General features: G+C 63.6%; 46 protein-coding genes, 1 tRNA gene and 1 pseudogene (1 of these 48 cut by a window edge). 34 read left to right on the top strand and 14 right to left on the bottom strand.

Annotation, left to right across the window (positions count from 1 at the left end; translation table 11 throughout):
• Positions 1-35: 35 nt before the first annotated feature.
• From QZ656_RS20995 to QZ656_RS20965, 7 genes are all read left to right on the top strand, one after another.
• Entirely contained in the window at positions 36-557 is a 522-nt protein-coding gene (locus QZ656_RS20995; RefSeq protein WP_291995203.1) for a GNAT family N-acetyltransferase, read from the top strand.
• Between the two features lie 6 nt (positions 558-563).
• Complete coding sequence (gene dapF / locus QZ656_RS20990; protein WP_291995202.1) at positions 564-1,394, top strand: diaminopimelate epimerase; 831 nt, start codon at positions 564-566, stop codon at positions 1,392-1,394.
• Entirely contained in the window at positions 1,391-2,044 is a 654-nt protein-coding gene (locus QZ656_RS20985) for a DUF484 family protein (RefSeq protein ID WP_291995201.1), read from the top strand. Before dapF ends, QZ656_RS20985 begins: the two co-directional genes overlap by 4 nt.
• A gap of 10 nt (positions 2,045-2,054) precedes the next feature.
• Positions 2,055-2,990, top strand: a complete 936-nt coding sequence (xerC, locus tag QZ656_RS20980) for a tyrosine recombinase XerC (protein ID WP_291995200.1) — start codon at positions 2,055-2,057, stop codon at positions 2,988-2,990.
• A gap of 227 nt (positions 2,991-3,217) precedes the next feature.
• Positions 3,218-4,231 (top strand): NAD(P)-dependent alcohol dehydrogenase, encoded by a 1,014-nt coding sequence (locus QZ656_RS20975; RefSeq protein ID WP_291995199.1) that lies wholly within the window; start codon positions 3,218-3,220, stop codon positions 4,229-4,231.
• 86 nt (positions 4,232-4,317) lie between these two features.
• Complete coding sequence (locus tag QZ656_RS20970) at positions 4,318-4,677, top strand: hypothetical protein (protein ID WP_291995198.1); 360 nt, start codon at positions 4,318-4,320, stop codon at positions 4,675-4,677.
• A 400-nt stretch (positions 4,678-5,077) separates the two neighbouring features.
• Complete coding sequence (locus tag QZ656_RS20965; RefSeq protein WP_291995280.1) at positions 5,078-6,391, top strand: GNAT family N-acetyltransferase; 1,314 nt, start codon at positions 5,078-5,080, stop codon at positions 6,389-6,391.
• A 19-nt stretch (positions 6,392-6,410) separates the two neighbouring features.
• Here QZ656_RS20965 and QZ656_RS20960 read toward each other — a convergent pair whose 3' ends face one another.
• Positions 6,411-7,460 carry an AraC family transcriptional regulator gene (locus tag QZ656_RS20960; RefSeq protein ID WP_291995279.1) on the bottom strand — a complete coding sequence of 350 codons (1,050 nt, stop codon included), beginning with the start codon at positions 7,458-7,460 and terminating at the stop codon, positions 6,411-6,413.
• Positions 7,461-7,692: 232 nt separating this feature from the next.
• Here QZ656_RS20960 and icmF point away from each other — a divergent pair, with 232 nt between their 5' ends.
• Both icmF and QZ656_RS20950 read left to right on the top strand, forming a co-directional pair.
• Positions 7,693-10,959, top strand: coding sequence for a fused isobutyryl-CoA mutase/GTPase IcmF (gene icmF, locus QZ656_RS20955; RefSeq protein ID WP_291995197.1), 3,267 nt, complete (start codon positions 7,693-7,695; stop codon positions 10,957-10,959).
• Between the two features lie 112 nt (positions 10,960-11,071).
• The gene (locus QZ656_RS20950) at positions 11,072-12,373 is read left to right on the top strand and encodes an acetyl-CoA hydrolase/transferase C-terminal domain-containing protein (protein WP_291995196.1); all 1,302 of its coding nucleotides are present in this window, start codon (positions 11,072-11,074) and stop codon (positions 12,371-12,373) included.
• 140 nt (positions 12,374-12,513) lie between these two features.
• On the opposite strand, the gene QZ656_RS20945 is transcribed toward QZ656_RS20950, so the two are convergent.
• Positions 12,514-13,032 carry an OmpA family protein gene (locus QZ656_RS20945; protein ID WP_291995195.1) on the bottom strand — a complete coding sequence of 173 codons (519 nt, stop codon included), beginning with the start codon at positions 13,030-13,032 and terminating at the stop codon, positions 12,514-12,516.
• 207 nt (positions 13,033-13,239) lie between these two features.
• Between QZ656_RS20945 and QZ656_RS20940 the strand changes: the two genes are divergently transcribed.
• The 3 genes from QZ656_RS20940 to QZ656_RS20930 all read left to right on the top strand — a co-directional run bounded on the left by QZ656_RS20940 (position 13,240) and on the right by QZ656_RS20930 (position 15,875).
• Positions 13,240-13,662: a hypothetical protein gene (locus tag QZ656_RS20940; RefSeq protein ID WP_291995194.1), complete on the top strand. Its 423-nt coding sequence runs from the start codon at positions 13,240-13,242 to the stop codon at positions 13,660-13,662.
• A complete protein-coding gene (locus tag QZ656_RS20935; RefSeq protein ID WP_291995193.1) occupies positions 13,659-14,636 on the top strand; it encodes a CapA family protein in 978 nt (325 codons plus the stop codon). The genes QZ656_RS20940 and QZ656_RS20935 overlap by 4 nt, the downstream gene beginning before the upstream one ends.
• A gap of 288 nt (positions 14,637-14,924) precedes the next feature.
• On the top strand, positions 14,925-15,875 hold the full coding sequence (locus QZ656_RS20930; RefSeq protein ID WP_291995192.1) for a M23 family metallopeptidase: 951 nt from the start codon (positions 14,925-14,927) through the stop codon (positions 15,873-15,875).
• A 436-nt stretch (positions 15,876-16,311) separates the two neighbouring features.
• On the opposite strand, the gene QZ656_RS20925 is transcribed toward QZ656_RS20930, so the two are convergent.
• Positions 16,312-17,208: an HDOD domain-containing protein gene (locus QZ656_RS20925; protein ID WP_291995191.1), complete on the bottom strand. Its 897-nt coding sequence runs from the start codon at positions 17,206-17,208 to the stop codon at positions 16,312-16,314.
• 186 nt (positions 17,209-17,394) lie between these two features.
• The gene (locus tag QZ656_RS20920; RefSeq protein WP_291995190.1) at positions 17,395-18,756 is read right to left on the bottom strand and encodes a S4 domain-containing protein; all 1,362 of its coding nucleotides are present in this window, start codon (positions 18,754-18,756) and stop codon (positions 17,395-17,397) included.
• A 154-nt stretch (positions 18,757-18,910) separates the two neighbouring features.
• On the opposite strand from QZ656_RS20920, the gene QZ656_RS20915 reads away from it, so the two are divergent.
• The gene (locus QZ656_RS20915) at positions 18,911-20,197 is read left to right on the top strand and encodes an integrase (RefSeq protein WP_291993769.1); all 1,287 of its coding nucleotides are present in this window, start codon (positions 18,911-18,913) and stop codon (positions 20,195-20,197) included.
• Positions 20,198-20,588: 391 nt separating this feature from the next.
• Here the strand turns inward: QZ656_RS20915 and QZ656_RS20910 are convergent, their stop codons facing one another.
• Positions 20,589-21,137, bottom strand: coding sequence for a glycine zipper family protein (locus tag QZ656_RS20910; protein WP_291995189.1), 549 nt, complete (start codon positions 21,135-21,137; stop codon positions 20,589-20,591).
• A gap of 400 nt (positions 21,138-21,537) precedes the next feature.
• Here QZ656_RS20910 and QZ656_RS20905 point away from each other — a divergent pair, with 400 nt between their 5' ends.
• Entirely contained in the window at positions 21,538-23,568 is a 2,031-nt protein-coding gene (locus QZ656_RS20905) for a flagellar assembly protein A (protein WP_291995188.1), read from the top strand.
• A gap of 45 nt (positions 23,569-23,613) precedes the next feature.
• Here the strand turns inward: QZ656_RS20905 and cphA (QZ656_RS20900) are convergent, their stop codons facing one another.
• From cphA (QZ656_RS20900) to QZ656_RS20880, 5 genes and pseudogenes are all read right to left on the bottom strand, one after another.
• A complete protein-coding gene (gene cphA / locus QZ656_RS20900; protein WP_291995187.1) occupies positions 23,614-26,196 on the bottom strand; it encodes a cyanophycin synthetase in 2,583 nt (860 codons plus the stop codon).
• Between the two features lie 112 nt (positions 26,197-26,308).
• Positions 26,309-28,474 (bottom strand): annotated as a pseudogene (gene cphA, locus QZ656_RS20895) (cyanophycin synthetase); the annotation flags it as partial.
• A 145-nt stretch (positions 28,475-28,619) separates the two neighbouring features.
• Entirely contained in the window at positions 28,620-29,093 is a 474-nt protein-coding gene (locus tag QZ656_RS20890; RefSeq protein ID WP_291995186.1) for a DUF1854 domain-containing protein, read from the bottom strand.
• Positions 29,090-31,414 carry an ABC transporter ATP-binding protein gene (locus QZ656_RS20885; protein ID WP_291995185.1) on the bottom strand — a complete coding sequence of 775 codons (2,325 nt, stop codon included), beginning with the start codon at positions 31,412-31,414 and terminating at the stop codon, positions 29,090-29,092. Before QZ656_RS20885 ends, QZ656_RS20890 begins: the two co-directional genes overlap by 4 nt.
• 117 nt (positions 31,415-31,531) lie before the next feature.
• Positions 31,532-32,287 carry a fused MFS/spermidine synthase gene (locus QZ656_RS20880; RefSeq protein ID WP_291995184.1) on the bottom strand — a complete coding sequence of 252 codons (756 nt, stop codon included), beginning with the start codon at positions 32,285-32,287 and terminating at the stop codon, positions 31,532-31,534.
• A 614-nt stretch (positions 32,288-32,901) separates the two neighbouring features.
• On the opposite strand from QZ656_RS20880, the gene secG reads away from it, so the two are divergent.
• From secG to QZ656_RS20795, 17 genes are all read left to right on the top strand, one after another.
• On the top strand, positions 32,902-33,273 hold the full coding sequence (gene secG, locus QZ656_RS20875; protein WP_291995183.1) for a preprotein translocase subunit SecG: 372 nt from the start codon (positions 32,902-32,904) through the stop codon (positions 33,271-33,273).
• Positions 33,274-33,339: 66 nt separating this feature from the next.
• Positions 33,340-33,424, top strand: a tRNA-Leu gene (locus tag QZ656_RS20870).
• 59 nt (positions 33,425-33,483) lie between these two features.
• Positions 33,484-33,858 (top strand): NADH-quinone oxidoreductase subunit A, encoded by a 375-nt coding sequence (gene ndhC / locus QZ656_RS20865; protein WP_291995182.1) that lies wholly within the window; start codon positions 33,484-33,486, stop codon positions 33,856-33,858.
• A gap of 3 nt (positions 33,859-33,861) precedes the next feature.
• Positions 33,862-34,338 carry an NADH-quinone oxidoreductase subunit B gene (locus QZ656_RS20860; protein ID WP_291995181.1) on the top strand — a complete coding sequence of 159 codons (477 nt, stop codon included), beginning with the start codon at positions 33,862-33,864 and terminating at the stop codon, positions 34,336-34,338.
• A gap of 24 nt (positions 34,339-34,362) precedes the next feature.
• The gene (locus tag QZ656_RS20855) at positions 34,363-34,968 is read left to right on the top strand and encodes an NADH-quinone oxidoreductase subunit C (protein ID WP_291995180.1); all 606 of its coding nucleotides are present in this window, start codon (positions 34,363-34,365) and stop codon (positions 34,966-34,968) included.
• Complete coding sequence (locus tag QZ656_RS20850) at positions 34,961-36,214, top strand: NADH-quinone oxidoreductase subunit D (RefSeq protein WP_291995179.1); 1,254 nt, start codon at positions 34,961-34,963, stop codon at positions 36,212-36,214. The genes QZ656_RS20855 and QZ656_RS20850 overlap by 8 nt, the downstream gene beginning before the upstream one ends.
• The gene (gene nuoE, locus QZ656_RS20845) at positions 36,214-36,687 is read left to right on the top strand and encodes an NADH-quinone oxidoreductase subunit NuoE (RefSeq protein WP_291995178.1); all 474 of its coding nucleotides are present in this window, start codon (positions 36,214-36,216) and stop codon (positions 36,685-36,687) included. The genes QZ656_RS20850 and nuoE overlap by 1 nt, the downstream gene beginning before the upstream one ends.
• Before the next feature lie 26 nt (positions 36,688-36,713).
• Positions 36,714-38,015: an NADH-quinone oxidoreductase subunit NuoF gene (gene nuoF, locus QZ656_RS20840; RefSeq protein ID WP_291995278.1), complete on the top strand. Its 1,302-nt coding sequence runs from the start codon at positions 36,714-36,716 to the stop codon at positions 38,013-38,015.
• 11 nt (positions 38,016-38,026) lie between these two features.
• Positions 38,027-40,354, top strand: coding sequence for an NADH-quinone oxidoreductase subunit NuoG (nuoG, locus tag QZ656_RS20835; protein ID WP_291995177.1), 2,328 nt, complete (start codon positions 38,027-38,029; stop codon positions 40,352-40,354).
• The gene (gene nuoH, locus QZ656_RS20830; protein WP_291995176.1) at positions 40,351-41,403 is read left to right on the top strand and encodes an NADH-quinone oxidoreductase subunit NuoH; all 1,053 of its coding nucleotides are present in this window, start codon (positions 40,351-40,353) and stop codon (positions 41,401-41,403) included. Before nuoG ends, nuoH begins: the two co-directional genes overlap by 4 nt.
• A gap of 10 nt (positions 41,404-41,413) precedes the next feature.
• Positions 41,414-41,902 (top strand): NADH-quinone oxidoreductase subunit NuoI, encoded by a 489-nt coding sequence (nuoI, locus tag QZ656_RS20825; protein ID WP_291995175.1) that lies wholly within the window; start codon positions 41,414-41,416, stop codon positions 41,900-41,902.
• A gap of 11 nt (positions 41,903-41,913) precedes the next feature.
• Positions 41,914-42,516 (top strand): NADH-quinone oxidoreductase subunit J, encoded by a 603-nt coding sequence (locus QZ656_RS20820; RefSeq protein WP_291995174.1) that lies wholly within the window; start codon positions 41,914-41,916, stop codon positions 42,514-42,516.
• Between the two features lie 103 nt (positions 42,517-42,619).
• A complete protein-coding gene (gene nuoK, locus QZ656_RS20815; protein ID WP_291995173.1) occupies positions 42,620-42,925 on the top strand; it encodes an NADH-quinone oxidoreductase subunit NuoK in 306 nt (101 codons plus the stop codon).
• A 2-nt stretch (positions 42,926-42,927) separates the two neighbouring features.
• A complete protein-coding gene (nuoL, locus tag QZ656_RS20810; RefSeq protein ID WP_291995172.1) occupies positions 42,928-45,009 on the top strand; it encodes an NADH-quinone oxidoreductase subunit L in 2,082 nt (693 codons plus the stop codon).
• A gap of 23 nt (positions 45,010-45,032) precedes the next feature.
• Positions 45,033-46,517 (top strand): NADH-quinone oxidoreductase subunit M, encoded by a 1,485-nt coding sequence (locus QZ656_RS20805; RefSeq protein WP_291995171.1) that lies wholly within the window; start codon positions 45,033-45,035, stop codon positions 46,515-46,517.
• Between the two features lie 27 nt (positions 46,518-46,544).
• Positions 46,545-48,017, top strand: a complete 1,473-nt coding sequence (nuoN, locus tag QZ656_RS20800; protein WP_291995277.1) for an NADH-quinone oxidoreductase subunit NuoN — start codon at positions 46,545-46,547, stop codon at positions 48,015-48,017.
• Positions 48,018-48,073: 56 nt separating this feature from the next.
• Positions 48,074-48,634 carry an NUDIX hydrolase gene (locus QZ656_RS20795; protein WP_291995170.1) on the top strand — a complete coding sequence of 187 codons (561 nt, stop codon included), beginning with the start codon at positions 48,074-48,076 and terminating at the stop codon, positions 48,632-48,634.
• Positions 48,635-48,683: 49 nt separating this feature from the next.
• Here the strand turns inward: QZ656_RS20795 and QZ656_RS20790 are convergent, their stop codons facing one another.
• On the bottom strand, positions 48,684-49,424 hold the full coding sequence (locus QZ656_RS20790; protein WP_291995169.1) for a c-type cytochrome: 741 nt from the start codon (positions 49,422-49,424) through the stop codon (positions 48,684-48,686).
• Positions 49,425-49,806: 382 nt separating this feature from the next.
• Between QZ656_RS20790 and QZ656_RS20785 the strand changes: the two genes are divergently transcribed.
• Positions 49,807-50,970, top strand: coding sequence for a two-component system response regulator (locus QZ656_RS20785; protein ID WP_291995168.1), 1,164 nt, complete (start codon positions 49,807-49,809; stop codon positions 50,968-50,970).
• 17 nt (positions 50,971-50,987) lie between these two features.
• Here the strand turns inward: QZ656_RS20785 and QZ656_RS20780 are convergent, their stop codons facing one another.
• Together QZ656_RS20780 and QZ656_RS20775 are read right to left on the bottom strand one after the other, a co-directional pair.
• Entirely contained in the window at positions 50,988-51,665 is a 678-nt protein-coding gene (locus tag QZ656_RS20780) for a YceH family protein (RefSeq protein ID WP_291995167.1), read from the bottom strand.
• 40 nt (positions 51,666-51,705) lie between these two features.
• On the bottom strand, positions 51,706-53,340 hold the full coding sequence (locus QZ656_RS20775; protein ID WP_291995166.1) for a peptide chain release factor 3: 1,635 nt from the start codon (positions 53,338-53,340) through the stop codon (positions 51,706-51,708).
• A 368-nt stretch (positions 53,341-53,708) separates the two neighbouring features.
• On the opposite strand from QZ656_RS20775, the gene QZ656_RS20770 reads away from it, so the two are divergent.
• Positions 53,709-56,243, top strand: coding sequence for an arylsulfatase (locus tag QZ656_RS20770; protein ID WP_291995165.1), 2,535 nt, complete (start codon positions 53,709-53,711; stop codon positions 56,241-56,243).
• 63 nt (positions 56,244-56,306) lie between these two features.
• Complete coding sequence (locus tag QZ656_RS20765) at positions 56,307-56,654, top strand: hypothetical protein (RefSeq protein ID WP_291995164.1); 348 nt, start codon at positions 56,307-56,309, stop codon at positions 56,652-56,654.
• Between the two features lie 164 nt (positions 56,655-56,818).
• On the opposite strand, the gene nhaR is transcribed toward QZ656_RS20765, so the two are convergent.
• Positions 56,819-57,224 carry the 3' end of a transcriptional activator NhaR gene (gene nhaR / locus QZ656_RS20760; protein WP_291995163.1) on the bottom strand. It continues 527 nt past the right edge of the window, so 406 of the gene's 933 nt are visible here — the last part of the coding sequence; its start codon lies beyond the right edge, outside the window; it ends in the stop codon at positions 56,819-56,821.

Here is a 57,224-nt window from a genome sequence, read left to right as displayed (position 1 = left end):
GCCGCTACTGGCGCGACGACGCTTTCGGAGCCTCCATGGACGTCTTGATCTCACCCGTCACCGCCGCCGATGTCGAAGCGATTGCCGCGCTGGCGCGCGTCGTCTGGCAGCACACCTACCCGGGAATCATCAGCCAGCAGCAGATCGACTTCATGCTCGCGCAGCGCTATCAGCCGCCGCGCATGCGCGAAGAGTTGACCATGGCCGACATCTGGTGGGATCAGTTGACGCTCGACGGCCAACTGGCCGGCTTTGTTTCCTGCCTTCTGAGCGGCCAGCCCGGCGAGATGAAGCTCGACAAGCTCTATGTCGACCCGCAGCGGCAGCGCATGGGAATCGGCGCCCGGCTCGTCGATCACGTTGTCGCCCGCGCGCTGGCGGTCGGCTGCCAGACGCTGATCCTGGCGGTCAACAAGACCAACCAGCAGGCGATCGCCGCTTATCGGAAGCAGGGCTTTGCGATCCGCGAGTCGGTGTGCGTCGACATCGGCGGCGGCTTCGTCATGGACGACTTTATAATGGCCAGGACACTGCCCGAACGCGCCGCCGGATCCTGAACAACGATGAAGCTGACTTTTGTCAAAATGCACGGATTGGGCAACGACTTCGTCGTCCTCGATGGCGTTCGCCAAGCGCTTGAATTGAGCACTGCGCAGCTCTGCTTGCTCGCTGACCGCCATTTCGGCGTCGGCTGCGACCAGATCCTGCTCGTTGAACGCGCCAGCCGGCCTGGCGTCGACTTCCGCTATCGCATTTTCAACGCCGACGGCGGCGAGGTTGAACAGTGTGGCAACGGCGCGCGTTGCTTCGTGCGCTTTGTGCACGACCAGGGGTTGACCGACAAGCGGGCGATCCGTGTCGAAACGATGAGCGGCGTGATCGTCCCGCGGCTCGAGGACGACGGCACAGTGAGCGTCGACATGGGCGTGCCGGTATTGACCCCGGCGCTGGTTCCATTCATCAGCGCCAGCGACGATCTGCTACAGGCGCTGCAGGTCGCCGACCAGGAGATCGCCATCACCGCCGTCAGCATGGGCAATCCGCACGCCGTGCTGGTCGTCGCCGACGTCGATACGGCGGCCGTCGAGCAGCTCGGGCCGCTGATCGAAGCGCACCCGCGTTTTCCCCGGCGCGTCAATGCCGGCTTCATGCAAATCATCGACCGGCAGGCGATTCGGCTGCGAGTTTTCGAACGCGGCGCCGGCGAAACACTGGCCTGCGGCAGCGGCGCTTGCGCGGCTGTCGTCGCCGGCATCAGCCGTCGCCTGCTCGATACGCCGGTGCACGTGACCATGCGCGGCGGCACGCTGACCGTGGCCTGGCAGGGCGTCGGCACGCCGCTGCTGATGACCGGCCCGGCGGTTACTGTATTCAAGGGAGAAATCGAACTATGAAATCTGACGACGTCGCGCTCTACCTGCAGGACAACCCACAGTTTTTCGAGGAACACTCGGACCTGATGAGCAACATGGTCATTCCGCATCCGCACGGCGGCCGGACGATCTCGATCACCGAACGCCAGATGCTGGCGCTGCGCGACAAGAACAAGAAACTCGAAAGCAAGATGGGCGAGTTGCTGCAGTTCGGCGAGGAAAACGACGGGATCAGCGAAAAAATGCACCGGCTGGCGGTGGGGATGATCGCTGCCGGCAGTTTCCAGGCGGTGCTGCATACGCTGAACTTCCATCTGCGCGACGATTTTGCCGTACCACATCTCGCCGTGCGCCTCTGGGACCGCCCGGACGACACCGAGGAGCTGCCGGAGTTTGCGCAGGTCAGCCACGAGCTGCAGACCTTTGCCGAAACGCTGACGCAACCCTACTGTGGGTCGACCAGCGGCTTCGAGACGTCGTCGTGGTTCGGTGAAGCGTCCCTGCACGTCCGCTCGCAAGCGCTGATCGCGATGCGCAACGGCGGCGGCACGATCGGCATGATCGCCATGGGCAGCGAAGACGTCGAACGCTTCTACGCCGGCATGGGGACGATCTACCTCGAACGTCTCGGCGAAATGGCTTCGGCAGCACTGGCGCGCGTCCTGCGCTGATCGCCCGACGATGACCGCCAGCGAGCGCGTCGCCGACGACCGCCACGCCAGGGTCAAGGCCTACCTCGACGAGCTGGCGCAGCAACGACGCCTGTCACCGCATACGGTCAGCAACTATCGGCGTGACCTCGAATCGCTGTGCGACCTGATCGCCGACCTGCCGGACAGCGGTGGCGGCGGCTTCGAGACCATGCAAACGCCACACATCCGCCGCTTCGTCGCGCAGCTGCACGGCCGTGGCCTCGGTGGCCGCTCGCTCGGGCGCACTCTTTCGGCGTGGCGAGGCTTTTACCGCTGGCTCGGCCAGCGCGGCACGGTGACGCTTAACCCGGTTGACGGCGTGCGACCACCGAAAAGCCCGAAGGCGCTACCCAAAGCGCTCTCGCCAGACGAGGCAAGTCGCCTGCTCGATGCCGCCGACGACAACGTGCTGGCGATTCGCGACCAGGCGATCTTCGAGCTGTTCTACTCGTCGGGCCTGCGCCTGGCCGAGCTCGCCGCACTCGACCTCGCGTGCCTTGAAGACCTGCTTGCCGGCGAGGTGCGCGTTATCGGCAAGCGCCGCAAACTGCGCATCGTGCCGGTCGGCAGCAAGGCCAGGGAAGCGGTGGCGGTGTGGGCCGCGCAACGTCCGCAGCTGGCGGCGGCCGGCGAGCTCGCCTTGTTCGTCGGCCGCCGCGGCAAGCGCCTGGGTGTACGCATGATCCAGCTGCGGCTGGCCAGGCGCGGCTTGACGCAGGGGCTGCCGGCGCGCGTTCATCCGCACATGTTGCGCCACTCCTTCGCTTCGCACGTTCTGCAATCGTCGGGTGACCTGCGCGCCGTCCAGGAAATGCTCGGGCACGCCAGCATCGCCTCGACGCAGGTCTACACACATCTCGACTTCCAGCATCTGGCAGCGGTTTACGACCAGGCGCATCCGCGCGCCAAACGCAAGGCGGATTAGCGCCGGGCTTGCTGTTCAGGGAGTCGCTACGGCGCCTACGCTGATCCCTTGTGCCGCAAGCGCTTCCAGAGTCGAGCAACCCCTGGTCGTAGCGAATCCGGAATTGACCGTGCTTGGCTGCGCCCCCTATACTTTTTGCCGTCGGCGTCCCGCTGCAGTTTTCTGGCGGAGGCTTTGCGCGCACCGGCGCGCATGATGTATCGGACAACAGCAGGAGCGGTCAGGCGATGAGAGTCTTCCAGATCCAGGACAGTTGGGGCTTCGAGCACCTGCAGCTGGCGACTCGCGCCGATCCGCAACCCGGCCCCGGGCAGGTGCTGTTGCGGATGAAAGCCGCGTCGCTGAATTATCGCGATCTCGTCGTGCCGAATCGTGGCTACGGGTCGTTCACCGGCGAGTTGCCGCTGATTCCCGTTTCCGACGGCGTTGCTGAAGTCGTCGAGCTTGGCGCCGGCGTCAGCCGGGTGCAGGTCGGCGATCGCGTCTGCCCGTGTTTCCATCAGGGCTGGCTGGCCGGCGAACCCGACCTCGAGCGACTCACGCAGACGCTCGGCGGGCCGCTCGACGGCATGATGGCCGATCTGGTCTGCCTTCCCGAAGCCGGCGTCGTCAAGGTACCCGCGCATCTCGGCGACGAAGAAGCGGCAACGCTGCCGTGTGCCGCGCTCACTGCCTGGAGTGCGCTCGTCAGCCACGACACGCTCGGCCCGGGGTCGCGCGTTTTGGTGCAGGGAACGGGCGGCGTCGCGCTGTTCGCGCTGCAGTTCGCCAAGCTGCTGGGCGCGCAGGTGACGATCATTTCGTCGAGCGACGCCAAGCTGGCGCGCGCGCAAGCGCTCGGCGCCGATGCCGGGATCAATTACGTGACGACGCCAGAATGGGCGAAGGCCGCGCGCGCGATCAGCGGCGGTCGCGGCTTCGATCACATTGTGGAACTCGGCGGCGAGAAAACCTTGCCGCAGTCGCTGCGCTGCATCCGTCCCGGCGGGACGCTGTCGATGATCGGCGTCTTGTCCGGAGCCAGCCTGGCCGCGCCGCTCGGCCTGGTCGTGACGCGGCGGGTGCGTCTGCAGGGAATCACCGTCGGTCACCGCGACGCCTTCGAGGCGATGCTGCGGGCGATCGAGCAGCATCGGTTGCGGCCGGTGGTCGACCGCGTCTTCGCCTTCGAAGAGCTCAAGGATGCGCTGCGCTACCTGCAGAGTGGCGCCCACTTCGGGAAGATCTGCATCCGCCACTGAATGGGCCGAGGTCGCCGCCCGGCGGTCGAAGCGCGGCCGCGAGCCGCCAGGTCGGCTGCGCGGCGTTTTTGTGAATGGAGAAACAGATGCCCCGTCCCGCGCCACCACCGTCGCTGCGCTTCTGTTATTCCGAAGAGCTGCACCTCAGGACGATGCAGCTCCTGGACATTCTGGAGAACGCCGAAGACCCGACCGAGCACCGTAGCGCGCTTGGCGATCTGGCCGCGGAACTGACCAGCAAGGGACTCGACTACTATTTTCTCAAGCCGCTGGAGCTCGCCAAAGTGGGCTTTGTCGTGCAGCAGTCGGCCAATCTCGGCGTCGCTGGCGCCACCCGGATCATGGCGCCGATGATCCGCAATATCATCGGTCGACTCGACAAGACGCAGTTGCTGGTGATCAGTGACTATATCCGGCAGTTGATGGACGCGCCACGTCGGCGCTAGCGAGCTTCGGGCCTGGCTGTGCGACGCTGGCAAGCAGGCCGCGCGTGTGCCCCGCCGCCGAGCAGCCAGAATGTTTGTCACGACTTCCGGAGCCAAGTCAGTCTGTTGGCAGGCGGCGGTCGAAGGCTGCAACGTTGGCAGGGCTCGGACGGCGTCGGCCAGTGCCGGCCACGAGCGACGATCGAGAAGCCGGCGAACAGTCCGGTTGGCGGCCTTCGCTTTTGATAACATGATGCCGACAAAGTCCTGGGCCACCTGCCATGCTCTGTAATCCTTCCGGTGAATTCCCGATACACTACGCGTCTTCGCTTTGGCGTTGTCTGCGGCAACGTCCACTGCGTTTGCGCCTACATGTCGATTGCGTGCGCTTGGCTGAGTCGCAGGTGTCGAGAGGGGAGTGATGATCCGAAAACTGCTCTCGCCGGTACGGAAATTGCTAAGCCGAACGGCGAAAAAGCTGTTCAACTTTCTCCCGAGGAAACGGCGTTTTGCTGTCTATCGCAATTTCGTCGATTGCAATCCGAATCCGGACGAGCGCCTGGTCCTGAAGATCGCCGAGACGCAGGAAGAGCTCGAGGCATGCTTTGCCCTGCTGCACGACGCCTACGTCGCCAGCGGCTTCATGAACCCCGACCCATCGGGGATGCGCGTCACCATCTACCACGCCTTGCCGACGACCACCACGCTGTGCGCCAAGTACGACGACAAAGTGGTCGGTACGCTGTCCTTGATCAGGGAGAGCGTGCTGGGCTTTCCGCTGCAGCGGATCTTCGATCTGACGGCCTTGCGGGAAAAGAAAGGGAATATCGCCGAGGTTTCGGCGCTGGCCATCCACCCGCGCTTTCGGCGCACGGGTGGCAGCATCCTCTTCCCGCTGATGAAGTTCATGTACGAGTACTGCACGACCTTTTTTGACACGCGGCATCTGGTCATCGCGGTCAACCCCAGCCATATCGAGATGTATGAATCGCTGCTGTTCTTCCAGCGCTTGACGCAGAAAGTCGTCGAGAACTACGACTTCGTGAATGGCGCACCGGCGGTCGGTGCGACGCTGGACCTCGGTTTGGCGCCCGAGATTTTCAAGCGTCACTATGGATCAAAGCCGCCGAAGCGGAACTTGTACGCTTTCTTCACGCAGGTGAAGTTGGCCAATATCAAGCTGCCGCAACGTCGCTTCTACACCACCAACGATCCGGTGCTGACGCCCGAGTTGCTCGATCACTTCTTCAACGTGCGGACGCAGGTTTTCGCTCTGCTGAGCGAACGCAAGAAGGGCCTGCTGCATACCATCTACGATCTGCCCGCGTACCACGAGGTGTTGCCGGCACTTGCCAAAGGCAAGCAGAACGACACTGCTCGTCGGCGTCACCGGCGCTTTTCGTACAAATGTCCGGCGACGTTTGTGATCGTCGCCGACGGCGTCGAGAACCGGACCAACATGGAAATTGTCCAGCTGTCGTGCGACGGCTTTCAGGCGCACGCCCCGGATGTGGCTTGGGTTCCGATCAACGTCTGGGGTCGAATGAAGATTCAGCTCGGCGCCAATGAGGTGTCGAGTATCTGGGCTTCGGCGTCATGCGAGCTGGCAGACGGGATCTACGTTTTCCAGATGGGCGAGCCGGATCTGATCTGGCGCAAGTTCGTCAATGCACTGGACAGCGGCAGTACGCACGCCGACCTGCAAAACGCGACGCGCTTCATGAGCGAGCGCTGATCCGCCACCTTCACCACGGTCACCGTCGCGCTGGCCGCGACGCGCTGGCCGCTTGTTCGCGGCCGCGCGTGTCGTGCCCGCCGCCAGCCTCCTGTAGTTTCTTTCGGTAGTGCGCCGGTGCCATCCCGGTCCAGCGCAGGAAAGCCCGGTAAAAAGCCGCACTATCGGCAAAACCCAGGTCGGCGGCAATTTGCGTCAGTGCTTGCTTGCTCGTCGCCAGGCGGCTGATCGCCAGGTCGCGTCGCCAGGCGTCCTTGCTGGCCTGAAAGCTCGATCCCTCCTCTTGCAGCCGGCGATGCAGCGTACGTGGCGACAAATGCAAGGCGCGCGCCACTTCCTTGAGTGAGCCGGCCGCCGGCAGCGTATCGCGGAGGATGTCACGCACGCGCAAGACCGTTTCGCGGTCGCGCCGGTAGAGCGTCGTCAGCTTGCCTGGCGCGCCTTCAAGAAAGCTCTGCAGCGCGGCTTCATCGCGGCGCACCGGCAAGTCCAGGAGCTTGGCGGCGAAGCGGGCGCTGAGGATCTCGGCGTCGAAGCTCGAGCGTGCGGTGTAGATCAGCGCGTAATCCGCCGCGTGCGCCGGCCGCGGGTAGGGAAAGGCGACGGCGTCAAAAACGATGTTGCGCCCGACCAGCCACGAGAGCAATCCGTGCAGCAGGCGCAACAACCATTCGAAGGCAAATACCCGGCCGATGAGCAGCGGACGCGTCTCGCTGATGCACAGGCTGGCTTGCTCGGGAGTGCTGTCGAGGCCGACAGCCAGGTCGGGAAGTAGCAGCCGCAGAAAACGGGCGCTGCGCGCGATGGCGACAGCCAGCGTTGGCGCGGTGATGGTGCCGCGACAGAGCAATTCGAAGCTACCGACGCGCATCGGCAGCGAAAATAGTCCGAAGCCTTCGTCGTCGAGTTCGTGGTTGATCAGGTTGTAGAGCGCGGCATAGCGGTCGATGGGAATTCGGACATTGGCGTCGGCGAGTAGCTGCGGAGCGATATGGGCGTTTTCGAGCAAGGGCGCCGTATCGCGCCTGGCGTGCTGCAGACCGGCCAGCATTCCCTGCACGAAGGCCATGGCCACTGTCGCGCGTGCCGGGGCCTGCGCCCGGGCCTTGGCGGCTGGCGGATCCTGCTGGCTAATCTTCTGCGGGGGCTCCATGCTTGACAGCATATTTCAAGTTGGCGAGATTTACACGGTTGACGGCGGTTCGGGTAATGGCTTTATTGGCCACAAGTTCCTACCATGTACTTCCCCTGGCAGTTTCCTGCAAGCGGGACCCTTCCGATTTTTATGGAGCGCGAACCTGATGACCGACCTGTCCATTGCCAAGAAGCTTCTGCCCTACAAACCGCAGCACAAAGTGCGCTTTGTCACCGCCGCCTCCTTGTTCGATGGCCACGACGCGTCGATCAACATCATGCGCCGGATTTTGCAGGCGACCGGCGCCGAGGTCATCCATCTGGGCCACAACCGTTCGGTACAGGAGATCGTCAATGCCGCCTTGCAGGAAGATGTGCAGGGCATCGCGATCACCTCGTACCAGGGCGGGCACGTCGAATTCTTCAAGTACATGATCGACCTGCTGCAGGCTGGCGGCGGCGAGAACATCAAGGTTTTCGGCGGCGGCGGCGGGGTGATCGTGCCGAGCGAGATCGAAGAACTGCACGCCTATGGCGTGGCGCGCGTGTACTCGCCGGAAGACGGCCAGTCGATGGGCCTGCAGGGGATGATCAACGAGGTCGCGGCGCAGGCCGACTTCGACCTCTCGGCGCTGGCGCCTCAGGAAGCCGACGCCGTCCTCGGCGCGCTGCAAGCCGGCGACCGCCGGCAGTTGGCGCAGATCATCACCGCGCTCGAGAACGGCATCTACCCGGCGGCGCTGCGCCAGCGCCTGCTTGACGCCGCGGCCGGGCTGAAAGTCCCGACCCTGGGAATCACCGGTACCGGCGGCGCCGGCAAGTCGTCCTTGACCGACGAGCTGGTGCGCCGCTGCCGCCTCGATCAGAGCGACAGCATCAAGCTGGCGATCATTTCCATCGATCCCTCGCGCAAGCGCACCGGCGGCGCGTTGCTCGGCGACCGCATCCGGATGAACGCCATCGAACATCCGAATATCTACATGCGCTCGCTGGCGACGCGCGAAACCGGCTCCGAGCTTTCGTCAGCGCTGCCGGAAGTGCTGGCCGCCTGCAAGCTGGCCGGCTTCGATCTGGTGATCGTCGAAACGTCGGGGATCGGTCAGGGCAACGCGGCGATCGTGCCGCTGGTCGACGTTTCGCTATACGTGATGACGCCCGAGTTCGGCGCCGCGTCGCAGCTCGAGAAGATCGACATGCTCGACTTTGCCGATTTCGTGGCCATCAACAAGTTTGACCGCAAGGGCGCCGAGGACGCGCTGCGTGACGTCCGCAAGCAGTATCAGCGTAACCACGAGGCCTTCGATCAGGCCACCGAGGCGATGCCCGTCTTCGGCACCATGGCCGCGCGCTTCAACGACGACGGCGTCACCGCGCTATACCAGGCGATGCTTCCCAGCCTGCAGGGTTTCGGGCTGAAACTGAAGAAAGGCAAGCTGCCGCTGGTCGCCGTCCGGCAATCGTCGAACCAGCTGGCGATCGTTCCCGCGCAGCGCGTGCGTTACCTGGCCGAGATCGCCGAGGCGCTGCGCAGCTACCACGCGCATACCCGCGAGCAGGCAGAAATCGCCCACCAGCGCCAGTCGCTGCGCACGGCGAAAGCGCTGTTTGTCAGTCGCGGCAAGCCGGCCGGCGACTTCGATGAGCTGATCGACTGGAAGGCCGGGCAGCTTGATGCCCGGGCGAGCAAGCTGCTCGACATGTGGCCGAAGACTGTCGAGCTCTACGCGCAGGACGAGTACGTGGTCAAGATCCGCGACAAGGAGATACGCACCCGGCTGACCAACAAGTCGCTCTCCGGGACGCGAATCCGCAAGGTCTCGCTGCCGACCTACCAGGACGACGGCGAAGTGCTGCGCTTCCTGATGAAAGAAAACGTTCCGGGGTCCTTCCCGTTCACCGCTGGCGTCTTTGCCTTCAAACGCGAAAACGAGGATCCGACGCGGATGTTTGCCGGCGAAGGCGACGCTTTTCGCACCAACCGCCGCTTCAAGAAGGTCTCCGAGGGGATGCCCGCCAAGCGCTTGTCGACGGCTTTTGATTCGGTCACCCTCTACGGTTGCGACCCGGACGCCAGGCCCGACATCTACGGCAAGGTCGGCAACTCGGGCGTGTCGATCGCCAGCCTCGACGACATGAAGGTCCTCTTTGACGGCTTCGAGCTGTGTGCGCCGACGACCTCGGTGTCGCTGACCATCAACGGGCCAGCGCCGATCATCCTGTCGATGTTCTTCAACGCTGCGATCGACCAGCAGGTCGACAAGTTCCGCAGCGACAACGGCCGCGATCCGACCGAGGACGAGATCGCAAAAATCCGCGTGTGGGTGCTCGCCAACCTGCGCGGCACCGTCCAGGCCGACATTCTCAAGGAGGACCAGGGGCAGAATACCTGCATCTTCTCGACCGAATTCGCGCTCAAGATGATGGGCGACATCCAGGAATTTTTCGTCCATCACGATATTCGCAACTTCTACTCGGTATCGATTTCCGGTTACCACATCGCCGAAGCCGGCGCCAATCCGATTTCGCAACTGGCGTTCACGCTGGCCAACGGCTTCACCTACACCGAAGCGTATCTGGCGCGCGGCATGCACATCGACGACTTTGCACCCAACCTGTCGTTCTTCTTCAGCAACGGCATGGACCCCGAGTATTCGGTGATCGGCCGCGTCGCCCGCCGTATCTGGGCGGTGGCGATGAAGAACAAGTACGGCGCCAGCGAACGCAGCCAGAAGCTGAAGTACCATGTCCAGACATCGGGGCGCTCGCTGCACGCGCAGGAGATGTCGTTCAACGACATCCGCACGACGCTGCAGGCGCTGATCGCCATTTACGACAACTGCAATTCGCTGCACACCAACGCCTACGACGAAGCGATCACCACGCCGACCGAGGAATCGGTTCGCCGGGCGATGGCCATCCAGCTGATCATCAACCGCGAGTGGGGCCTGGCGATGAACGAGAACCCGAATCAGGGCTCGTTCATCATCGACGAGCTGACCGATCTGGTCGAAGAAGCCGTTCTCAAGGAGTTTGAAGCGATTGCTTCGCGCGGCGGCGTCCTCGGGGCGATGGAGACCGGTTACCAGCGCGGCAAGATCCAGGAGGAGTCGCTGTACTACGAGCACAAGAAGCACGACGGTTCGTTCCCGATCGTCGGCGTCAACACCTTCCGCAACCCGAAAGGCGACGCCCAGGTCGAGATCGAACTGGCGCGTTCGACCGAAGAAGAGAAGCAGTCGCAACTCAAGCGTCTGCGCGACTTCCACGAACGCCACGCGGCGGCGTCGGGCGCGATGCTCGAACGCCTGCAGCAGACGGTCATCGACAACGGCAATGTTTTCGCGGTGCTGATCGACGCCGTTCGCGTCTGTTCGCTCGGGCAAATTACCAATGCGCTTTACGACGTCGGCGGCCAGTATCGTCGTAGCATGTAGTCCGCCGCTTGTTCTGCGTAGAAAGGAGGTACGGCGTTACCAGAAAGCGTAGCCGGCTGGTAGCGCCGAGTTCCGGAAAAGCGATTGTTGACCAACAAGGAGGGGATGAAGCATGTCGGATATTTACCAGCGGATCTACCAGAGCAAGAAAATGGCTGCAGCAGACGCCATGGGTCTGGTCGAGAATGGCGACCTGATCAGCGTGCCAACCGGCGTCGGCGAGCCGCCGACGCTGCTGACGGCGCTGTCCGAACAACGGCAGCGCTTGCACGGGGTGACCGTGGCACAGATTCTGCCCCTGCGGAAATACGCTTATATTGACCGCGAGACCGTCGACAACGTCCGCCATCTGGCCTTTTTCTATGGTGGCGCGAGTCGGGCCGGTGGCCAGGAAGGCTGGATCGACTACCTGCCGAGCTACTTCTCCGAGATGCCGGCGCTGATCAGGAACCGGCAGATTCGCGTCGACGTGGTGTTCACCATGGCTTCGCCAATGGACGAGCACGGCTATTTCTCGATCAGCCTGGGAACCGACTACACCATGGCGGCGATCAGCGTGGCGCGGGTGGTGATTCTCGAGGTCAATCCCAACGTGCCGTTCACCAATGGCAACTGCCACGTCCATGTCTCGCAGATTGCCGGCCTGATCGAGAGCGACGAGCCGGTGCTCGAGGTCGGGCTGCCGCAGATCGGCAAAGTGCAGGAGGCGATCGGCGAATACGTCACCGACATTATCGAGGACGGATCGACGCTGCAGATCGGTTATGGCGCCATTCCCGACGCGGTCGTCATGCAGCTGGTCAACAAGCACGATCTCGGCATCCACACCGAGATGATCGGCGACGGCATCCTCAAGCTGCTCGAATGCGGCGCGGTAACCAACCGCAAGAAGACCTATCTGCCGGGCAAGATGGTCGCCACCTTCGCGCTGGGCTCGCAGCAGCTCTACCGCTTCATGCACCGCAACCCGATGCTCGAGATGCACCCGGTCGACTACACCAATGATCCCTTCCTCGCGGCCCGCAACGACAAGCTGGTGACGATCAACGCGACGCTGCAGGTCGATCTGATCGGCCAGTGCTGTTCCGAGAGTTTTGGTCCGCAGTCGTACTCGGGAACCGGCGGGCAGGTTGATTTCGTCCGTGCCGCCAACCGTTCGCGCGACGGCAAGTCGTTCATCGTCCTGCCGGCTACCGCCAAGGGCGACAGCATCTCGCGGATCGTTCCGACGCTGACCGCGGGGGCGCACGTGACAACCAGCAAGAACGACGTCAACTACGTGGTGACCGAATACGGTCTCGCGCAGTTGCGCGGCAAGAGCGCCAAACAAAGAGCGCAGGCGTTGATCGGCATAGCCCATCCCGATTTTCGTGGCGAGCTCACCGAGGCTGCACGCAAGTTGAACCTGCTGTAGGGTTTGCGGCAAGAAGCGATGCGACGGTCAGTGTGACCGCGGCGGTTGGCACTGGCCATCGTCGCCGACCGCTGCATCGTCTGCCGGCGATCGGCGTGCCGCTCGCTGATCGACCGCCGTCGACCAGCGAGCGCGAAAGCTCAGCGCCGTTCGTAGATCAGTTCGACCTTGCGCATGCTCTGCCAGCAAGCTTCGGCGTCGCATGCTTCCTTGCTGCTGTGCTCGCTGCCGACCGGCAGGCGGCGAATCTGGTTGCGCGGAACGCCGAGCGCGCGCAGCTTGTCGCTGACTGCTTCGGTACGCTTGTCGGCGATCGCCAGGTTGTAGGCGGCGCTCCCCTGATTGTCGGTATGGCCGACCAGGGTCACCAGCAACTGCGCTTCGTCTTTCAGTCGCAGGGCATTCTGGCGAAGCGTTTCAATTCCCTCGTGACTGATCGTTGCCTCGCCAAAGCCAAAATAGACGGTCCTCTTGGCCGGATCATCAGCGAAGGGCGTGCCGGCTAGCGGTCGCGCAGACGGCGTCGACGGACGCGCCGACTGCCGCGAAGCGGCTTGTGCGGATGGATCGACGGGCGGCGGTTTATCGACCGTGCTGCAAGCGCTCAGCAAGAGAACGCAGACGAGGCCGTAACGGCGAACAAAAAGCGAAGAGGGCATGGGCGAGGAACCGGCAGGTCGACAGACGAGGTAGTACGCAAGAGCCCGCTAGTTTAGCAATGATTGCCATTCGCTAGCGCTGTCGATCGAGAAACTCCGGAACTGCCGGAATCCTGCGCTGCGCTTGCCACATTCTTGATCGCGGCCATTGACCCGCTGCTGCCCGCTGCCGATACTAGGCGGTCGCCATCTTCTCCTCCTGTCGCCATGCTTGGCTCTTGCCCGCGTCCGAACGCCAGTCCCCTGCTGCTGTGCTTGATTCTCGTCGTGCCAGCGCACGCCGAGACGGTCAGTTGCCACGTCACCTACGGTGGTGAAACCCGGCTGCTCGATGCCCGGCCAGTCACTTCGTCGTACGCGGTGCCGGTGCAGGCGATCGGCTCCTACTTCCTGTTCCGCATTGTTTTCCAGAAGGAGCCGCACGATCTGGCGGCGGTCAAGCTCTACGTTCTGGCGGCCAGGGACAGCGGGCCGGTGCCGATTCATCAGGCGACCTACCCCTACCCACCGCCGCGGGCCGAGCGCTCGCCCTACGGTTTTACCGGTCTGAACCACGTTTATGAGCCACTCCGGGACGGTGAGTTGCAGTACTGGTGCGATTGGTCGGCGGCAGCCGGCGCCACATCATGAGCCGCCTACGCGCCTGTCGCTGGCTGGTCGTTGCCCTGGGACTAGCGCTGGCCATCCCGGCAGGCGCCGACCCGCTGCGCCTGTTGTTCGTCGGCGACGTCATGCTCGACGACGGGCCGGGCCGGCTGATCGGCCGTGGTGGCGACCCGCTTGCCGCTTTCGCGCCGCTGCTGCAAGACGCCGATTACACCATCGGCAACCTCGAATGCCCGATTGCCACGCAGGGGCAAGCGCTCGATAGCAAGATCTTCAGTTTTCGCGCCGACCCGCGCGTCTTGGCGGTGCTCAAGGGCCGCTTCGACGCGCTGGCGGTGGCCAACAACCATTCCGGCGATTACGGGCAGGTGGCTTTTCTGGAGACGCTGGACCATCTCGCCGGCCAGGGCATTGCCGCCTTCGGCGGTGGGCACAACCTGCAAGAGGCGCACCAGGCGCTGTGGATAGTTCGCAACGGCCTGCGCGTCGCGGTGCTGGCGTACAACGAATTCAAGCCGCGTTCCTTTGAAGCCGGCCCGGACTGGCCGGGGGTCGCCTGGAGCGAAGACAGCCAGGTCGTCGCCGACATTCGCGCCGCGCGGGCAGCCGGCGCCGATCTGGTGATTCCCTTCATGCACTGGGGCTGGGAGCGCGAGTCGCAACCGAGCGAGCGCCAGCGCCAGCTGGCGCGGACGATGATCGACGCCGGCGCCGACCTGGTCGTCGGCGGTCACCCGCACGTCACACAGACCGTCGAGTATTACCAGGGCAAGCTGATCGTCTATAGCCTGGGCAATTTCGTCTTCGACGGTTTTGCCGATTCCGCTGCTCGTACCGGCTGGGTGCTGCGCGTGACGCTCGACAAGGGCGGGCTGCTGTCGTGGGAGACGCTGGCCGCGCAGATCGACGACGACGGCAGTCCGCAGCCGCAAGCCGGTGTAGCGACACCCTGCGGTCGTGCCGGCGATACGACTGTCCGGGAATGCGTCAACCGCTGAGCGGTGGGGGTCGGCAAGCCGCTGCCCCGTGTAATCCGTGCCAGAGCTTCGACCTGCTCGGTGGCGGCGGTGGCCTGAGCGCTCGGCTGCGCCGGCTCAGTCTGACCGCACAATGCGCTTCCGACTGGCGTCGCACGGCAGTGACCCGCTGTGGCGGCCGGATCAGCCTCGGCGCATGCTGTGCCGATCGGCGCTTGTCGGGTGTGCGTGTGGTGGCTGGCGTGTGGGGGGCGCTTCGCGGGCGCTGATCGATCATCGGCGCGTGCGAGAACTCGTGAGAGGTTCGCCTTGAAGCGCGTTCTTTTTGCCTTCGCCGTACTGTTCTGCAATCTGAGCTTGCGGGCCGACCCGCGTCAAAGCTACCCCTTTTCCGTCGTCGCCGAGAGGGAGGGCAACGGCCACCGTATCGTGGCGCGTAATAACGGTCCGGCAACGGTGTCGGTGAGCGTTTCGATTGCCGACGCGCGGAGCGTCGCGAGCGATCGCTTGTTTCCCTTTGTTGCGGTCGTGCCGCCGGGGGGCGGAACGGTCTCCCTGGCCCGCGTGAGGCCGGCGATGGCGCGCGCGGGCTATCGCTTCCGCATCGAGACCTCGTGGGTATTCGGCGATGTCAACGCCCGCCAGAGTCCAAATGCGCTGTACCGCTTGCCCTACCGCGATGGCCTGGCATTTCACATTGGCCAGTCCGCCGGTGGGCCGTTGCGTACGCACATCGGCCCGGAGAGTCACTACGCGGTCGACATCGGAATGCCACTGGGAACGCCCGTCGTTGCGGCACGCGATGGCGTGGTGATCTACGTCGAGGACCGGCAGATTTATGGCGGCCAGAGCCCGGAGATGGTCAGCAAGGCCAACGAGGTGCGCATCCGGCATAGCGATGGGACGATCGCCGTCTACGCGCATCTGGCACACGGCGGCGTGTCGGTCTATCCGGGTCAAATCGTTCGCGCCGGACGGCAAATTGGCTTGGCCGGCTCGACCGGTTACTCGTCGGGGCCGCACCTGCATTTCGTCGTCCAGACCGCCGTCCGGACCGGGAATCGCTTGACGATGCTGTCGCTGCCTTTCCGTTTCTATGTCGGCAAGCCGCCAGCGCTGTTCGTGCCCCGTTTCGGGATGTACGCCGTCGCGCAATATTCGACTCCAGGGCAGGTGCCCAGGGTCGGCGCGCCGGTCCAGCTGGCACCAGGACCTTCGCCGGCGATCCGCCCGTCGCTACCGTCGGGGCTACCCCAGTAGCGGATCGCGTTACCGTCGGCGCAGGGTTTCGGCCGTTGCGCGAATGTGGCGCGCCGATCCGGGAGATAAAACAACTGTACATCCGTACAGTTTTTAGCTATTCTTTCCTCGTTGCAGCAGTTTTCGATCAGTTGATCTCGAAATCTCGACCGAGGAGTTACTCGCCATGAGCCGTATCCAGAAGTGGTTTGAGCAGATCACAGGCGTTAGCCCGTTGGAGCGTCATCGCTGGGCCCTGGCCCAGGAGATCTTCAGTGCCCCGAGGGTCGATGTGGCAGCCTTGCAGAAACCTGCTTGCTGGCGTCGAAAATCCCGTAGCCACGTCGTTCAGTCCTGATTGGCGTGCGCGTTGCATTTACCACTCGCCACTCGGGGTTAGGGAAAGCGCATGCTTGCCGCGACCACCGAGTGAACTGCCGCGCGTCGACCGGCGAGCCTATGGTCGCCGGGATCTTCCTTCGTCCGCTTCGCTTTCCTGGCCGACGAGTCGGGGGACGAGTTCCGCAGGCAGTTGCAGGCGTGCCAGCAGCGTTTCCCGGCTGATATTCAACAGGCTCTGGATGGCGGCGAAGTCGTCGGGGATGGCGGCGTCAGTCCAGCCGTCAATCGAGTGCCGCGCGAGGTTGACCGCCAGCCTGACGTTCTGCACGCGTGGTAGATGCGCGCTACTGCTGTCCATCAGTGCGGTCAGCAAGTCGGGCAGGTGCCAGCTGCGACACAGCGCCAACTGCAAGTCGGCTAGCGGGAAACCGAGAACTTCCTGCTGGATGCTGCCGCTGCGCAGCGTGCCGGACTGGTGTCGGCGGCGAATGTCGATCGCCATTTCGGGCGCGAAGCACCACAGCAGGACTTCCGCCAGGTCGTTGAGCAGCGCCGCCAGCGCTACCTCCTCGACGTTCATGTCGTGCCGGGCGAACGCCCAGTCGTGCGCGTAACGCGAAGCGCGCTGCGTGCGCAGGATCACCTGCAGCACGCCAAGCAGAGCCTGCGGCTTGCCGGCGAGCATCGTTTCGATGGTCTGCGGGTTCTCGAACTTCCGGAAGAAGGGTTCAACGCCGAGCATCATCACCGCGCTGGCGATGTTGGTGATGTCGCTGTGCAGGCGTTTGCTGCCGAAGGCTTGAATGTAGGCCAGGACGCGGATCGCCAGCAGCGGATCCTGCAGGACGATGTCGGTGATGTCGCGGCCGGTGACGCGGTCGATATGCTGGCGCGCGTCGTCAAGACGGCGCGCCGTCTGGCGCAGGATCGGCATTTCGCTGCCGCTGAACAAGCTCAGCCAGGCCTCGATATCGGCTGGTGGGGGCTTGCGCGGCGCTTGGCTATCGACCATTGATGTCGTCGTCTTGAACTGGGCGGTCAGACTGGCGCAGCGAGCAGGCAGCGCTTGCTCAGGTGCGTACGAGGATCACGGTCCGATGGTAGTCGCCGCGTCGAGGCTCGGCAAGTACCGTCTGCCCGGCGCTGGTCGAGATGCGCGGTGCCGGCCCTGGGCGCCGCCGACAAGCCGACGCGTCGCTCAGAAACGTTCGTCGTCGCGCAGGTAGCGCCATTCTCCAGGCGGCAGCTTTCCCAGTGAGACACTGCCGATGCGAACGCGCTTGATATCAGTGACCTGCAAGCCAACCAGTTCGCACATTCGGGCGATCTGTCCCTTCTTGCCGTCGTGCAGGACGAAGCGCATTTGCTCCTCGCTCAGCCATGACACCTGCGCGCGTTGCAGTTTGACCTTGTCGAGTGACAAGCCGTGCCTGAGCTGCTCCAGCCCATCGGCTGCCAGTTCGCCTTCGACGCGCACGTGATATTCCATCTCCAACCGCGAATCGCCACCGCTCAAGCGGCGCGCGACGCTTCCCTCCTGCGTGAAGGCGAGCATTCCGCCCTCGTCGTCGTGCAGCTTGCCGGCCGTCGCCAGTCCGCGCAGGTGCGTCGCCTGGAAACTGCGCGGGTGGTGGTCTTCGTGCCAGCGATTGTCGGCACGGATCAAGGCGGCGGCCGTCTGGCGACCGTCGTCGGGGGCACTACCCGTCTCCTCGCGAGCTTTGTTGACGATCAGCGTGACGCTTTCGGCGGGCTGCTTGTTGGCGGCTTCCCTGATCGTGATCTTCGCTTTCGGATTGACACGAGCACCAAGCCGGTTGACCACCACCCCGTCGACGCTGACCCAGCCGTTTTCTATCCATTCGTCCGCTTCGCGTCGCGAGCACTCTGCCAACTGGCTCACCAGTTTCGCCAGCCGCGGTGATTCCCGCGACAAGCCGCGCGCAAGGTCGCTGCTCACACCATCGCTAGGCGCTTGCCGCGCCGTTTGCCGAAGGTCTGGCGTCGCTACGGCCGGCGCGTCGCTGTCGGCAGCGGCCGTGTTTGCGGCGAAGTCGCCTGGCCGATCTTGCTGTCCCGGCAGCGCGGCGCGCACACCGGTGCTGCGCGCGATGCCGCGCGGTGGATAGATCTTCTTGGCTGGCTTTTGCGGTCTCTCGCTACCGGTACGCGTGCCAGCGACGACGTCGCGGGAGCGCCTCGGCGATCGCTTGTCGACGGCTGCCTGTCGGTCGGACGCGGCGGCAGCGGTCGGGCGCGGCGGCGCGTCGGCTGTTGTGGTTTGGTCGGCGGCGGAGCGCTCCCTGGCCGTCGGGTTGGTCGGCACGGTCCTGGTGTCGGCACGATCGCGCGGCGCGCGCTGCGCCTTGTCGGTCTGGCCGCCCGGCGCAGTGGCTGCGCCGGCTTTGCCGTCGCTGCGCCCGCTGGCTGGGCGTTCCGGGGTGGCGTGTCTGGTCAGCTGCGACCTGCCGCGTAGCGGCCGGCGCGTCGGTGACCGGCGGTCGTCGATGGTGTCGCTGGCGGCGAGTTTTCGGGGGAGTTTGAGCGTCGAGCGCGGCATGGCCAAGTTTCCATTCGGTCGGGCGCATAGTGTACGCCAGTTCGCCAGTTCGCCACAGTTTGAGCCTTGTCCACTGTGGTGTGAGCCTGAACGGTTCGCGTGTTTCCACCGAGGCATGAGCCTGAAAGAAGATGTTGGCGCAGGAAGAAACGGGTTGATCATTCTGAAGATGGTGATCAACATGAACGAAACACAGCTGCGCACGATCGAGCAGGTCGAACAATTTCTCAGCGCCAGCGCCGCCATCGAATTCTCGACGGCGGGCAACGATAGCGAGCGCTACGAGCACATCAGTCGAGTGCTCAAGCGCTTCGACTACCCTGGCCGTAGCAAGCGCGAACGTGGCGTGTTGCGGCGTTACCTGGAGCACACGAGCGGCTACAGTCGGGCGCAGATTACGCGCTTGGTGGCTCGTTGGCAGGGCAACCGCTTGGCGGCCGTTCCGCTGGTCAAGCGCTACCGGGCACCGGCCCGGCCTTTTGCACGCAAGTACACTGCCGCCGATATCGCCCTGCTGGTCGAAATGGACAAAGCCCACGAAGGCGTCTGCGGGCCGGCCATCGTGCACCTCCTGCGGCGGGCCTACCGGGAGTACGGTGACGCGCGCTATGAGCGTCTGGCTACGCTCCCCGCCTCGCACTTGTACAACCTGCGCAAGAGCGCCGGCTATCAGGCGCAGCGCATCCATTTCACGCAGACCCGCTCGGTGTGCAACGCCATCGGCGTACGCAAGGCCCCTGCGCCGGACGGGCGTGCCGGCTTTGTGCGTATCGACACCGTCCATCAAGGCGACCGGGACGGCGTCAAGGGCGTCTATCACATCACCTGCGTGGATGCGGTCAGCCAGTGGCAGGTCGAGGCCTGCGTGCAGGCCATCAGCGAGGCTTTTCTGTTGCCAGTGCTGGCTTTGATCCTGGCTCAGTTCCCGTTTGTCGTACGCGGCTTTCACTCCGACAATGGCTCGGAGTTCATCAACCGTCAGGTGGCGGCGCTGCTCGAAAAGTTGCGCATCGAGCAGACCAAATCACGCTCGCGTCATAGCAACGACAACGCCCTGGCCGAAAGCAAAAATGCCAGCGTGGTGCGCAAGCACATGGGCTACGCGCATATCCCGCAGCACTTCGCCCAGCCGATCAATGCCTTCTATCAGGAGACCTTCAATCCGTGGCTCAACCTGCACCGCCCCTGCATGTTCGCTACGGACGTCGTCAGCCCGAAGGGCAAGATCGTCAAGCGCTACAAGCACGAGGACGTAAAAACGCCCCTGGAGTGTCTGGCCCAGTTGTGCGAAAAAGACTTGGTTCAGCTGAACCCGGGGGTGACGCTGCAGGCCTTGCAGACACAAGCTCGCTCGCAACCTGACCTGGCCGCCACGCAAGCGATGCAACGCGCCAAGGGCGATCTCTTCGACAGCTTTGACAAACCGAAGCGGCGCGCTTGACGCCGCCTCCAACCCCCTGCCGCGCTTCGCTTGCCAGACAGGCCAATTGCTACGCAATCCGCCCGCCGGAAGCCCTGCGGGCGCTTTTGAAACCCGTTTAAAAAAAGCTTTCCAGAACCCCACAACACCAACCCTACAACCCCATCCGCCGCTGCAAACTCAACCCCGTTACACTACCCCTTTCAACCTTCAACCCGCCTCTCAACCTCTCCGAGATCTTCCCTCCTTCAGGCTCATACCTGAATTGGAAAATACTGTTTGCCGTGGTCGCGCGCGAACTCGCGAAGGCCTGCCGCACGCCGGGCCGCAGCCAGCGGTGTCAGTTCGCAAGCCGCTGCCCCAAGCCGTCCGCGGCTTGCTCTGCTGCGGCTCAATGATGGCGCAGTGGGTGCTAGCGCGGTGGCGGCGGCGCGGCGCCACGCGGTGGTGGCGGTGGAGGTGGCGCACCACGCGGCGGCGCTGGCGGCTGAGGCGCGGCGTCGCTGGTGGCGTAGCCCTCCTGCGGCGAGAAACCGCCGATCACCGGTACGCGCTGACCACGAGCATACATGCACTGGACGTAGCTTTGGTCGTAGCGCTGCTGCAAGGCGTAGCTCGAGGCGTTGCTGCTGGCGGCGCCGCTGGCGCTGCCAGCCAGCAGGCCGACGCCAGCGCCCACCGCGGCGCCGCTCGAGCCGTCGACAGCCGCACCGATTGCCGCCCCGATCACCGTACCGACAGCGGCGCTGGCGACGCCGGCCTCGACGCCTGCCTGTGCCGGCGTGCTGCCGCCCAGAGTCAGGTTGGCATAGTTCCGGCAGTTGGCGTCGGCGGCACGGAATCTGTCGAAGGATTGTCCCGTTCCGGGCAGGGCCATGACGCTGGGTCCTTCCGGCGGATAGCTCGCGCAGGCAGCGAGGATCAGGGCCAGAAGGGGTGTCGCGGGACGTAGACTGGGCATGGCTGGGCTCATCAAAGATGGATCGCCACCGGCGCAGGCGTGCACGGTGGAATAACAATATAACGCAGCACGCCCTGAAGGGCTGACGCAGGTCGGTGATCGCCGCGTCTGCTGATCGCTCTGCAAGCGCCGCACATTCTCGCTCGCGGGCGCGGAAAGGACGGACAAGCGTGCGACCAAGTGGCCGCTGCCGCCAGCCGGTCGCTGCAGCGCGGCGGCCGGCGACTGCCGCCTGGTGGTCGGCCGGCCGTGCCGGATCGTTGGCGTCGGGGTGTCACTCGCTGCCGTTTCTGGTACGCTGCCAGCAGCTGCAACGACAGCTTGACGCTCGTGCGAGCAGCCTGCTGCGCTGCCGCCGCTGGCCGGCTGTCCGGGCCAGCCACTTTTGACGGATGCCGCCATGCCAGACGTTCCGCAAAGTGCCATCGGCAATCTTGCCGACCTCGAGGACGGACAGGTCGCCCTGTCACGCTATCTTGTACAGCGCGACGGCAGTTTGTATGTGGCGCTTTCGCGACTCGATTCGGCAGCGGAATTCGTCGACTTCGTCACTCGCGCGGTCGCCATCGGCCTCTATTTTCGTGGACTCGATTACGCGCGCTTCGAGTCGCTGATTTACCCTACTCCGGCGAATCCTGCGCTCCCCGAGGCTGCCAAAACGCCGCCACCGGAGGGCGGCGACGAAGTCTTCCTGGCTCTCGATATCGCTACCTTTCAGCCGTCGCGGCAGGCGCTCTACAAGGATCTGCGGATCGAGCGTGGCGAGGCGTTCTATCTGTTCGAACCCATTTATCTCGAGTCCGCAAGCGAGCCGGCAAGCGAGCAGCAGAGCGAGCAGCAGAGCGAGCAGCAGAGCGAGCAGCAGAGCGAGCAGCAGAGCGACCAGCAGAACGAGCAGCAGAGCGAGCAGGCAAGCGAAACGCGCGCGCTCCTCGACGTCGATGAATTCATCGCCAGCGCCTGGGCCAAGGGTGTGCGCTTCGGGATCGACCTGGCGATGGTCAAGGAAGGGCTGCAGCTCGACAGGCCGGAGCGGCGCCTGGTTGCCCACAGCAAGCCGGCGCTGCCGGGTAAGGACGCCGAGGTCGTCGAGCAGGCGCCCGGCCTGCATCGCAACAACGCGCCGCGGCGACTGCTCGGCGGCCGGGTCGATCTTCGCCAGTTCGAGACGCGCTATCCGCAGGTCGCCGCCGGCGTCCGTTTGCTGAAGAAGATTCCACGCACGCTGGGCGTCGACGGGCGGGCGGTCAGCGGTGAGCTGATGCCGGCACCGCTGCCCAAGGATTTCGATCTGGCCAGCCTGGCCGGTCCCGGGACGCGCGTCAGCCACGAAAAAGACGGTGAATATCTCCTGGCGTCGGTGTGCGGTTTTCTCAACATCGATACGCGTAGTAACCAGTTGTCGGTTGCCGACAAGATCGTCAGCCACGAGGGCGTTAGCGCACGCACCACCGGCGACTTGCTGCTGACCGGCGAGGTGTACGAACAACACGGCGAAATCCAGGAGAAACGCGTCGTTACCTGTCGCAGCATTACCGCTTTTGCCGACGTCTTTGGCAACATCGTTTCCACCGGTGGCATCGTCCGCCTCCAACACAATCTAATCGGCGGCAGCGCCAGCAACGACGATGGCGACATCTTCGTCGAGGGCGTGGCGTCGGGGGCGACGCTGCTCGCGCCGCACGGCTGCGTGACGCTGCAGCGCGCCGAGAACTGCGTGATCATTGCTCGGCAGGTGGTCGTCGAACGGGCAACGCTGTGCGACATCGTCGCCGACGAGCTCTCTGTCGACCTCAGCGAGGGATGTGCCGTCGCCGCCAAGAGCATTCACGTGCACCTGGCGCGGGCGCGTCGGGAAGTCGGTAACGCGGTTCTGATTCTGGTTCCCGACCTGACGCGCGACGACGCCCGGATCGCCGAGCTGCAACAGCAGCGCAGCGCTCTGGAGACCGAGCTTGGCGATCATCGGCAAAGGATCGATGCCTTGCGCGGCGAAAAGGATGTCGCCAGCTACCTCCTGCTGGCGGGCAAGTTGCGACGCCGCGAAGCGACCCTTAGCGCCGACCAGCAGGCCGGCTGGCAGCGCCTCTCGGCGCTCGTTGCGCCAGCGCTGCGGACCCTTTCGCAACTTCGTGAAGCGCTTGCTGAATTCGAGCTGCAGGCGAACACGCTCGACGCCGAACTCGAAGAAATGCTCGCCGCCCGCGAGCAGGCGTGCAGCGAGCTGGTGTGCGCGGTCGACCACGTCGAAGGCGAAACGCGTATCGACGCGTACCTGGTCCGGCTCGCCGATACGCCGCTGGCCGCACTCCCGAGCAAGGAGCTGAAGGCCCGCTTGCGCCGTGTCGATGCGGCGACCAAGAAGCTTTTCGCCGGCTCGAGCGGCAGCTTCTCCTGGGCCTACCAGACGCCGCCGCCACGGCCGGCTTGAGCTGGCGGCGACTCAGCCACGATGCCACCGCAACTCGGCGGCGATTCAGCCCTCGGCCAGCCGCTTGGCGATGTGCTCGAGCGCTTCCTCGATCTGGTCGATGAGGATCAGACACAGGTCGCCGGCCTGCAAGGCGGCGAGAGCGGTGTCGATGGCCAGGAACTCGCCATGGATTTCCTGGATTTCGCTGGTCCGCGTCGCGTTCGTCAAGCCTTGCTGCAGCAGCGCCAGCACTTCGCCATCGGCGCGTCCGCGCTGGCACTGATCCTGATAGAGAATGACGCGATCGAAGGCGCCGCCAAGAATCAGCGTCTGGCCGCGGATATCTTCGTCGCGCCGGTCACCGGCGCCACTGATGACCACCGTCCGCTGACTGCCTGCCGGTGACGGCAGGTTGTCAATGGCGTCGACCAGCGCCTGGATGGCGTCGGGGTTGTGGCCGTAGTCGGCGACCAGCGTCGCGCCGCGATAGCTGAAGACGTTGAAGCGCCCGGGCGCCGTCTGGGCGTCGTTGACGAAACTCGCCAGACCGCGACGAATCGTCGGCCACGGCACGTCCAGCGCCCAGGCGGCGCCGATTGCGGCCATCGCGTTGTCGACCTGGAAACCGATCGCGCCGTTCTGCGTGACTGGCACCTCGGCCAGCGCGATACGCTGCTCGACGCCAGCGCCCGAGGCGACTATCGCATCGCCGTCGCGGTAGATGACGCGCTTGCGCTGCGCGCGATGCAGCGCCATCAGTGGATGGTTGCGGTCGCTGGTGAAGAAGGTGACGCTGCCCGGGCACGAATCGGCCATGCGCGCGACCATCGGGTCGGCGGCATTGAGGACGGCAACGCCGGTCTCGGGCGTGACATTCTGGACAATCACCCGCTTGACCACCGACAAGTCTTCGACGGTGCTGATATACGACAGCCCGAGGTGGTCGCCGAGGCCGATGTTGGTGACCACGGCGACGTTGCAGCGGTCGAAGCCGAGGCCTTCGCGCAGCACGCCGCCGCGCGCCGTCTCGAGTACGGCGGCGTCGACGTCGGGGTGGAGCAGGACGTTGCGCGCGCTTTTCGGACCACTGCAGTCGCCGGTATCGATCCGCCGGCTCTCGACGTAGACGCCGTCGGTCGTCGTCATGCCGACGCGCAGGCCCTGCGCGGCAAAGATGTTGGCGATCAGGCGCACGGTGGTTGTCTTGCCGTTGGTTCCGGCGACGGCGACTACCGGGATGCGTGCTTCATCACCATCGGCAAAGATGTTGCCGATGATCGCTTCGCCGACCGGTCGGCCCTTGCCGAATGATGGCTGCAGGTGCATCCGCAGCCCCGGTGCGGCGTTGAGTTCGACAATGCCGCCACCCTGTTCCTCGAGCGGCCGCAGGACGCTGTCGCAGACGATGTCGACACCGGCGATATCGAGCCCGATGGTCTGGGCGGCGGCGATCGCCTGCGCGGCAAACTCGGGATGAACGTCGTCGGTGACGTCGGTAGCGGTGCCGCCGGTCGACAAGTTGGCGTTATTGCGGAGGACCACGCGGGCGCCTCTTGGTGGTACCGACGCGGGCGTCAGGCCGGCGTTTTCGAGGCGCGCCATGGCCACCTCGTCGAGGCGAATCATGGTCAATGAGGTGGCGTGACCGACGCCGCGCCGCGGGTCGGCGTTGACCCGCTCGACCAGCTCTTCGATGCTGTGTACGCCGTCGCCGACGACCAGGGGCGGGTCGCGCCGGGCGGCGGCAATCAGTTTGTCGCCGACTACCAGCAGGCGGTAGTCGTGGCCGGGAATGTAGCGCTCGACGAGCACCTCGTCGCTGATCTGGTAGGCGACCGCGTAGGCCGCTTCGATCTCCTCGCGGCTCGCCAGATTGACCGCGACGCCCTTGCCCTGGTTACCGTCCTGCGGTTTGACGACCACCGGAGCGTCGATCTCGCAGGCCGCTGCCCAGGCGTCGGCGGCGCTCAGTACCGGCCGACCGCTGGGGACCGGGACGCCAGCGGCGTGCAGCAGGTTCTTGCTCAGTTCCTTGTCCTGCGCAATGGCCTCGGCGACGGCGCTGGTACGATCGGTCTCGGCGGCCTGAATGCGCCGCTGCCGACTGCCCCAGCCAAACTGCACCATGCTGCCTTCGGTAAGCCGGCGGTAGGGAATATTGCGCGCCATCGCGGCATAGACGATGGCGCCCGTGCTTGGCCCGAGACGCACGTCCTCGTCGAGTTCGCGCAAGCGGTCGAGCGCTTCGCCAAGGTTGAAAGGGGTATCGTCGACGGCGGCGACACACAGCGCCTGCGCCAGTTCGAGGGCCAGGCGGCCGACCACCTCTTCGCTGTATTCGACGACCACCTGGTAGGTGCCCGCTTCGACGGTCTTCGCGGTGCGGCTGAAAGTCACCGGGCAGCCGGCCTGCGCCTGCAGGCCGAGCGTGGCGAACTCCAGCGCCTGCGCCATCGATACCGCTTCATCGTGACCAGCCGGCCGCAGCATCGCCAGTTCAGGGAAACGCTCGCGCAGACGCGTTTCGAAGTCCGGCTTGTGGCCGATATCGCGCTCATCGTCTGTACAAAAGACAATCGCTTCGATCGCCGTATGCCGGCTCCAGAGGTTGGGACCGCGCAGAGCGCGGATACGCGATACTTCCATCAACGGTTTACCTTTCTGTTTCAGTCCGGGCGCCTGGCGCCCACATCGTGCATCGTTACGGTTTTAGCTATTGGCGGCTGTTGCACTGGCACGCCTGGCTGATTGTTCAGGCGATGGTGAAGGTTTCCAGGCCGGTGCGGATGATTTCGGGAGCGATCGCCAGAGCCCACGCTGCGGCGGTGGCGGCCAGGACGTTCTCGATCTCGAAGTCCACCCGACCGCCGTCGGTCAGCGGAATCGCTTCCAGGCTGACGACTGCCTTTTCGTCCTGGCCGCTGGCGAGGATCACCTGGCCGTCGCGGGCGAATACCGCGCGCTTGCCCTGCGCTCGGTGCGCGACCAGCGTCGGTAGCTCGGCGTCGGTGGCAAAGAAGATGACCTCGCCGTCGCATAAGGGGGCCATCTCGACGAGCATCGGGTGATGCGCATTAAGCACCGCCGCGCCGCTCGGCAGCACCAGGTCGACCTGCGTGCGCAGGACGGTGAATACCTGCTCGGGCGTTTCGACGTGATAGCGACCAAAATGCGTCGTCGCGTCGACGTTGGTGATCACCCCGACCAGGCAGCGGTCGTAGGCGAGCCCCTCGCTGAGGATGGTGTCGCTGCCGTTTTCGAGGACCGCCGCGTCGACCGCGCGGTTCATCAGCAGGCGGTTGGCAGCGCTCCAGTTGGCGCTGTCACCTTTGCCGATACAGCGGCGGTCGACGTACAGCCCGTCGCTGCACGCCAGGCCGGTATGTTTGCCGGAGAGCGCCAGGAAGCGCGCCACCAGATTGGCGACCGTGGTCTTGCCGAAGCTGCCGCTGACGCCGATCACCGGAATGCGACCATCGTCGCCATTGGGAAACAACTGGTCGACGATGGCGCGGCCAACCGGCCGTGGCTCGCCCGCTTCGGGTTTCAGGTGCATCAGCAGGCCGGGGCCGGCATTGACCTCGACGATCGCGCCGCGCTGCTCATCGAGCGGCTGCGAGATATCTTCGCAAACCAGGTCGACGCCGGCGATGTCGAGGCCGACGATGCGCGCCGCCAGCGACGCGGTCGCCGCAGTGTCCGGGTGCACCAGATCGGTGACGTCGTCGGTATGGTTGCCGCTGCGCACGATCAGCACCTCGCGCCCGGCCGGCGGGATCGAGTCGCCGCTAAAACCCTGACGGCTGACTTCGAGCCGGGCCACCGGGTTGTCGTTGAGGGCGATGATGTCGAGCGGGAATTCCTCCTCGAAGCCGCGGCGTGGGTCAGAGTTGATCTGGCTGTCGATCAGCTGATCGATGGTCGACTCGCCGTCACCGATGACCTTGGCGATCTCGCCGCGGGCGGCGGCGACGAGCTTGCCGCCAATCACCAGCAGGCGGTGTTCCGAGCCACGCACGTAGCGTTCGACGATCACGCCGCTGCCTTCGTCGACGGCGGCAGCGTACGCCGACTCGACTTCCGCTGGCGTTTCGAGGTTGGTGAAGACGCCGCGCGCGTGATTCCCGTCGGACGGTTTGACGACCACCGGATAGCCAATGTCCGCGGCGGCTTCGCAGGCGTCTTCGGCGCTGTCGACCAGGCGCCCCTCGGGGACGGGCACGCCGCACGACGCCAGCAGGCTCTTGGTCAGATCCTTGTCACGCGAGATGCCTTCGGCGATGGCGCTGGTGCGGTCGGTCTCGGCGGTCCAGATGCGCCGGCTGCGCGAGCCGTAACCGAGTTGCACGAGGTTGCCGGTGGCCAGCAGGCGGATCGCCGGGATGCGGCGGTCCTTGGCCGTCGCCGCGTCGACGATGCAGCCGGTGCTCGGGCCCAGCAGCTTGCGCTCGGCCATGTCGGTCAATTGGGCGACGGTCGTGGCGACGTCGAAAGACTCGTCCTGGATCGCCGCCAGCAGCAGTTCGCGGCCAGCGAAGAGGCAGGCGCGCGTGACGTCTTCATGCCAGGCGCGGACGACTACCCGGTACACGCCGCGCGCAGAGACTTCACGGGCCTTGCCGAAGCCGCCGGGCATGCCGGCCAGGTTCTGCAGTTCGAGGGTGACGTGTTCGAGAATATGCGCCGGCCAGGTGCCTTCCTGAAGGCGGCGCAGAAAACCACCGCGCTCGCCATAGCTGCAGCGGTGCTCGATCAGCGACGGCAGCAGGGTGGTCAGGCGCTCGTAAAAGCCGGGGATGGTGTTCGACGGGAAGTCCTCGAGGTCGCCGATATCGACCAGCGCTTCGATTACTGGACGGTAGGTCCAGATATTCGGGCCGCGCAGGTAGCGGATTTCGAGAAACTTGATGTCTTTGCTTTTCATGTCGTCGTTCCAGGCACGTGCGGGTGGGCGCGCCGTGGCGCGGGCGTGGCGGCAGGCGAGCGAAAAAGGGCCTCCACCGCGATTGTCGTCGGAATAACGCGCCGCGCGCCAATTGGCTGACCGCTGCGCCGCCGCGTCGCCGGGCTCACAGGAAGCGGTCCAGAATCCGCCGGCTGGTCTGGTCAAGCGCGTAGCGGTCGCGGATCAGGAACTGGATGCCGTGGCTGTCGGCGATCAGCAGCGCCGGTGAAGCGAGGCGGCGTATGTCTTCCTCGCCCTTGAGCACGAAGCGGCTGCTGCCGCGGTCGGTGTCCACGTGCCAGGTGCTCGGCGTCGCGAAGCTCGAGACGTCGGTGATTCGCCGGATCTCGGGCATGAATTCGCGCTGCGCGAGTTCGGCTTCGACCAGCGTGCGGAGCTCGTCCGGCAGGTCGCTCAGTCGATCGATCCACGCCAGTTCCTTGCCGTGCGGGTCGACCAGGCCGATGCCGTCGTCGGCGGCGGTGATCGGGAAGGCGCGTACCGGCACGACGTCGACGTGCGTCTGGCCGTCGGCGGTGCTCAGTTCGAGGCGACCGAAAGCGTTGCGCCGCAAGCGGTAGTCGGGCGTGGCGTTCATTGGCGTTCTCCGTCGTTGGCTCGTTCGAGCTCGATGCGCCGCAGTTCGTCTTCAGTGTCGACGTTGCGCGCCTGCGCCTGGTAGAGACGGTAATAGTGTCCCTCGCGGGCCATCAATTGCTCGTGGCTACCGACCTCAACGACGCTGCCACGGTCGAGGACGACCAGTCGGTCGGCGTCGCGCAGCGTCGACAGGCGGTGCGCGATGGCGATCGTCGTGCGGCCGCGAACCAGGTTGTCGAGCGCTTTCTGGATCTCCTTCTCGGTCGTCGTGTCGACCGACGAGGTCGCTTCGTCGAGGATCAGGATGCGCGGATCGATCAGCAGCGCGCGGGCGATCGAGATGCGCTGCCGCTCGCCACCGGAGAGCGCCTGGCCGCGTTCCCCGACCAGCGAGTCGTAGCCGTGCTGCAGGCGGAGGATGAATTCGTGCGCGTGCGCGGCACGCGCAGCGGCGACGACCTCGGCGCGCGTCGCGGCGGGTTTGCCGTAGGCGATGTTTTCGGCGATGGTGCCGAAGAACAGGAAGGGTTCCTGCAGCACCAGACCGATATGCTGGCGGTACTCGGCGACCGGCAGCGAGCGGATATCGACGCCGTCGATCAGGATCGCGCCTTCGCTGACGTCGTAGAAACGGCAGATCAGGTTGACCATGGTGCTCTTGCCCGAGCCGCTGTGGCCGACCAGTCCGACCATCTCGCCAGGCTCGATGACGATGTTGATATCGCGGGTGACGCTGCGCGTGCCGTAGCGGAAGCCGACGCTGCGCAACTCGATGCGCCCCTCGACTTTCGGCAGGTGCACCGGGTTGGTCGGTTCGGGGACGCTCGAGACGTGGTCGAGAATGTCGAAAATGCGTTTGGCGCCAGCGGCCGCTTTCTGGGTCACCGAGACGATGCGGCTCATCGAGTCGAGGCGCAGGTAGAAACGGCTGATGTAGGCCAGAAAAGCGGTCAGCACGCCGACCGAGATGTGATCGCTGGCAATCTGCCAGATACCGAAGCCCCAGACGATCAGCAGGCCCAGTTCGGTGAGCAGCGTGACCGTCGGCGAGAACAGCGACCACACTTTGTTGACCCGGTCGTTGACCTCCAGGTTGTGCGCGTTGGCGGCCCGGAAACGTCCCGTCTCGCGGGCTTCCTGAGCAAAGGCCTTGACGACGCGGATGCCGGGGATGGTGTCGGCGAGGACGTTGGTGACCTCCGCCCAGACGCGGTCGACGCGCTCGAAGCCGGTGCGCAGCCGCTCGCGGACGACGTGGATCAGCCAGGCGATGATCGGCAATGGCAGCAGGGTCACCAGCGCCAGTCGCATATCGATCGACATCAGGATCGCCGTGGTCATCCCGATCATCAGCACGTCGGTGGCGAAATCGAGCAGGTGCAGCGACAGGAAGATGTTGATCCGGTCGGTTTCCGAGCCGATCCGGGCCATCAGGTCGCCGGTGCGTTTGCCGCCGAAGTATTCCTGCGAGAGCGTCAGCAGGTGTTCGTAGGTGGCGGTGCGCAGGTCGGCACCGATGCGTTCGGAAACCAGCGCCAGGATGTAGGTGCGTGCCCAGCCGAGCAGCCAGGCGACCAGTGCGGCGCCGAGCAGGCCCGAGAGGTACAGCGCCACCAGACCCGGGTCGATCGCCTGGCCGTTCTGGTAGGGGATCAGCACATTGTCCATCAACGGCATCGTCAGGTACGGCGGCACCAGCGTCGCCGCCGTGCTCAACAGGGAAAGCGTGAAGCCGGCGAGCAGTTGCCCTCTATACGGTCTGGCGAAACGCCCGAGGCGTACCAGCGTCCAGGTCGAAGGCGGTTGATGGATTTCCTTGCTGCATTGCGGGCACTCTTCCTGGCCGGTCAACAGCGGTGTTTCGCAGGTCGGGCACAGCGCCAGTGGCGAAGCCGCTGGCCGGATGCCGTTGTTGTGGAAGTCGAGCTGTCGCGTGCAGTGGTCGATCAGGCGGCCGGCAGCGATGTCGGCACCCAGCGTGTAACGCCATTGTCCGAGCAGCGACTCGCTATCTAACAGTTCCAGCGTGCCGACGCCGGCGTGATCGTGGCGAGCGAGCGTCAGCCCCGGGCGATAAAGCCAGCTCTGCTCGTGCGGTGGATCGGCCGCAATCGCCAGCAGGCGATTGTTGGTGACCACCAGCAGGCCGCTGGTAAAGCGCAGCCGGCTATCGAGATCGATCTCCAGACACGCGAGAACGGCCTCGTCGCCTGCCAATTGCTGATGCACGCGAGCCGACCATGCGGCCGGCAGGCTGGCCGGCGAAGGTCGGGAGCGTTCGGCGCTGTCAGGGATCGATGCGAGGGGCGTTGGCGTCATTGCTTGGTCGATTCTGAAACGAGGCTGCGGGGGATGCGCGAAGGCGGCAAGTATAGCCGTCTTCAGCGAGGTCTCGGGCGCGCGTCGCGCTTATCGCGGGCATTGCCGAATGGCCACTCAAAGGCGCAGGCGATCGTCGGCGAGGCGACGCGCGATCTGCAATCTGGCGATCGTCGGCAACAGATTGAGACCCGTTTCCCGGCGACACGCGTTGGCCCGGGTAATCAGTTCGTCGAAGCTGAGGTCGATCGGCTCGCCGGCCGCCGCGAAGGCGACCGTATTGCCGCTGTCGCACGATGGGAAGATCAGCGCGCGCCCGTCGAAAGCCGTCTCGATGCGCTCGGCGCTGGCCTGAAAGCCGCGCTCGCGGCCGAGCAGGTTGACCGCCAGCAGGCCACTGTCGCTCAGGCGCGATCGGCACGCCTGGTAGAAAGGCTCGGTATCGAGAATGCCGGCGCGGGCATTCTTGTCGAAGCCGTCGACCAGGATATAGTCATAGAGGCTGTCACCGCCGAGCATGTACGCGGCGCCGTCGGCGATCTGCACGCGCAGGCGAAGTGGGTCGTCCGGCAGTTTGAAATGCAGTCGCGCGACGACCTCGACTTGCGGATTGATCTCGACGACGGTGATTCGCGTGGCCGGCAACTGTTGGTAGATGAATTTGGCCTGCGATCCCGCACCGAGGCCGATCAGCAGCGCCTGGCGTGGCCATGGCGCTTCGCGGAGCAGCAGTCCGGCCATCATTTCTCGGGTGTAGGCGAGTTCGAGCGCGTGCGGGCGCTGGACGCGCATCGCTCCCTGCACCCAGGCCGAGGAGAAGTGGAGATAGCGTACGCCGGCCGTCTCGCTGATTTCTATCGAGTCACGCGCCATCAGATCGGGTCGCCGGGCGGCCAGCAGCGGCAGATCGTCGCGCCGCTGCGCGCTTGTTCGCGTCGCAAGTTGAATGGGGGCACATCGGTCAGGGTTTCGTGCTTTCCAGTCGTGCCGCGGTCTGGTGCCCGCGGCGGCCGTGTCGCGAGGGCACGCTCTGGTCGCGCTGCCGAGTGGGCGATGGCATGGCGGCAAGTGGCGGTCGGATGGTGCTTGCCGGCGCACCTTCTTCAGCGTTTGTCCGCGCTGCCCGACTGGCGGTCAGAGCCAAGGTCAGCGATCTCTGCATGGGCCGATCGTCAATTGACCGGCGCCACGCTAACTCGCTATACTACCAAAGTTTTACTGGCGTTGGCGTTGGCGTTGCGCTGATCGGCACGACAAAGTCTCGTTGGGCTGGCTGCCCGGGGCTTGGCTGTGGCGTTGTTTTGGCGTTCGTTGGCCGCGCCGATGGCGCGTCGCGGCGGCATTCGTGCCGGTGCTGCTGGAGTCTGGAGCGCTGCGGGGGGTTTGGCTGTCGCGGCCGCGTCGTCGGCCTGGGCCGGTGAGCCAGGGTGCCGTGGCCGTGTTGCGGGCAGTGGGTCTGCCATTTGCCGGGTCGACTAAGAGGTTATATGGAATATCTTTTTTCTGTGGTTTTGACGGTGCACATCCTGGCGGCGGTCAGCGTGATCGGTCTCGTCCTGGTTCAGCACGGCAAGGGCGCCGACATGGGTGCGGCCTTCGGCAGTGGCGCTTCCGGCAGTTTGTTCGGTGCCACGGGGGCCGCAAATTTCCTCAGTCGGGCGACTGCGGTGCTGGCTACGGTGTTCTTTGTGACCAGTCTGTCGCTCGCCTATCTGGCATCGCAGGCGCCAAAAACGACTGGCAGTGTGATGCGGGATGCGGTAAAATCCGCCCCTGTTCCAGCATCTCCCTTGGGTGATGTTGAGCAGAGCAAAATCCCGGCGGATGCCAATTCGAAAGCAAAGGATATTCCCCGGTAATCGTTTTGCAAGCAGCGGCGAGAAGTGCTTTATTCCTCGATTGATTCGCCTGCTGCCCGTGGTAATGCCGACGTGGTGAAATTGGTATACACGCTATCTTGAGGGGGTAGTGACTTCGGTCGTGTGAGTTCGAGTCTCATCGTCGGCACCAGGAATGGCCGCCAGTAACCGGTGGCTGTAGTCTGAATTGAAGCGCTTGTGGGGCGGATCATGCTGGAAAGCTATTTCCCGGTATTTGTCTTTATCCTGATTGGCATCGCTTTCGGGGTGATGCCGGTCATGATGGGTCTGATGGTTGCGCCGCATCGTCCCGATAGCGAAAAGCTCTCCCCTTACGAGTGTGGTTTCGAGGCATTCGAAGATGCGCGCATGAAGTTCGATGTGCGCTACTACCTGATCGCCATCATCTTCATCCTGTTTGATCTCGAGGTCGCCTTTCTGCTGCCGTGGGCGACGATTTTCAAAGAGATCGTCGCCACCGATTCGGTGAAGTGGTTCGGTTTCATCGAGATGCTGGTTTTCATCGCCATCCTGGTCGTCGGCTACGTGTATGCCTGGGCCAAGGGCGCACTGGACTGGGAGTGAGCGATGGGTATTGACGGCATTCTGCAGGAAGGTTTTGTCACCACGACAGCCGACAATCTGATCAACTACGTGCGTACGGGCTCGATGTGGCCGATGAGTTTCGGCCTCGCGTGTTGTGCCATCGAGATGATCCATGCCGGCTGCTCGCGCTACGACCTGGATCGCTTCGGGATCGTCTTCCGCCCGAGTCCGCGCCAGTCCGACGTGATGGTCGTCGCCGGCACGCTGACCAACAAGATGGCGCCGGCGATGCGCAAGGTCTACGACCAGATGGCCGAGCCGCGCTGGGTGGTATCGATGGGCTCCTGCGCCAACGGTGGTGGTTATTACCATTACTCGTACTCGGTGGTGCGCGGCTGTGATCGGATCGTTCCGGTCGATATCTATGTTCCGGGCTGCCCGCCGACCGCCGAGGCGCTGATCTACGGCCTGATTCAGTTGCAGAACAAGATTCGCCGTACCAGTACCATCGCCCGCTGAACACAACCAACCCGAGAGTGAGCCATGTCCGCCAAGCTGGAAGCGCTTTGCCAGAATCTGAACGAGTGTCTCGGTGATCGACTTCAGTCCCTGAAGGTGGCGTTCGGTGAAGTGACCATCGAAGTCGATGCGGCCGAGTATCTGTCGGTGATGCAGACCCTGCGCGACGCGCCGGAACTGGCTTTCGAAGAGTTGATTGATCTGTGCGGCGTCGACTATTCGACTTACGCCAACGTGCCGCGCAGCGGTCCTCGTTTTGCCGCCGTCAGCCATTTGCTGTCGATTAGCAAGAACTGGCGCGTGCGCGTGCGCTGCTTCGCGCCCGACGACGACTTCCCTTCGTTGCCGTCGGTGACCTCGGTGTGGAACTGCGTCAATTGGTTCGAGCGCGAGGCCTTCGATCTGATCGGTATCGTTTTCCCCGGGCACGACGATTTGCGCAGGATTCTCACCGACTATGGCTTTATCGGCCATCCCTTCCGCAAGGATTTCCCCGTTTCCGGCTACGTCGAGATGCGCTATGACCCGGAGCAGCAGCGGGTGATCTACCAACCAGTGACCATCGAGCCGCGTGAGGTCACGCCGCGGATCGTTCGCGAAGCGACCTACGGGGACGTAGACCATGCCTGAACTCCGTAACTTCACCCTGAACTTCGGACCGCAGCACCCAGCCGCTCACGGCGTGCTGCGAATGGTGCTCGAACTCGACGGCGAAGTCGTGATGCGTGCCGACCCACACATCGGTTTGCTGCATCGGGCGACAGAAAAACTCGCCGAGAGCAAGACCTGGATTCAGTCGGTGCCGTACATGGATCGTCTCGACTACATGTCGATGATGTGCAACGAACACGCCTACTGCATGGCGATCGAGCGGCTGCTGCAGATCGAGGTGCCGATCCGCGCGCAGTACATTCGCGTGATGTTCGACGAAATCACCCGCATTCTGAATCACCTACTGTGGATTGGCTGTCACGGTCTCGACGTCGGCGCAATGACCATGGTGCTCTATGCCTTTCGCGAGCGCGAGGATCTGGTCGACGCCTACGAAGCCGTTTCCGGGGCGCGCATGCACGCGGCCTACTACCGGCCGGGTGGCGTCTATCGCGATCTGCCCGACCGCATGTCGCAGTACAAGGAGTCGAAGTGGAAGAGCGCGGCGCAGATCAAGCCGTTCAATGACGCGCGCAGTGGCTCCTTGCTCGACTTCCTCGACGACTTTTCCAGCCGTTTTCCGAAGTTGCTCGACGAGTACGAAACGCTGCTCACCGACAACCGCATCTGGAAACAGCGGCTGGTCGATGTCGGCATCGTTAGCCCCGAGCGGGCGCTGCAGCGCGGTTTTACCGGGCCGATGCTGCGTGGTTCGGGCATCGCCTGGGACCTCCGCAAGAAGCAGCCGTACGAGGTCTATGACCGCGTCGACTTCGATATCCCGATCGGCAAGACCGGCGACTCGTACGATCGCTACCTGGTGCGGATGGAAGAAATGCGCCAGGCAAACCGGATCCTCAAACAGTGCATCGACTGGCTGCGGCTAAACCCGGGCCCGGTGATGTCCGACAACCACAAGGTTGCTCCACCGAATCGCGAAGCCATGAAGTCGAACATGGAAGAGCTGATTCACCACTTCAAATTGTGCACCGAAGGGATGCACGTTCCCGAGGGCGAGGTCTATGCGGGCGTTGAACACCCGAAGGGCGAGTTCGGCATCTACGTGATTTCCGACGGGGCCAACAAGCCCTACCGCCTGAAGATACGCGCGCCGGGTTACGTGCACCTGTCGGCGATGGATGAGATGGCCCGCGGCCACATGCTGGCCGACGTAGTGACCATCATTGGTTCGCAGGACGTTGTTTTTGGCGAGATTGACCGTTGATGCTGACTCCAGAATCCCTCAAGAAAATTGACCGCGAAATCGCCAAGTATCCGGTCGACCAAAAGCGCTCGGCTATTATGGCCGCTCTGGCGATCGCTCAGGACGAGCAGGGTTGGCTGTCCAGCGAAGCCATCGAGAGCGTCGCCAACTACCTGGGCATGGCGCCGGTGGCAGCCTACGAGGTGGCCAGCTTCTACAACATGTACAACCTGAAGCCGCTTGGCAAGTACAAGCTGTCGGTGTGTACCAACCTGCCGTGCATGCTCAGCGGTGGCGTAGACGCCGGCGAATACCTCAAGAAGAAGCTCGGCATCGGCTACAACGAAACCACCCCCGACGGCCTGATCACGCTCAAGGAAGGCGAGTGCATGGGCGCTTGCGGCGACGCGCCGGTGATGATCGTCAACAACCGTCGGATGTGCAGCTGGATGCAACCCGAGCAAATCGACCAACTGCTGGCGGAGCTCAAGTAATGGCGATTCTCGGTGCAATCAATCCGATGCTGAGCCTCGGTCTGGACGGCGACAAGGCCTGGCGCCTGGCTGATTACGTCAAACGTGGCGGCTACTCGGCACTGCGCCGGATTCTCGAAGAGAAGCAGCCGCAGGGGTCCGTGATCAACGAGGTCAAGAAGTCGGTCTTGCGTGGCCGCGGTGGCGCCGGCTTTCCGACCGGCCTCAAGTGGAGTTTCATGCCGCGCTCCTTCCCTGGTGACAAGTACGTGGTGTGCAATTCGGACGAGGGCGAGCCCGGCACGTTCAAGGACCGCGACATCCTGCGCTACAACCCGCACTCGGTGATCGAGGGGATGGCCATTGCTGCCTATGCGATGGGTGCTGCCTGCGGTTACAACTACATTCACGGCGAAGTCTGGGAGATCTACGAGCGCTTCGAGGAGGCGCTCGACGAGGCGCGGGCGGCCGGCTTTCTCGGCAGCGACCTGCTCGGGTCGGGTTTCAACTTTGAGCTCTTTGCCCACCACGGCTACGGTGCCTATATCTGCGGCGAAGAGACGGCGCTGCTCGAATCGATCGAAGGCAAGAAGGGGCAGCCGCGCTTCAAGCCGCCATTCCCGGCGTCCTTCGGTCTCTACGGCAAGCCGACGACGATCAACAACACCGAAACCTTCGCTTCGATTCCCTACATCATCAATCTCGGCGGCGAGACTTATCTCGAAGCCGGCAAGGCCAACAACGGCGGCACCAAGCTGTTCTCGATTTCGGGGCACGTCGAGCGGCCGGGTAACTACGAAATCCCGCTCGGCACGCCCTTCGCCACGCTGCTCGAGATGGCCGGCGGCATGCGCGGCGGTCGGCAGCTGAAGGCGTGCATTCCAGGCGGCTCTTCCGCGCCGGTGGTGCCCGCCGAGGCGATGATGGCGTGCACCATGGACTACGATTCGATCAGCAAGGCGGGCTCGATGCTCGGCTCGGGCGCGGTCATCGTCATGGACGAGACGACGTGCATGGTCAGGGCGCTCGAGCGTCTTTCCTTCTTCTACTACGAAGAATCTTGCGGCCAGTGCACGCCCTGCCGTGAAGGTACCGGTTGGCTGTACCAGGTGGTGCACCGGATCGAGAACGGGCAGGGGCGCGCCGACGACCTCGAGTTGCTGGCCTGCGTCACCACCAACATCATGGGTCGCACCATCTGCGCGCTCGGCGACGCCGCGTCCATGCCGGTACAGAGCTTCATCAAGCATTTTCACGACGAGTTCGCGTACCACATTGAACACAAGAAGTGCCTCGTGCCCGTTGATGTCCAGCGCGCCGGTAGCGGCTTCTTCACGGCAAGGGTTTAGGGTACGAGACGATGGAAATCGAAATCGACGGCAAGATTGCGCAGGTGCCTGACGGCAGTACCATCATGGACGCTGCGCAGCAGCTCGGTGCCTATATCCCGCATTTCTGCTATCACAAGAAACTCTCGATTGCCGCCAACTGCCGGATGTGTCTGGTGCAGGTCGAGAAGGCCCCGAAGCCACTGCCCGCCTGTGCGACACCGGTGACCAACGGCATGAAGGTGTTCACGCATTCCGAATTGGCGATCAAGGCCCAGAAGGGCGTGATGGAGTTTCTGCTGATCAACCATCCGCTCGATTGCCCGATCTGCGACCAGGGCGGCGAGTGTCAGCTGCAGGACCTGGCGGTGGGCTACGGCGGCAGCTCTTCGCGCTTCCAGGAAGGCAAACGTGTCGTTTTCCACAAGGACGTCGGCCCGCTGATCTCGATGCAGGAAATGGCGCGTTGCATTCACTGCACGCGTTGCGTTCGCTTCGGTCAGGAAATTGCCGGGGTCATGGAACTGGGCATGGCCAACCGCACCATGCACGCCGAGATCATGACCTTTGTCGGGCGCTCGATCGATTCCGAGCTTTCGGGCAACATGATCGACCTCTGCCCGGTCGGCGCGCTGACCTCCAAGCCCTTCCGCTATTCGGCGCGCAGCTGGGAGTTGTCGCGGCGCAAGTCGGTCAGCCCACACGACAGCGTCGGCGCCAACCTGACCGTCCAGATCAAGAACAATGTCGTGATGCGGGTGCTGCCGCGCGAGAACGAAGACGTCAATGAGTGCTGGATTTCGGACAAGGATCGCTTTTCGTACGAGGCGCTGAATTCGCCGGCGCGGCTGACCCGGCCGATGATCCGCGTCGACGGCGCGCTCCGCGAAGTGGCGTGGAACGTCGCCCTCGATTATGTGACGCACGCGCTCAAGGACATCACCGGCGGCAAGGGCGGCGAATCGCTGGCCGCGCTGGCGTCGCCGCACGCGACTCTGGAAGAGCTCCACCTGCTGCAGAAACTGACGCGCGGCCTGGGTTCCGGCAGCGTTGACTTTCGGCTGCGGCGCCGTGATTTCTCGACCGATGGCAAGCGTGTCGGCACGCCGTGGCTGGGCCGCCGCTTCTCGGAGATCAAGGATCTGGACGCCGCGCTGGTAATCGGCAGCTTCCTGCGCAAGGACCACCCACTGTTCGCTCAACGCCTGCGCCAGCTTGGCAAGCAGTGGGGCAAGGTCAGCCTGCTATCGCTCGGCGGCGACGACCCGCTGATCAATCTGCACGCGCAGGTGGCGGTCAGCCCGGCTGAACTGCCGCTGGCTTTGGCGGCCGTCGTCAAGGCCGCTGCGCAACTGAAGAATGAGCCGCCGCCGGCGGGGTTCGAGGCCGTCGAGCCTTGCGCCAGCAGCCAGGCCATTGCCCGCAGCCTGCTCGATGGCGAGCAGAGCGCGATCTTTCTCGGCAATGCCGCCGAACAGCATCCGCAAGCCGGCCAGCTGCACGCGCTGGCCGCAGAGCTGGCGAAGCTCACCGGCGCGACCTGCGGCTTCATCGGCGAAGCGGCCAACAGCGTCGGCGGCTACGTCGCCAAGGCGCTGCCCGGCGCCCTCAATGCCTACGAAATGTTCGCCCAGCCGCGCCAGGCTTACGTCTTGCTCGGCGTCGAACCCGAACTCGATTGCCACAATCCGCAGCAGGCACTGGCGGCGCTCAAGGCGGCCGCTCTGGTGGTCATGCTGACGCCGTTCAGCGACGGTGGCGCAGTCGACTACGCCGACGTCTTGCTGCCGATCACGCCGTTCACCGAGACCTCGGGTACCCTGGTCAACGCCGAAGGTCGGGTGCAGAGCTTCAATGGTGTCGTTCGCCCGCTCGGCGATGCGCGTCCCGGCTGGAAGGTTCTGCGCGTCCTCGGCAATCTGCTGGCGCTGCCCGGCTTCGAGCAGGATTCGAGTGAGCAGGTGCGCGATGAAGTGATCGCTGCTGGTGAAGGCTTCGTCTCCGGGCTCGATAATGGCGTCAGCGCCGGACCCTGGTCGCCGTCCGCAGCGCCTGCCGGTCTGCAGCGCGTCGCCGACGTGCCGATCTATGCTGCCGATCTGCTCGTCCGGCGTGCCGCGGCACTCCAGAAGACGCACGATGCGGCGGCGCCGAGCGCGCGCATGAGCGCCGCGACAATGGCCAAGCTTGCCGTCAGTGACGGCGCGCCGGTCCGCGTTCGGCAGGGGGAAGGCGAGGCGCTGCTGCCCGCCCGGGCTGATGAAACCGTACCACCCGGCTGTGTGCGGGTGGCCGCAGCCCATCTTTCGACAGCCGCGCTGGGCGACATGTTTGGTGCGATCAACGTGGAGCGTGCATGATGGTCGATGCGCTGCAGGGACTGTTGCAGGGTCTTTTCGGGTCGGTCTTCCCGCTGGTCTGGGCGCTGCTCAAGATCATTCTGATCATCGCGCCGCTGCTGCTCGCCGTCGCCTATCTGACCTTCTGGGAACGCAAGGTCATCGGCTGGATGCAGGTCCGAATCGGCCCCAACCGGGTCGGTCCCTGGGGGCTGATTCAGCCGATTGCCGATGGCCTGAAGCTCTTCCTGAAAGAGGTGGTGGTCCCCACCGGCGCCGACAAGAGCGTCTTCCTGATCGCGCCGATGTTCGCCTTTGCACCGGCCCTCGCGGCGTGGGCGGTGGTTCCCTTCAACGACACGCTGGTGCTGGCGAACGTCAATGCCAGCCTGCTGTACATCATGTCGATCGGCTCGATCGGCGTCTATGGGATCATCCTTGCCGGTTGGGCGTCGAACTCGAAATATGCCCTACTCGGCGGCATGCGCTCGGCGGCGCAGATGATCTCCTACGAAATATCGATGGGTCTGGCGCTGGTAGTCGTGCTGATGGTCTCCAACAGCCTCAACCTCGGCGATATCGTTGGCGGCCAGGGGCGAGGCTTCTTCGCCGACAAGGGCCTCGGTTTCCTGTCGTGGAACTGGTTGCCACTGCTGCCGATGTTCGTCGTCTATCTGGTGTCGATCGTTGCCGAAACCAACCGCGCGCCATTCGACATGGCCGAAGGTGAATCCGAAATCGTCGGTTTCCACTGCGAGTATTCGGGGATGGCTTTTGCGGTCTTCTTCCTGGCCGAATACGCCAACATGATTCTGGTTTCGACGCTGACCGCGCTGCTCTTCCTGGGCGGTTGGTTGTCGCCGGTTGGCTTTTTGCCCGATGGCCTGCTGTGGCTGTTCATGAAGATCGCCGCCGTGCTGTTCTTCTTCCTCTGGATTCGCGCCACCTTTCCGCGCTATCGCTACGACCAGATCATGCGCCTGGGTTGGAAAGTATTCATCCCGCTGTGCCTGATCTGGCTGGTCGTCGTCGGCTGCTGGATGATGTCGCCATTGAGCATCTGGAAGTGAGAGGCTAGTCATGGGTTCAATGAAGGAAATTTTCAACAGCCTCCTGCTCAGGGAGTTGTTCAAGGGCATGTCGGTCACCGGCCGCTACATGTTCGCGCGCAAGATCACCGTTCAGTATCCGGAAGAGAAGACCCCGCAAAGCTTCCGCTTCCGCGGTCTGCACGCGCTGCGCCGCTACCCGAACGGTGAAGAGCGTTGCATTGCCTGCAAGTTGTGCGAAGCGGTCTGCCCGGCGATGGCGATTATCATCGAATCCGATCAGCGCGACGACGGTTCGCGGCGCACCACGCGTTACGACATCGATCTGACCAAGTGCATTTTCTGCGGTTTCTGCGAAGAGGCGTGCCCGGTCGACGCCATCGTCGAAACGCGAATTTTCGAGTACCACGGTGAAACGCGCGGCGATCTCTACTATACCAAGCCGATGCTGTTGGCCAATGGTGACCGCTACGAAGAGCAGATCGCGGCAGACCGCGAACTTGACTCGAAATACCGATAACAGGCCACGCGATGGAATTCAAGACCTTCGTTTTCTACTTTTTCGCAGCGATCATGGTGTTCGCCGGCTTGCGGGTGATCACCTCGCGCAATCCCGTGCACGCCGCGCTGTTCCTGGTCCTCGCCTTCTTTTCGGCAAGCGGCGTCTGGATGTTGCTGCAAGCCGAATTCCTGGCGATCGCGCTGATCCTGATCTACGTCGGCGCGGTGATGGTCCTGTTCCTTTTTGTGGTGATGCTGCTCGACATCAATCTCGACCGTTTGCGCGAGGGTTTCTGGGACTACTTGCCGCTGGGTTCGATCATTGCCCTGCTGATGGTTGCCGAAATGGGGCTGGTCCTCGGCGGCAACTACCTCGGCCTGCTCGAGAGCCATGTGCCGCAGGCGGCGGCCGACGCGAGCAATGTGCAAGCGATCGGGCGCCTGATCTTTACCGAGTACGTCTACCCCTTCGAGCTGGCATCGGTCGTCCTGCTCGTCGGCATCGTCGCCGCCGTCGCGCTGACCCAGCGCGGCAAACGCAAGAACAAGGCGGTCAGCCCCTCGCAGCAGGTCTTCGTCAAGGCCAGGGATCGCGTCACTGTCCTGCAGATGCCGGCCGAGAAGCGTGACTGACTGTGTTTGATTGACTGGCCAGGCCGGTCGGCAACAGCAGACCAAGAATAAGTAGAGTGGCGAGAATCTCGCCACTCCATGCAGAAGGAATCAGGGAGGCATCTTGCTTACACTGTCCCATTTTTTGATCCTGAGCGCGATCCTCTTCGCGATCAGCGTCGTCGGTATCTTCCTCAACCGCAAAAACCTGATCATCATATTGATGTCGATCGAGTTGATGCTGCTGGCGGTGAACATGAACTTCATCGCTTTTTCCCATTACATGCAGGATCTCGCCGGGCAGGTCTTTGTCTTCTTCATCCTGACTGTCGCCGCCGCCGAAGCAGCGATCGGGTTGGCGATTCTGGTGGTGCTGTTCCGCAACCTGAAGACCATCCACGTGGATGATCTGGACAGCCTGAAGGGTTGAACATGGAAATGCAAAAGCTCTACCTGCTGGTTCCGCTGGCGCCGCTTTTCGGGGCCATCATTGCCGGTCTGTTCTGTCGCGTGATTCCGCGCTGGCTGGCGCACACGGCAGCGATCGCCGGCGTGGCGATCGCCTTCGTCGCTTCGTATCTGATTTTCCAGGACGTGCAGGCGGGCAACACCTTCAATGGCTCGGTGTACCGCTGGCTGACGTCTGGCGACTACCATTTCGAGGTTGGCTTCCTGATCGACCAGTTGACGGTGACGATGATGCTGGTGGTCACCTTCGTGTCGCTGATGGTCCATATCTACACCATCGGCTATATGCAGGACGATCCGGGCTACAACCGTTTCTTCAGCTACATCTCGCTGTTCACCTTTGCCATGCTGATGCTCGTGATGAGCAACAACTTCATGCAGCTGTTCTTCGGCTGGGAGGCTGTCGGCCTGGTTTCGTACCTGCTGATCGGTTTTTGGTATACCCGGCCGACGGCGATCTTCGCCAACATGAAAGCCTTCCTGGTCAACCGCGTCGGTGACTTCGGCTTCATCCTCGGCATCGGCCTGGTCCTCAGCCACTTCGGCACGCTCGACTACGCGGCCGTCTTCGCCAAGGCGCCGACCTTGGCGGCAACGACCATCCCGCTGTTCGGCGCCGGCAGCTCGGTGGCCTTGATGTCGGCGATCTGCATCCTGTTGTTCATTGGTGCGATGGGCAAGTCGGCGCAGGTGCCACTGCACGTCTGGTTGCCGGACTCGATGGAAGGTCCGACGCCGATTTCGGCGCTGATCCATGCGGCGACGATGGTTACCGCCGGCATCTTCATGGTCGCGCGCATGTCACCGCTGTTCGAGTTGTCCGATACCGCGCTGTCCTTCGTCATTATCATCGGCGCGATCACAGCACTGTTCATGGGCTTCCTGGGTGTCATCCAGAATGACATCAAGCGCGTCGTCGCTTATTCGACACTGTCGCAGCTCGGCTACATGACCGTTGCCCTCGGTGCTTCGGCGTATTCGGTGGCAATTTTTCACCTGATGACACACGCCTTCTTCAAAGCCTTGCTGTTCCTGGCCGCCGGCTCGGTGATCATCGGCATGCATCACGACCAGGACATTCGCAACATGGGTGGCCTACGCAAGTACATGCCAATTACCTGGATCACTTCGCTGATCGGTTCTCTGGCGCTGATCGGCACGCCGTTCTTCTCGGGCTTCTACTCCAAGGATTCGATCATCGAGGCCGTAGCGCTTTCGCACATCCCAGGCTCCGGATTTGCCTACTTTTCGGTCATGGCCAGCGTGTTTGTCACGGCTTTCTATTCGTTCCGGATGTACTTCCTGGTGTTTCATGGCGAGGAGCGCTTTGGCAAGGCGGCGGCGCATGACCATCATCCGGCGCCTACCAAAGCGGCGGCGCATGGCGACGCCGACGCGCACCACGGCGATGACGCGCACGGCGATGACGCGCACGGCGAGGAACACCACGGGCTTGCGCCCGGGCAGAAGCCACATGAAACCCCCTGGACGGTCACTTTGCCGCTGATCATGCTGGCCATTCCGTCGGTGGTCATCGGTTACATGGCGATCGAGCCAATGCTCTTCGGTGGCTACTTCAAGGGCGCAATTTTCGTCGATTCCGAAGCGCATCCGGTGATGGAAGAGCTTGCGCACCATTTTCACGGCGCTTTGGCGATGGCCACGCACGCCGTTACCACGGCGGTGTTCTGGCTGGCCGCGCTCGGCGTCGCTTCGTCCTGGTTCCTGTACATGAAACGTCCGGACATCCCGGAGGCAATCAAGACGCGTTTTGCACCGCTGTACACGCTGCTCGACAACAAGTACTACTTCGACAAGTTCAACGAGGTGGTCTTTGCCGGTGGCGCGCGGCTGCTCGGCAGAGGTCTGTGGAAGGGTGGCGACGTTGGCTTGATCGACGGCCTCATCGTCGGCGGCTCGGTACGCCTGGTGACCTGGTTCGCGGCCCTGGCGCGCCTGTTCCAGACCGGCCACATTTACCACTACGCTTTTACGATGATTATCGGCGTGTTTGTGTTGATGACCCTGTGGGTCACGCGCGCTTGAGATAGAAAAAGACTGGGAACGATATGTCAGGAACGCCGCTTCTCTCTCTTGCCATCTGGGTACCGATCCTCGCCGGTTTTGTTGTTCTGGCGACCGGCTCCGATCGCAATGCACCACTCGCCCGGATGCTCGCCCTGAGCGGCGCCGTTGCCGGACTGCTGGTCGCCATTCCCCTGTACACGGGATTCGATGTGCATACCCCGGCGATGCAGTTCGTTGAGCTGCACAGCTGGATTCCGCGCTTCAACGTTAATTACCACCTCGGTGTCGACGGCATTTCGATGCCCTTTGTGCTGCTCAACAGCTTTATCACGATCACCGTGATCCTTGCGGGCTGGCAGGTCATCGGCAGCCGGGTGGCGCAGTACAACGCCGGTTTCCTGATCATGTCGGGCTTGCTGAACGGCATTTTCTCGGCGCTCGACGGTGTCCTGTTCTACGTCTTCTTCGAGTCGTCGTTGATCCCGCTGTACCTGATCATCGGCATCTGGGGTGGCGCCAACCGGGTTTACGCGGCGTTCAAGTTCTTCCTCTTTACGCTGATGGGTTCGCTGCTGTTCCTGCTCGCGCTGCTCTACCTGTTCGTGCAGTCGGGAGGCAGCTTCTCGATCCTCGACTGGCACCAGACGCCGCTGGGGATGACCGAGCAAACCTGGCTGTTCCTGGCCTTCCTGGTAGCTTTTGCGGTCAAGGTGCCGATGTGGCCGGTCCATACCTGGTTGCCAGACGCGCACGTCGAAGCACCGACCGGTGGTTCGATCGTCCTGGCGGCGATCGCCCTGAAGCTCGGCGCCTATGGCTTTCTGCGCTTCTCGCTACCGATCGCGCCCGATGCTTCCCATGAACTGTCGTGGTTGCTGATCTCGCTGTCGCTGATTGCCATCATCTACATCGGCTTCGTCGCGCTGGTGCAGGCCGACATGAAAAAGCTGGTGGCGTACTCATCGATCGCCCACATGGGCTTTGTCACCCTCGGTTTCTTCATGTTCAGCGCGCTCGGAATCGAAGGTGCGCTGGTGCAGATGATTTCGCACGGCTTCGTCTCCGGCGCGATGTTCTTCTCGATCGGCGTGATGTACGACCGCGCACACTCGCGGCAGATTGCCGACTACGGCGGCGTGGTGAACACCATGCCCAAGTTCGCCGCGTTCTTCATGCTTTTCGCCATGGCCAATGCCGGTCTGCCGGCGACATCCGGCTTCGTCGGCGAGTTCATGGTCATCCTTGCTGCCGTCGACCACAACTTCTGGGTCGCCTTCGCCGCTGCTTCGACGATGATCGTTGGTGCCGCCTATACCCTGTGGATGTACAAGCGCGTCGTTTTTGGTCCGGTAGCCAATCACCACGTCGCCGAGCTGACCGACATCAACGGCCGGGAATTTCTCATTTTCGTGTTGTTTGCCGTTGGCGCACTGGGGATGGGCCTCTATCCGCAGCCCTTTACTGAAGTCATGCACAGCTCGGTCAACGAGCTTCTGCGTCACGTCGCTCTGAGCAAGATCCAATAATTGGTAGCCGCTATGACTCTTGCCGAAATGCAGTTTCAGATTCCTGACCTCCGCCTCGCGAGTGCGGAGATCTTCATGTTGCTGATGGCTTGCACGATCCTGATCATCGATCTCTTCGTGAAAGACCAGCGGCGGACGGTGATCTTCGTCGCCACGCAACTGACTCTCGTCGGCGCCGCGGTGGTCACCTTCGCCACCGGCTCCGGAGAAATTGCTTACACCTTCAGCAACATGTACGTCGCCGATCTGATGGGCGACGTGCTCAAGCTGCTGGTCTATCTGACGGTAATCATCGTCCTCTTCTATTCGCGCGGCTACATCCTCGAGCGTGAGCAGATGGCCAGAGGTGAGTATTACGTTCTGGTTCTCTTCGCCACGCTCGGCATGATGGTGATGATTTCGGCGAACCATTTCCTGACGATCTACGTCGGCCTTGAACTACTGTCGCTGTCGCTCTACGCGTTGGTGGCGATGAATCGCGATTCGGTGCCGGCGACCGAGGCGGCGATGAAGTATTTCGTGCTCGGCTCGCTGGCTTCCGGTCTGCTGCTGTACGGCATGTCGATGATCTACGGCGCCACCGGTACGCTGGAGATCACCGAAGTTGCCGGACGCCTGTACTCGGGTCAGGCCAACCAGACGATTCTGGTCTTCGGCCTGGTGTTCCTGGTTTCGGGGATCGCCTTCAAGCTCGGCGTCGTTCCCTTCCACATGTGGATTCCGGACGTCTACCACGGCGCGCCGACGGCCGTTACCTTGCTTATCGCCACCGCACCAAAGCTCGCCGCCTTCGCCATCGTCATCCGCATGCTGGTCAACGGCTTGATCGTCATGGCGCATGACTGGCAGACGATGCTGATCCTGCTGGCCGTCCTGTCGATGGCCGTCGGCAACATCGCCGCGATTGCCCAGACCAACCTGAAGCGCATGCTGGCGTATTCGGCAATCTCGCACATGGGCTTTATGCTGCTTGGCCTGGTCACCGGCGTCGTCGATGGCGACGCTCGCTTTGCGCTCAACGCCTACAGCTCGTCGATGTTTTACGTCATCACCTACGTGCTGAGCAGTGCCGGCACTTTTGGCATGATCCTGCTGCTGGCACGTGGCGGTCTCGAGTCCGACGAGCTCGAAGACTTCAAGGGGCTCAACAAGCGCAGCCCGTGGTTTGCCGCGGTAATGATGATGATGATGTTTTCGATGGCCGGCGTGCCGTTCTTCGTCGGTTTCTTCGCCAAATTCTCGGTGTTGCAGGCGGTGGTTGCTGCCGGCTACCTGTGGCTGGCGATCGTCGCCGTCCTCTTTTCGCTGATCGGCTGCTTCTACTACCTGCGGGTGGTCAAGATCATGTACTTTGACGAGCCGATCAATACCACGCCGATCCATGCGCCGATGGACATGAAGGTCCTGATGTCCGCCAACGGCCTGGCGGTCGCCTTGCTCGGGATCTTTCCGCAGGCCTTGATGTCACTGTGTGCTTTCGCGCTACTGCGCTCGCTCTGACCGCGTGTTGACCGAAGCGCCCCGCCTGGCGGGGCGTTTTCATTGGAAGGTTCGGCATGGAAGATGATTATCCCCACCTGCGCGAGGAAGAGATCGAGAGCACGCAGGTCTTTCGCGGCAAGCTGCTCGACGTTCGTCTCGACCGGGTGCGCCTGCCCGACGGCGGCAGTTGCTGGCGTGAGTACGTCAAGCATCAGGGCGCGGTGGTGGTCATCGCGCAGCTCGACGATGGCCGCCTGCTGTTCGTTCGTCAGCATCGCTACCCGCTGCGTCGCACGATTCTCGAGCTACCGGCGGGCAAGATCGACGCTGGCGAGGAAATTCTCGTCACCGGCAAGCGCGAGTTGCTGGAAGAGACCGGTCACCAGGCCGCCGACTGGCGCTACCTGGGAGTGATGCACCCCTGCGTCGGTTACTCCGACGAGCGGATCGAGATCTTTCTGGCGCGAGGCCTGCGCCGCGAAGCCGAACCCAATCTCGACAGCGGCGAGTTCCTGGACGTCCTCAGCCTGTCCCTGGCGGAAGCGCTGGCGGCCGTGCGCAGTGGCGAGGTCACCGACGCAAAAACGATCACCGGCCTGTTCTGGGCCGAAAAGGCGTTGCTCGGCGGCTGGTAAGCCGCCGCCGCAGCCACCCCCGACTGTGGCGACGGCGCTTTGTGCCAGCTCACGATGCCTCGCAGAAGCGCGGCGTGCTCGCCCAACTCCGGGCCTGCGTGCTCAAGGTTGCCTGATACGCGGCGATGGCGAGCAGCTGCGCGTCGTTGTAACCGGCGATCGCCCGGATCATGTCCGGATGGCTGTTGCCGCGCTGGCCATTGCGGATTTCAAGCATCTGGCGCAGCAGGTACTGGTAATGCTGACCGGCGATCAGCGGGTAGAGCTTTTCCTTGACGCCGTCGCCGTTCGGCTGATGACATTGAACGCATTGCTTGTCGTACAGGACCTTGCCGTAAGCGATCAGCCTGGCCGCATCGGGGCCCTGGTACTGCGCCGAATCGCGGGGGACACAGAGCGTGCCGAGATACGCCGCGACGTCCGCCAGGGCTTGTGCATCGGCGAGCTTGCCAGCAAAGGGATACATCGTCGGGTTGGCGCGTAAGCCGGAGCGAATGTCGGCCAGCTGTTTGATGATCACTGTCGTGTGCTGGCCAGCCAGGCGCGGAATGCTGCCGTCGGGATTGCCAGCGGCGTTTGGCAGGTGGCAGGCCTGGCAGTAAGCCTGGTAGTCCTGCCGCCCCGCCTCGACGTCTCCGGGTAGGGTTAGAGCCTTGAGCTTCTCGGGGGTCGGCACGTTCCATTCGTGAGCCTTGCTGCCGCTGCCGACGCGGCCATCAGCGGCCATTTGCGCGCCTGCGTGGCCGCTGGCCAGCAACAGGGTGATGACAACGATTAGTGACTTGTACATGCTCGTCTCCTTTCAAGCGATGCCGGGAAGCGCTTTGCCAATGGCCGTCGAAAAGTGCTCGCCGCTGCTGACTGTGAGAAAAGAATCTCCTGATTGGCCTCCGTACATCGCCGAAGTTTCTTCGGCCGGCCGGCATTCGCTCAGTATAGGTAACTGAAAGAAAGACAACCGACAGACTGCCGTGCGCTTTTGTACGGCCGCTGCCTGGTCGTTGGCCTGCAAATCGAATCGAACGACGCTGCTTTGCAAGCGGCAACGCGCAAGGCACACGCCGCACGCAGGTGCGCGAGCGGCGAGTCTGTGGCAAGCTTTCGGCTGTGTGCGAGTCGCGCGGTGTGCCGTCGGCGCTGGCATCGCGATTGCAGATTGGAGAAGATAGGTAATGGATATGGACGCTTTTGACCGCCAGGAGAAGGCCATCATCCTGGTGGTCGACGACGAGCCTGACAATCGTTCGCTGCTGGTAGCGCTCCTCGGCAAGAGCTATCGCGTGGCGCTGGCCGGGAACGGCGAAGAGTGCCTGCGGATCGCCGCCTCAGCGGCGCCGCCCGATCTGATCCTGCTCGACGTGCTGATGCCGGACATCGACGGCTACGAAGTTTGTCGGCGCCTGCAGGACGAGCCGAAGACGCGCACCATTCCGGTCATTTTTCTTACCGCCAGGTCATCGCCGGAGGACGAGCAGAGGGGCCTCGCGCTGGGCGCCGTCGACTACGTCGGAAAGCCGATCAGCCCGGCGATCCTGCTGGCGCGGGTGGCCACGCAGCTGTCGTTGAAGGCCAGTATCGACCAGCTCCGCAACCAGAATGCCTTGCTTGTCGCCGAGGTCGCCAGACGGACCAGCGAACTCGAGGCGCTGCAGGAGGTGACGATTCTGGCGATGGCCTCGTTGGCCGAGGCGCGCGATTCGGAAACCGGCAAGCACCTGCTGCGTACGCAGCGCTACGTCAAGGCATTGGCCGAGAAGTTGCGGCCGCACCCGCGTTTCTCCACCTTTCTCACCGACGACAAAATCAGGCTGCTGTTCAGGTCGGCGCCGCTGCACGATATTGGCAAGGTCGGCATACCCGACCGGATTCTCCTGAAGCCCGGCCGCTATGAGCCGCACGAGCTGGCGATCATGAAAAATCACACACTGCTCGGCAGGGACGCCATTCAGCTCGCCGAAGACTGGCTGGGCGGGCGCGCCGAGTTTCTGACGATTGCCAAGGAAATCGCGCTCTATCACCAGGAAAAATGGGACGGCAGCGGCTATCCCGAATCACTGACCGGCGACAGCATTCCGGTATCGGCGCGCCTGATGGCCATCGCCGACGTCTACGACGCGCTAATCAGCCGCCGCGTTTACAAAGAGCAGATGCCGCACGAACAGGCCGCGCAGATCATTATCGACGGTCGTGGCCGCCACTTCGACCCGGACATGGTCGACGCCTTCGTCGAAATCCAGGACGAGTTCCGGACGATCGCGCTAACTTACCCCGATCTCGATAGCGATCTGCAGAAGAAAATCGAATTTCTCGCCCAGGCCGTCGCCGACGAGGCCTGACGCGGCGGCGCGCGGCTTCAGCTAGCGGCCGGCGTTTGAGCCGACGCATCGACGAGCGTCTTGAGCGCCAGTCGCAGCTCGGCGACCTCGTCCTCGAGTCGCGACACCCTCTCGGCCAGCTCGGCTTGAGCGCTGGTGCTGCCGCGAGTAGCCGCCTCGCTGGCCGCTGGCAGCGCCGGCTCACCGCACAGCAGGTGTGCCCAGCGTTGTTCGCGCGCGCCGGCTTGCCTGGGCAGCTTGCTGACCAGTGCACCGCCGTTGCGCGCGGCGAGCTCTTCCAGGTAGGCCTCGACCGAAGACGAGTCCTCGAAGTGATAGAGGCGTTCGCTGTTGGCGCGCAACTCGCTGACCGTTTGCGGACCGCGCAACATCAGCGTCGCCAGCAGCGCGACGCCGGCCGTCGGCACGGCGTAAACCTTGGCGAAATTCTGGGCGTAACGCAGCACGCGGCCGGAAGCGCCGTAGGTTTCGAGCACCAGAACGCGCGCGCGCAGTTCCTCCAGTGCCGCCTGCACCTCCGCATCGGCGACGCTGATGACCGGCTCGCGCGCTGACTTCTGGTTGCAGCCCGAACTCAGACTGTTCAAGGTCAGCGGATACGCGTCCGGCGTCGTTTTTTCCTTCTCGATCAGGACGCCGAGGATGCGCGCTTCAAGCAAGCTCAGCAGTTGCGGGCTATCGAAAACCTGGCTCATCAGTGGCTCCGTCGTGGCGGTGAGGGGCGGGCGGGGTCGCTCAGACCAGCAGCTGCCCGTGTTCGCGCGAGTCGTGGAAGCCGACCCGCGGCCACTTCTCGCTGGTCACCTCGAGGTTGTAGCGCGTGCTGGCGAGATAGACCGGATTGCCGTCGACGTCCCTGGCCATGCGGTGCAACTGCTCGCGCTCGAAGTTGCGGCGCGTGCTGTCGTCGGGGAAAGTCAGCCAGCGCGCCGTGTAGATGTCGGCCGATTCGAAAATCGCGTCGACCTTGTACTCGGTCTGCAGGCGCTGCGCGACGACTTCGAACTGCAGCGTGCCGACGGCACCAAGCAGCAGCGCGCCGCTACCGAGGTTCTCGAAAACCTGGATCGCGCCTTCTTCGCCGAGCTCCTGCAGGCCCTTCTGCAACTGCTTGCTCTTCAGCGGGTCGCGCAGGCGCGCGACGCGGAACAGCTCGGGCGAAAAGTAGGGAATCCCCTTGAAGACCAGCGTTTCGCCCTCGCTCAGGCAGTCGCCGATGTGCAGATTGCCGTGGTTATGGATGCCGATGATGTCGCCAGCGACCGCATCTTCCATCAGCAGGCGCTCGTTGGCCATGAAGGTTAGGACGTTGGCCAGCTTGATCTCGCGATCGAGGCGCACGTGCTTGACCTTCATTCCCGGGCTGTAGCGGCCCGAGCAGACGCGGAAAAAGGCGATCCGGTCGCGATGCTTGGGGTCCATATTGGCCTGGATCTTGAACACGAAACCGGTGAACGGCTTCTCGCCGGGTTGAATCATGCGCGTGCCGCCGTCGCGTTCCTGCGGTGACGGCGCCCAGTCGAGCAAGGCCTGCAGTATTTCCTGGACGCCGAAGTTGTTGATCGCCGAACCGAAGAAAACCGGTGACTGGTGTCCGGCGAGAAAGCCAACCAGGTCGAAAGGACTGCTGGCGCTCTGAATCAGGTCGACGTCCTCGCGCAGCTTGTCGATCTCGCCGGGAAACTGCGCGGCCAGCAGCGGGTTGTCGAGTCCCTCCAGGCGCTCGGACTCGCTGCGGCGCTCCTGGCCGGCGGCAAAGTGCAATAGCCGATCGTCGAGCAGGTGGTAGACGCCACGAAAAGTCTTGCCCATGCCGATCGGCCAGGTGATCGGCGCGCATTCGATGCCGAGCACCGACTCGATCTCCTCGAGCAGCTCGAAGGGTTCGCGCACCTCCCGATCGAGCTTGTTGACGAAGGTGATGATTGGCGTGTTGCGCATCCGGCAGACATTGAGCAGCTTGATGGTCTGCGTCTCGACACCCTTGGCGGCGTCGATGACCATCACCGCGGCATCGACAGCGGTCAGCACGCGGTAGGTGTCTTCCGAAAAATCCTCGTGCCCCGGCGTGTCGAGGAGGTTGATGGTGTGTCCCAGGTAGTCGAACTGCATCACCGAGCTGGTCACCGAGATGCCGCGCTGCTTCTCGACTTCCATCCAGTCCGAGGTCGCATGGCGAGCGCTCTTGCGTCCCTTGACGGTGCCGGCGAGCTGGATCGCGCCGCCGAACAGCAGTAGCTTCTCGGTCAGCGTCGTCTTGCCGGCGTCCGGGTGCGAAATGATCGCGAAGGTGCGCCGCCTGGCGACGTCGCGCAGGATCTCGGGCGGAAAGGCGCTGTCGTTGGAGGAATCGCTGGCGGTGGTACTCATCGGGAAGCTTTCGGCGGCAGGAAAAACAAAAGCCGCCGGCCGGGAAGGTGAAAGCTGACCCGCTGGCGGTGCGCAGGCTGAACTATAGCAAGACTGGCCCGCGGCTGGTACGGCGCGGTCTCCGCGAAGCGGCGCGGACCGACGCGCCAGCAAGCCGCAAGAACGGCACGCGCTGCATGGCCGACGACTCGCTGCTTACGCGAAGCCGATCGCCAAGAACCCTATTGTCATGCGCCGGCGCCGCTAAATTCCCGACACGAAAAGAACCCGTACCGTCGTTGGCCAGGCGCGAACGTTTCACGACATCAGGGCAGCGATTACTGGCATAATCGACAGCCTATTCACCTATTCACACTCAGGAGAACGCCATGCCCACGAGCCGCGTCATTGGCAAGCTGCTGTGCTTGGTCTTCGCGCTGGTCTCGATCGTCGGCCGGGCAGGCGCACAGCAGCTCACCGGCGTGCTCGGGTCGCCGAGCGCCACCACCACCCTCAGCGGCAAGCAGCTTCCGCCCCCCGATCCGAAGTTCGGCGGGGTGATCAAGGAGAAGGCCTCGGACTCGACGCCGTGGTGGCCGCCGCGCGTCGTGCCGCCAAAGGGCGCGCCAAACGTCCTGCTGATCATGACCGACGATGACGGTTTCGGTGCGCCATCGACCTTTGGCGGTGTCATCCCTACCCCGGCACTGGACCGCATCGCCAAGAGCGGCCTGCGCTACACGAACTTCCACTCCACTTCGCTGTGTTCGCCGACGCGGGCAGCGATCATTACCGGGCGCAACCACCACTCGGTGGGCTTCGGCGTGGTCGGTGAGATCGCCACCGGGTATCCCGGCTACGACTCGATCATCCCGATCGAGAAGGGCACCATCGGCACCATCCTGAAGGACAACGGCTACGCCACTTCATGGTTCGGCAAGGACCACAACACGCCGTTCTTCGCCAACAGCCAGGCCGGTCCCTTCGAGCAATGGCCAAACGGCATGGGCTTCGAATACTTCTTCGGCTTCGTCGGTGGCGACGCCAGCCAGTGGGAGCCGAACCTGTTCCGCAATACCACTCCGATTTACCCCTTCGAGGGCAATCCGGGCTGGAACCTGACGACAGCGATGGCCGACGAGGCGATCCAGTACATGAAGCAGCTCAAGGAGCTGGCGCCCAAAAAGCCGTTCTTCGTCTACTACGTGCCCGGTGGCACGCACGCACCACACCACCCGACGAAGGAATGGATCGACAAGATCAGCGCCATGCATTTGTTCGACGACGGCTGGGAAAAGCTGCGCGACACCATCTTCGCCAACCAGAAGCGGCTCCGCATAATGCCCGAAAACGCGCAATTGACCCCATGGCCGGACGGGCAGGATATCTATGGCGGCGCCAAGCTGCCAAAGTGGGACACGCTTGATTTCGAGCAGAAGAAACTCTTCATCAAGCAGGCGGATGTCTATGGTGCGTACCAGGCGTATACCGATCATGAGATCGGCCGCGTCATCCAGGCCGTCGAGGACATGGGCGAACTCGACAACACCCTGATCATCTACATCAGTGGCGACAACGGCGCCAGTGCCGAAGGCATGGTCAACGGCACGCCGAACGAATTCACCACCTTCAATGGCATCGAGGTGCCCATCAAGGACCAGTTCCTCTGGTACGAGTTCTGGGGTTCCGAGCGAACCTTTCCGCACTATTCGGCAGGCTGGGCCTGGGCTTTCGGCACGCCGTTCAAGTGGATGAAACAGGTGCCGTCGCACTTCGGCGGAACGGCACAGGGGATGGCCATTTCATGGCCCGGCCACATCAGTGACGCGGGCGGCGTCCGTCGGCAGTTTCACCATGTGATCGATATCGTTCCGACCATTCTCGAAGCGACCGGAATTCCGGCGCCAGACACGATCAACGGCATCAAGCAGTTGCCGATCGAAGGCACGAGCATGGCCTACACCTGGGACAAGGCAAACGCCAATGCGCCGACCCGACACGCCACACAATACTTCGAGATGCTCGGCAACCGCGCCATCTATCATGATGGCTGGGTAGCGGCCACAACGCCGGCCACACGCCCGTGGGAGCTGAGCAGCGCGAAACCACCGGATGTGATAACGGGGTACAGGTGGGAGCTGTACAACGTCATGGAGGATCCGACGCAGAACAACGACCTGGCGGCTAAGATGCCGGAGAAGCTCAAGCAGATGCAGAACATCTTCTACGTGCAGGCGGCAAAGTACAACGTGCTGCCGCTGGACAACACGACGCTCGCGCGCTGGAATACGCCGCGTCCTAGCCTGAAGGCAGGAAGGACGGAATTCACTTATTCGGGAACCTTGTCCAGCGTGCCGGCCAGCACTGCGCCGAGCATTCTGAACAAATCCTACACGATCACCGCTGAGGTCACGATTCCCGAGGGTGGCGGAGAAGGCATGATCGTCACTCAGGGCGGGCGTTTTGGCGGTTACGGCCTGTTTCTGAGCAAGGGTGAGCTGGGAATCGGGCGGGGCAAGGTGGTGTTCCTCTACAACCTCCTCGACCTCAAACGCACGACCTGGGAAGGGCCCGAGCTGACTGCCGGCAAGCACACCATCGTCTTCGACTTCAAGTCGGATGGTCCCGGACTGGCCAAGGGCGGAACCGGCGTGCTCTCCGTGGACGGCAAGGAAGTGGCCAGGAATTCCATGGAACACACGACTCCGATCACGTTCCCGGAGGACGAAACCTTCGATGTCGGCATGGACACGCGCACCCCGCTGGCGCTCATCGAGTATCGCTACGACACGCCGTTCAAGTTCACCGGCACGATCGACAAGCTGACCGTCAAGCTCGAACCCTTCACGCCGGAGCAGAGCGCGGCGGCGGCCGCGGCGGATCACCCGGCGGCAGCGCCGGCCAGCCGTGCGCAGAAGCGGTAGTGCTTTGCGCTTGCGCGAAGCGTTTAGCGTAAGCGCGCTGCGCAGCGGCCGCGGGGCCGCGCCATGAAAGCGGCACTGGTCTTCGCCGCGGTCGGTGAAATTGCCACCGGTCTGGCCTTGCTGATCGTCCCATCGCTCGTTGGACGCTGGTTGCTGGGCGAGGAGCTGACCGGCATCGCCGTCCCCATCGCCCGCGTCGCCGGCATCGCGCTGATCGCCCTCGGTGTCGCGTGCTGGCCGGGACCGCCGCGGCTCGGGATGTTGACCTACGGCGCCGCCGTCACGCTGTATCTCGCGTATCTCGGCTTCGCGGGCGTTTCGACCGGCGTGTTGCTGTGGCCGGCGGTGGTGCTGCACGCTATTTTGACGGCGCTGCTGATCTGGGAATCAGCACCTGACAAGGCGACTTGAAGGTGGCGAGAAAATGAGCCTGGCCGCGGTTTCTTTCTTTTCAGTCTGAGCGATAGCAAGACTGGCCGCGGGCTGGAAGCGGGCGGCCGGCGGCGCCGCTCGCCAGCCCACTGACGGCCTTCGGAACGTCTTGACGAGCGTTTAGGACGCTCGTGCCGGTCGCCTCAAAAGGCTGGTCGCGGCGCCTTGTCGCTTGGCTGCTCGGCGACGAACAAACCACGCCGGGCGCCCTCGCTGACCGCCACCACGGCGGGATGCGTCAGGAATCTTTCTACCGAGATGGCGAAGAAGCGTTCCTGGATATCGCTGGTCTGACCGAGGCTGACCGTTCCGTGCTGGCGCTCGACCTCGCCGACGCTCGCCGCCGGCGCCGGGAAGACGCCGCAGCCGGTGTGCCCAAAGGCCTTCATCAAGGCGCTGTCGTCGAATTCACCAACGATACGCGGGCGGATGTTCTGCCGCTCCAGCCAGCGCAAGAGCGGCGTCCGCAAGGCGCTGTCCTCGCCGGGGATCAACAGCGGCGCGTCGTTCAGGTTGGCGGGAAAGGTGCCGGCCAGTTTCTCGGCCAGC

The sequence above is a fragment of the Candidatus Accumulibacter sp. ACC003 genome, from assembly GCF_907163085.1.
Lineage (GTDB): Bacteria > Pseudomonadota > Gammaproteobacteria > Burkholderiales > Rhodocyclaceae > Accumulibacter.
Note: the sequence above shows the minus strand (reverse complement) of the source record. Positions and strands in the feature narration are given on the sequence as shown.

What these genes read in the sequence shown, in the direction of transcription:
- ndhC (WP_291995182.1), top strand. Translation starts at nt 33,484, where the DNA reads ATGCTGGAAAGCTATTTCCCGGTATTTGTCTTTATCCTGATTGGCATC.
- QZ656_RS20780 (WP_291995167.1), bottom strand. Translation starts at nt 51,665, where the DNA reads ATGAGCCAGGTTTTCGATAGCCCGCAACTGCTGAGCTTGCTTGAAGCG.
- nuoH (WP_291995176.1), top strand. Translation starts at nt 40,351, where the DNA reads ATGATGGTCGATGCGCTGCAGGGACTGTTGCAGGGTCTTTTCGGGTCG.
- QZ656_RS20940 (WP_291995194.1), top strand. Translation starts at nt 13,240, where the DNA reads ATGCTTGGCTCTTGCCCGCGTCCGAACGCCAGTCCCCTGCTGCTGTGC.
- QZ656_RS20960 (WP_291995279.1), bottom strand. Translation starts at nt 7,460, where the DNA reads ATGGCCTTCGTGCAGGGAATGCTGGCCGGTCTGCAGCACGCCAGGCGC.
- dapF (WP_291995202.1), top strand. Translation starts at nt 564, where the DNA reads ATGAAGCTGACTTTTGTCAAAATGCACGGATTGGGCAACGACTTCGTC.
- QZ656_RS20925 (WP_291995191.1), bottom strand. Translation starts at nt 17,208, where the DNA reads ATGGTCGATAGCCAAGCGCCGCGCAAGCCCCCACCAGCCGATATCGAG.
- QZ656_RS20950 (WP_291995196.1), top strand. Translation starts at nt 11,072, where the DNA reads ATGTCGGATATTTACCAGCGGATCTACCAGAGCAAGAAAATGGCTGCA.
- QZ656_RS20770 (WP_291995165.1), top strand. Translation starts at nt 53,709, where the DNA reads ATGCCCACGAGCCGCGTCATTGGCAAGCTGCTGTGCTTGGTCTTCGCG.
- QZ656_RS20995 (WP_291995203.1), top strand. Translation starts at nt 36, where the DNA reads ATGGACGTCTTGATCTCACCCGTCACCGCCGCCGATGTCGAAGCGATT.
- QZ656_RS20945 (WP_291995195.1), bottom strand. Translation starts at nt 13,032, where the DNA reads ATGCCCTCTTCGCTTTTTGTTCGCCGTTACGGCCTCGTCTGCGTTCTC.
- QZ656_RS20975 (WP_291995199.1), top strand. Translation starts at nt 3,218, where the DNA reads ATGAGAGTCTTCCAGATCCAGGACAGTTGGGGCTTCGAGCACCTGCAG.
- QZ656_RS20785 (WP_291995168.1), top strand. Translation starts at nt 49,807, where the DNA reads ATGGATATGGACGCTTTTGACCGCCAGGAGAAGGCCATCATCCTGGTG.
- nuoL (WP_291995172.1), top strand. Translation starts at nt 42,928, where the DNA reads ATGGAAATGCAAAAGCTCTACCTGCTGGTTCCGCTGGCGCCGCTTTTC.
- QZ656_RS20935 (WP_291995193.1), top strand. Translation starts at nt 13,659, where the DNA reads ATGAGCCGCCTACGCGCCTGTCGCTGGCTGGTCGTTGCCCTGGGACTA.
- QZ656_RS20905 (WP_291995188.1), top strand. Translation starts at nt 21,538, where the DNA reads ATGCCAGACGTTCCGCAAAGTGCCATCGGCAATCTTGCCGACCTCGAG.
- cphA (WP_291995187.1), bottom strand. Translation starts at nt 26,196, where the DNA reads ATGGAAGTATCGCGTATCCGCGCTCTGCGCGGTCCCAACCTCTGGAGC.
- QZ656_RS20775 (WP_291995166.1), bottom strand. Translation starts at nt 53,340, where the DNA reads ATGAGTACCACCGCCAGCGATTCCTCCAACGACAGCGCCTTTCCGCCC.
- QZ656_RS20855 (WP_291995180.1), top strand. Translation starts at nt 34,363, where the DNA reads ATGTCCGCCAAGCTGGAAGCGCTTTGCCAGAATCTGAACGAGTGTCTC.
- QZ656_RS20795 (WP_291995170.1), top strand. Translation starts at nt 48,074, where the DNA reads ATGGAAGATGATTATCCCCACCTGCGCGAGGAAGAGATCGAGAGCACG.
- QZ656_RS20850 (WP_291995179.1), top strand. Translation starts at nt 34,961, where the DNA reads ATGCCTGAACTCCGTAACTTCACCCTGAACTTCGGACCGCAGCACCCA.
- QZ656_RS20985 (WP_291995201.1), top strand. Translation starts at nt 1,391, where the DNA reads ATGAAATCTGACGACGTCGCGCTCTACCTGCAGGACAACCCACAGTTT.
- nuoI (WP_291995175.1), top strand. Translation starts at nt 41,414, where the DNA reads ATGGGTTCAATGAAGGAAATTTTCAACAGCCTCCTGCTCAGGGAGTTG.
- QZ656_RS20890 (WP_291995186.1), bottom strand. Translation starts at nt 29,093, where the DNA reads ATGAACGCCACGCCCGACTACCGCTTGCGGCGCAACGCTTTCGGTCGC.
- QZ656_RS20860 (WP_291995181.1), top strand. Translation starts at nt 33,862, where the DNA reads ATGGGTATTGACGGCATTCTGCAGGAAGGTTTTGTCACCACGACAGCC.
- QZ656_RS20965 (WP_291995280.1), top strand. Translation starts at nt 5,078, where the DNA reads ATGATCCGAAAACTGCTCTCGCCGGTACGGAAATTGCTAAGCCGAACG.
- QZ656_RS20805 (WP_291995171.1), top strand. Translation starts at nt 45,033, where the DNA reads ATGTCAGGAACGCCGCTTCTCTCTCTTGCCATCTGGGTACCGATCCTC.
- QZ656_RS20920 (WP_291995190.1), bottom strand. Translation starts at nt 18,756, where the DNA reads ATGCCGCGCTCGACGCTCAAACTCCCCCGAAAACTCGCCGCCAGCGAC.
- QZ656_RS20910 (WP_291995189.1), bottom strand. Translation starts at nt 21,137, where the DNA reads ATGCCCAGTCTACGTCCCGCGACACCCCTTCTGGCCCTGATCCTCGCT.
- nuoG (WP_291995177.1), top strand. Translation starts at nt 38,027, where the DNA reads ATGGAAATCGAAATCGACGGCAAGATTGCGCAGGTGCCTGACGGCAGT.
- nuoN (WP_291995277.1), top strand. Translation starts at nt 46,545, where the DNA reads ATGCAGTTTCAGATTCCTGACCTCCGCCTCGCGAGTGCGGAGATCTTC.
- icmF (WP_291995197.1), top strand. Translation starts at nt 7,693, where the DNA reads ATGACCGACCTGTCCATTGCCAAGAAGCTTCTGCCCTACAAACCGCAG.
- secG (WP_291995183.1), top strand. Translation starts at nt 32,902, where the DNA reads ATGGAATATCTTTTTTCTGTGGTTTTGACGGTGCACATCCTGGCGGCG.
- QZ656_RS20880 (WP_291995184.1), bottom strand. Translation starts at nt 32,287, where the DNA reads ATGGCGCGTGACTCGATAGAAATCAGCGAGACGGCCGGCGTACGCTAT.
- QZ656_RS20885 (WP_291995185.1), bottom strand. Translation starts at nt 31,414, where the DNA reads ATGACGCCAACGCCCCTCGCATCGATCCCTGACAGCGCCGAACGCTCC.
- QZ656_RS20765 (WP_291995164.1), top strand. Translation starts at nt 56,307, where the DNA reads ATGAAAGCGGCACTGGTCTTCGCCGCGGTCGGTGAAATTGCCACCGGT.
- QZ656_RS20970 (WP_291995198.1), top strand. Translation starts at nt 4,318, where the DNA reads ATGCCCCGTCCCGCGCCACCACCGTCGCTGCGCTTCTGTTATTCCGAA.
- QZ656_RS20820 (WP_291995174.1), top strand. Translation starts at nt 41,914, where the DNA reads ATGGAATTCAAGACCTTCGTTTTCTACTTTTTCGCAGCGATCATGGTG.
- nuoE (WP_291995178.1), top strand. Translation starts at nt 36,214, where the DNA reads ATGCTGACTCCAGAATCCCTCAAGAAAATTGACCGCGAAATCGCCAAG.
- nuoF (WP_291995278.1), top strand. Translation starts at nt 36,714, where the DNA reads ATGCTGAGCCTCGGTCTGGACGGCGACAAGGCCTGGCGCCTGGCTGAT.
- QZ656_RS20790 (WP_291995169.1), bottom strand. Translation starts at nt 49,424, where the DNA reads ATGTACAAGTCACTAATCGTTGTCATCACCCTGTTGCTGGCCAGCGGC.
- xerC (WP_291995200.1), top strand. Translation starts at nt 2,055, where the DNA reads ATGACCGCCAGCGAGCGCGTCGCCGACGACCGCCACGCCAGGGTCAAG.